Genomic DNA, 57,671 nt, shown 5'->3' with positions numbered 1-57,671 from the left:
GCCCCTGTTCCGGTCGACAACTCGCCAATCGCCTGAAGGGGCGGAATCGATACCGTAACCGCGGCCGCCTTGTCGTCGGCACCATTCGGCACGCCGGATTCGGATTCGCCGGTGTTGTAGCGATCCGCACCGATGGTCTCATCGAGATTGAGGACCGCCAGAGGCGTTGTTTCACCGCCCTCGCCGGCCGTGATCGTCGGACCATCGTCCTCAATGCTGATGGGCGACGTTTCGTTATCGATGATCGTGACAGTCGCCGCAGAGCTTGCAACGTCGCCGTCACCGTCCGTCACTGTGGTTGTCAACGTGACGCCGAGCGTTCCATCACCGACAAGTGTTAGCGGCAACGACGAATCGAAATCGTTGCCGTCTTGGCCGTGATCGACCGGCAGATACTGATCGACAACGAAATGAGCCGTGGCGGGATTGCCCGGGTTCTCGATCGAGATTCGGAGCGCAATTGCGCCATCCGCACCGCCTACACGGCCAACGATCGCGCCACCTTGGTTGAACAAATAGATCGTGCTGTCGTTGCCGTAGACGTGATTCGGGTCCGTGACCGACAGCGTGGTAGCAACTCCGCCGTTTTGGCCCACGCCAGCGAGCGTCAGACTGAATGCATAATCGACCGAGCCAAAACCATCTTCACCGGTTGTGCCGGTGACGGAGAAAAGGTTTGCAAGTGTGCCAGTATCGGACTTGACCTCGCCGATTGCCTTCACGCCCAGCGGGTCTGGTACGGTATTTCCCGCCACGTCATCGGTAGCTGCGTTGCTGTCGCCGAGATCCGATCCGATCGATTCATCAAGCGACGCAAAAGACAGCGGCATCGTGTCCGCAGCCGAAACCGACACTTCCGGCGTATCGTCAATGACGCCGATTGTGAAGGCGCCTGACCCCGTCAGGGTAAAGTTATCGCCGTCGAGGTCAGCGACATGAACCAGCGCCGTGAAGTCAAGAAACAGGGTTTCTTCCAGATGCCCATTCGACGTTGAGCCGGTATCGGTCGTGTGAACCGGATGATCGATCTTGTCGAGCAACTCGAAGTCGTAAGTGCCATCGGAATGGATCGTGAGCCGGAAAACCTCGCGGAAGCCGCTTTCTCCGTCGGAATATCCGCCGACAATGGTGTTGTCGCCGGCGACCGATGTGTCGATGGCGCTGTAGCGCAATTCGTTGCCGGCGGACTTCACAACCGCGCCGGTGCCGTCGACAACCGCCGAATTCGGAATCCCGGCATCAATCGTGAACGTCAGCGGCGGATTGCCACTGGCGACGAGATTGGTCAGTGCGTTGGCGCCTGCGCCATGAAAAAACTGGGTCGTTACGAAAGAATCTTCGGGCGTGTCCTGGTCGAGACCATCTGACGCTGTTCCGTTGCTGTTCGGCAACGTCACGTCATTGGGGTCTTCCTTCCCGCCTGACCAGATCGCGTTGAACTGGATGTTCTGAGACGAACCTTCGCGTTCGGCGATCATGCCACCGAGTTGCTCTTCTTCCGTCACGCCGCCGACGCGGGTGCCAGTAATCTGCGACGGAATAAGATCGGCGTCGGTAACAGCCGGCGTCAGAAGGTTTGCGATCACGAAGTTCGGCAGTTCTTCCTGACCGAGAAGATCCAGTGGTCCCGGCGAGGCAAGCGGGTCGACACCAACGCTGGAGAAGTTCGCGCCTGACGCCTGAGCGTTGCCGTTTCCATCTCCGGCCGCAGGCAGGACGGACTGATCTTCGGTAACGGGAAACAGCGCCGCGAATTCAGAGCCGGTCCCGGTTGTCTGAACAGAATCTCCGCCTCGATAAGTGGAGCGTCTGCCGGGTTTAGGCCGCCAAGCGGAATGGCGGCTGGTTGAAGTAGGCTTGATCGGGTGTGGCGTCGTCAAGGCTTTGGTGCGGTCGGCGACCATTGTAGAAGTCGAGGTATCGGCCGATCGAGTCGCGCGCCTCGCCGACGCTTTCGTAGGCCCGCAGGTACACCTCCTCGTATTTGACGCTGCGCCACAGCCGTTCGACGAAGACGTTGTCGCGCCATGCGCCCTTGCCGTCCATGCTGATGGCAATGCCGTTGCTGGCGAGCAGGCCGGTGAAGGCCGAGCCGGTGAACTGCGAGCCTTGGTCCGTGTTGAATATCTCCGGCTTGCCGTGACGAGCCAGAGCATCCTCCAGGGTCTCTACGCAGAAGGCCGCCTCCATCGTGATCGACAGCCGCCAGGACAGAACCCGGCGGGTCGCCCAGTCCAGCACGACGGCGAGATAGACGAAGCCACGCGCCATCGGGATGTAGGTGATGTCCATCGCCCAGACCTGGTTCGGCCGCGTGATCTGCATGCCGCGCAGCAGATACGGATAGATCTTGTGGCTCGGCTCGGGCTTCGTGGTGCGCGGACGGCGATAGAGCGCCTCTATCCCCATCCGCTTCATTAGCGTCTTCACATGCCGGCGGCCGATCTTGCACCCCTGCAAAGCCAGCAGGCCTCGCAACATACGCGAACCGGCGAAGGGATACTCCAGGTGCAGCCGATCGAGACGCTGCATGATCGCGAGATCGGCGTCCGGCACCGGACGCGGCAGGTAATAGACGCTGCCGCGGCTGATCCGCAGAACCTCAGCCTGCCTGGTGATCGACAGATCGTGCTCACGGTCGATCATCGCTTTGCGCTCAGCAATCCCGCCTTGGTGAGCGCTCCTTCTAAAAAATCGTTCTCCAGCGTCAGCTCCCCGATCTTGGCGTGCAGCGACTTCACGTCGATAGCAGGCGCGGCCGCCGCCATGTTCCCCGATCCGAAAACTCCGGAAGCACCGCCCTCCAACTGGGCCTTCCAGGCGGTAATCTGATTGGGGTGGACGTCAAAATGCTCGGCCAGTTGGGCTATCGTCCGGTCACCCTTGACGGCGGCAAGTGCCACCTTCGCCTTGAAGGCCGGGGTGTGGTTCCGGCGCGGTCGTCTGTTCATGGTCTCTCCTGATTCGCAGGCTCAGCGTGCCCGCTGTCAGGCAGAAATTCCACTTATCGACCTGTTCAAATTTGCGGAGCCGGCTCTTTCAGCACCGGTCAAATTGCGACCGGGGGACACTTCGACGGTGAGTGAGTCGAGAGGCTTGCCGGTCGAATCGAAAAACGGTTCGAGCGTGACTGTCGACTTGTTGTCGAAAAGAATGATGAGCTTCTCGCCGATATGAACCAGCGTGATCTTCTCGCCTGCGATGGCTGAAAGATCGGCTTTTACGCTGCCGTCGTAGCTCAAAGCCACGACGACAGACTGGTCGCTGAACGGCTTTCCTATTTTGACGATGCGCGCTGGAGGCTTGCCGGGGGTCTGACCTGCAATGTTTGCCTGGGCAACCTGGAATGGTCCATTCATGACAAGACTCTCAAAAAATGCTGAAAATAAAAATTCAAGCGTAACGGGTACTTTAACTGTCTATTAACACTCATCCTCTCGTTCAAACAGATACGGGTCAAGGAAGGGTTATGGTGAATCCGCCGTTGCCTCGCGGTGTGGTTAAATTGACACGGTCCGGAACGGTGTGATGCGCCCGCCAGCCGGAGGGATTGACCGGACGCCAGACTCTTGCTTGGTTAAGTGATTGATTTTTAGATACTTTTGGGGGCCGCCATGCGGGCCAAATTGCTCAATGTTTTCAAGGCGTCAGCTATTGCCTGCGCCGCGCTCGGGTTCAGCGCCTGGAGCGCCAAGTCGGCCGACCTCGGTCTCAAGGTCTCGCCCGGAGCGGGCGTGGGCAGCTGTTCTGAGATTGTGCTGGTTTGCGAGAACGGCCGCCAATACCCGATCTGTCCGATCGCTGTCAGCGTCGCGGGCGAACTCGTCACCGCCTCACTTTATACCGCGCCGCATCGCGCCACCTATGTGAGGCTGGTGCCGATGGGCGTCGGCTACCGTTACGCGGGCAAGGGAATCTGGTTCGACGGATTGCGCGAGAACGCGCTGCTGAATTTCGGCAACCGCAGCTCTGTGGCCTGCACGGTCTCGCAATCCTGAGCCGCATTTGATTCACTGGATCAGCATGGTCCCGCCGAATGGGCGGGCCTCTGTTGCCAGCCATCACTCTCCATCACACTTGAGTATCGGTGATCGATCCGTCTGCTGCTCAGGTCGCGCGCTGTTGCCGATTCAAATGCATTCTCACCGCAAGCCAAGCCAGCCCGCCAAGGGGCGGGCGGGCCAAAATTTGACCGGCTTTCAGCCTTTTGCCCGCAAAACGGTTCGGTACGATGACCGAGGGTACATGTAGGCCTTTGGACGAACATAGACCGGACAATGGTCATACCAGCTGTACTGCTGCCAATTCCATTTCCAGCATCCGGAGGCGATAGCCGGTTCGTAGCTGTAGCCAAATCCCGGCCACCGAGGCTCATCGCCAAAAGCATGAGCGCGATCAAGCGCAGCAACAGACATTACAAAAACACCAGCGGTCAAAATCTTGAATATCGATTTCATCATCACCACCATGATGTGCATTCAGAATAGTTCAGCGTGTCAAAATCGGCGCGTTTAGGCAAGCGGCTCCCCTGACACTTGAGATCAGCGAGGCGAGCATCCCGAACCGATATTTCATTGTATGAATGGCGAAGCCATCCGCGGCGCGACGTCCGTCCGGCGGCGGTCAGCAGCCTTTCATCAGGCAGACGATGAGATAATGCAGGCGATTAAATGTCGCCTACTTTCCGCCAGCGGGCACCATCTCTGCCTTCTTTCCAGTAGCGTTGAACTGCTTGAGATAGGCAACGACATCGTCAATTTGCTTTGGATCTTTCAAGCCCGGAAAGATCATTTTGGTGCCGGGGATCTTGGCTTTCGGATCCTTGATGTATTCGCGAAAAGTTGCCTCATCCCAAGTGATGCCGGAGTTCTTGTTCGCTGGCGAGTAGTTGAAGCCTTCAATCGTTCCGGACTTGCGCCCGAACAAACCGTTGAGCACCGGGCCGACCGCGTTCTTTGCGCTCTCGCCGATCTGATGACACGCCCGGCATTGAGCGAAAACCTTCTCTCCAGCGGAGACATCCTGAGCGGCGGCCGAAACAGTCGAGAGAAGCATCGCCCCTGTGACGAGAATAAAAAGGCGCATGCGATTACTCCGTGGCTGAGCAGTAGGACGGGAATCCAGAACGAGCGAGCTGTTGGCTGATCAGCCCAGCGACGTGATAATTTCCCGGTACGCCGCTTCGGGGAACGCTTTCAACGTGCGTGTGCGGATGTTTCCCATCATTCCAAGCTGCAAGTTGAAACGTGCGGCGACCGCATCGTCCGGAGCTTCGTAAACCGCGACGATGTCATACTGCCCCATCGTCAAGAAAAAGGATTTGAACTCGCCGTCCATGTCCTTGAGGGCTTTCTTCGCGGCATCCAGACGGCGCGGCGAATCCTTCACGCTCTGCACGCCCTTGTCGGTCCAGTTCGCCAGCATGATGTAGGTTGTCATGGCAGTCCTCCTTTGCACGCGAGGCCCCCACCAATTCTAAGCTCCTGACTTGAAGAACACGATCCGGCTCAGCAGCGTGTAATCCGACTCAAGCACCATGATGGCCACGAAGACCAGCAGCACCAGCGGCGGGAGCAGAATGGCATAACTCAGCGCAAGGCGTTCCCAGGCCATGTGCATGAAGACGGCAACGATCAAGCCTGCTTTTAAGATCATGAACAGCAGGATCAGCGACCAGCGCAGATATCCGTGAGCGCCAAAGTAATCGACGAGATACGAGCAGGCACTAAGGATAAACAGCCACCCCCACACGACGAGATACAGCTTGATCGGATGTTGCTGCCCTTCGGCATGCGATGCAGCAGGCTGTGCCTGGTGCGATGCGTGAGAAACTCCGTTCAGTGTGACTTCGGCCATGCTGTCACCTCACCAGAGATAGAAAAATGCGAAGATAAACACCCACACCAGATCGACGAAATGCCAGTAAAGCCCAGTAATCTCGACGATCTCGTAATGACCCTTCCTGCTCGTGAAAAAACCCCGTCTCTCGGTGTCGAAGTCCCCGCGCCAGACCTTTCGTGCGATGATGAGCAGGAAGATCACGCCGATGGTCACGTGGGTCCCGTGAAAGCCCGTGATCATGAAAAAGCTCGAGCCAAACTGCGCCGCGCCCCATGGATTTTCCCAAGGCCGGACACCCTCCATAATCAGCTTGGTCCACTCAAAGGCCTGCATACCGACGAACATTGCGCCAAACAGCGCGGTCACCAGCATCAGGATCGCGGTTTTGTGGCGATCGCGGCGATAGCCGTAGTTAACCGCCATCGCCATGGTGCCGCTGCTGCTGATCAGCACGAAGGTCATGATCGCAATCAGGATCAACGGCATGTGATGCCCGGCAATCTCCAGGGCAAATACTTCACTCGGGTTCGGCCAAGGCACCGTCGTGGACATGCGCGCGGTCATGTACGACAGAAGGAAGCAGCCGAAAATGAAGGTGTCGCTGAGGAGAAAGATCCACATCATGGCCTTTCCCCACGAGACATTCTTGAACGCGCGCTGATCCGAAGACCAGTCGGCGACAATGCCTTGCAGCCCTGCGGCTCGCACTGGGGTGTGTTGTCCGGCGTTTGTCAGCGCAGTTTCAGCCATTGCGCTCACCCTCTCTAGGTCAACAACTGGCGGCAGATGGCGGCGAAGTCGTCCGCCCAGCCCGTCAGCAAAGCAAGCAGGATCAGCCAAACCAGCAGCAGGAAATGCCAGTACATGGCGCACAATTCCACGCTCAGGCGCAGACGTGAAACTTCGACACCACGCCAGGTCTTGATGGTAGCTCTACTCAGTACCGCGAGGCCGCCGAGTACATGCAGCCCATGAACCGCAGTGATGAGATAGAAGAATGCATTGGCTGGATTGGCCGCCGGAAGATAACCGGCAGCGTTAAGCTGCTGCCACGCCAGCAACTGACCAATCACGAAAACAACCGCCGAGATGCCTCCCGCAAGCAGGCCGATCAGCATATTATCGCTGTCGTCCCGACGCGCTGCGCGCTGTGCCCACTGCAGCGCAGCGCTGCTCAGAATCAGAACAACGGTGTTGAACCACAACAGCTTCGGCACGGGCAGCGAGCGCCAGTCGATCAATTCCATGCGCATGGAATAAGCACTGATGAAAAGCGCGAACAACGACCCGACGACCGCGAGAAACACCCCCAGCCCGATTTTTGCCGGCGGCAGCAACGAGGCGCCCCCGCCAGGAAAATCGCCGAGCGATCCTTCCTCCAGCCAGGGTTTCGCTGCCAAACGTTGCTGAGAAAGCCACCATCCCGCAATGGCCGCCAGTCCAGCCATGAACAGGACGATCGCGGTCATGCGTGAGCTCCTTGCCCTGTCAATGCGGACGGCGGCTCATTCTGCGGTATGAAATCCCGGGCGGCTCCGGGTACGCTGTAGTCATAAGCCCAGCGATAGACAACGGGGAGTTCCTTGCCCCAGTTGCCATGCGCCGGCGGCGTTTCCGGTGTTTGCCATTCCAGCGTGGTGGCGTTCCACGGATTCCCGCCCGCCTCTTTTCCCTTGCGCAGGCTCCAGAACAGATTGAACACGAACACCAGTTGAGCGAAACCGACGATCAAGGCCGCAACACTCATGAAAGCATTCAGATCGTGTGCGGATGCAGGGACGAAAGCCGTCTCGCCTATGTCATGATAGCGGCGCGGCACACCCAGCAGGCCAAGATAATGCATGGGGAAGAAAATTGCATAGGCCCCGAGGAACGACACCCAGAAGTGAAACTTGCCGAGCCCGTCGTTGAGCATCCGTCCGGTGACTTTCGGATACCAGTGATAGATCGCACCAAACACGACCATGATCGGCGCCACACCCATCACCATGTGAAAATGGGCGACGACGAACATCGTATCGGATAGCGGAACGTCCACGACAACGTTGCCGAGGAACAGGCCGGTCAATCCGCCGTTGACGAAGGTGACGATGAACGCAAGGGCGAACAGCATCGGCACGGTCAGGTGGATGTCGCCGCGCCACAGAGTCAAAACCCAGTTGTAGACCTTGATGGCTGTCGGGATGGCGATGATCAGCGTTGTCGTTGCGAAGAAGAATCCGAACTTTGGATTCATGCCGCTGACATACATATGGTGCGCCCACACCACGAAGCTCAGCGCGCCGATCCCGACAATCGCCCAGACCATCATGCGGTAGCCGAAAATGTTCTTTCGGGCATGGGTGCTGATGAGATCGGAGACAATGCCGAAAGCCGGCAGTGCTACGATATAGACCTCCGGGTGCCCGAAGAACCAGAACAGATGCTGGAATAGCAGCGGGCTGCCGCCGCCGTACTTCATCTGCTGGCCCATCTCCACGAGCGTCGGCATGAAGAAACTGGTGCCGAGAAGCCGATCCAGAAGCATCATCACCGAAGCGACGAACAAGGCCGGGAACGCGAGCAATGCCATCACGGTCGCGGTGAAAATGCCCCACACCGTCAGCGGCATCCGCATCAGCGTCATGCCGCGCGTGCGGGCTTGCAGCACCGTCACCACATAGTTCAAGCCGCCCATGGTAAAACCGATAATGAACAGGATCAGCGACAGCAGCATCATGATGATACCCGCTTCCTGCCCCGGCGTACCGGAGAGAACGGCCTGCGGCGGATACAGCGTCCAGCCGGCGCCGGTCGGGCCACCCGGCGCGAAAAAGGTCGCAACCAGAACCAGCACGGCAAGCAGATAGATCCAATAGCTCAGCATGTTCGCGTAAGGGAACACCATGTCGCGCGCGCCGACCATCAACGGAATGAGGTAATTTCCGAAGCCGCCCAGAAACAGCGCGGTGAGCAGATAAATCACCATGATCATGCCGTGCATGGTGATGAACTGGAGATACTGGCTCGGATCGATAAATGAAAACGTGCCGGGGAATCCGAGCTGAAGCCGCATAAGCCAGGAAAGCACCAGCGCGACCATTCCAATGGCCATTGCGGTGAGCGAATACTGAATGGCGATGACTTTGGCGTCCTGCGAGAAGACGTACTTCGTCCACCAGCTATGCGGATGATAGAGATCAACCTCTCCCACCTCGGCCGGGGGGATACGTGCAATGACGTCAGACGGGACATCAACCATCGAAAATGTCCTCCTTGGTCTTTCTTTCCCTTCAACGAAGAGTTCGCCTCACAAATGTGTGGCGTCGCTTCGTCGATATATTCATTCATCGCCTGTCTTGTAAGTCGCCTTCGTGATCTTGCGCTGACCAGACAGTTCCGCGAATGTCTGCTGTTGCTCCAGCCACGCGTGATAATCTTTCTCTTCCTGAACGATGACCTTGCCGCGCATCTGCGAGTGCGCAAGGCCGCAAAGCTCCGCACAGAGAACTTCGAACGACCCCGTTCGGGTGGGAGTGAACCAGAAGTATGTGACGGAGCCCGGAACCATATCCATCTTGGCGCGAAACTCGGGCACATAGAAATTGTGCAGGACATCGATCGATCGCAGCAGCACCTTGACCGGCTTTCCGACCGGCAGATGCAGATCGCCGTTTTCGATCACGATGTCGTCCTGCCCGGCAGTGTCTTTAGGATTCAAACCCATAGGATTGTCGGCGCTGACATTGCGCGCATCGGTCGTCCCCATGCGACCGTCCTTGCCTGGGAGCCGGTAACTCCAGCGCCACTGCTGACCCATAACTTCGATCTCGGTCGCATCAGCCGGCACCGTAACGAACTGATGCCAGACAACCAGGCCGGGCGCCAACATCGCACCGACACCAACTGCGGTTCCGATCGTGAGCCACCATTCGAGCTTCTTGTTTTCCGGCTCATACGCCGCCCGCCTCCCTTCCTTGTGATGAAAGCGGTAAACGCAGTAGGCCATGAATGCTACGACGGCGAAGAAAACGGCGCCCGTGATCCAGAATGTCATGGTGATCGTGTCGTCGATGTAGCGCCAGTTGGAAGCAATCGGCGTCCACCACCACGGACTCCACAGGTGAAACGCCACCGAGGCGACCGCGACCAAAAGCAATATGAGTGCTACAGCCATCCCTTGTTCATCCTTGCCTTGTGAGGCTACGGACAAGATTTAGGGCGCAGGAATCATGTCGGCATGGATGGCATACATCAAGCTAGCCATCGCGATGCTGGCCGCCTTGCCCTTAACCGGTCGCAACGTCGAACCCGACTTGAGCAAATCCAATCCTGTCGAGTTCAGTTCTGCGAAGACGTCGCGACCGCTGGTATCAACGAACGACGGGCATTTACCACTACAGGATGTTCCTCGGCAGGCTTGGTTGTCAATAGACCGGCTCACCCGATAGCGACGCCACAACGCACTCGTTGAGAGATTGAACGTGCAGTAGGGCTGATACCGCATTGCAATCGAGAACACCCATGAGCGCTGCGCCCTCACAAATTGGAACACAGTGTGCAGACGCACAATTGCCTAACAGCACGTGCTATTCCTTTCGAATTGCGTTATGCTTGCGTCACAGGTCGCGACCGGTTTTGGCAAAGCTCATTTCATGAACTTGCCGTCTTACCTGACGTGGTCGCGATTTCTGCGCACGAAGGCGATTGAACGTCGCGAGAAGAGTGACGCCCAATCTCGCCGGTGCAAACGCATGGGAGATTGCGGCCATGGCCACACCGTATACCGACAACGTCACACGAATTGCGCCGGGCGCCGCGGACAATGCGGCCGCACCTGTCGTTCGCAACATCGGCCTGTCCGATCTACGTGATGCGCTGCGACTGGGCTGGGAAGACTTCAAGGCGATTCCAAGCCACGCGATCATCCTGTGCATCATCTATCCCGTGCTTGGACTCGTGATAGCCAGGACGGTGCTGGGCTATTCAGTATTACCGCTCCTGTTCCCGCTGGCCGCAGGATTCGCATTGATTGGCCCCTTCGCTGCGCTTGGTCTCTATGAACTGAGCCGCCGCCGCGAACGCGGCGAGGAGCCTTCTGCCTCGCACGCGTTAGGCGTGCTGAGTTCTCCATCCTTCGGAGCCATGCTTGGACTTGGTGCGATCCTGCTCATCCTGTTTGTTGTCTGGGTCGCTACCGCTAATTCCATTTATGTCGCCATCTTCGGCAACACCCCTGCTGCAAGCATTCCCGATTTCGCCTCTCGCATTTTTTCGACGGCGGAAGGACTGACGCTGATCGTCGTGGGATGCGGCGTTGGTTTCCTGTTCGCTGTCGTTGCCTTGTGTATCAGTGTCGTGGCGTTTCCGCTGATGCTCGACCGGCATGCGAACGTGACGGATGCCATCCAGACCTCGCTGAGGGTCGTGATGAAAAATCCCGTCACCATGGCCGCATGGGGATTGATTGTCGCCGCGTTGCTGGTGATCGGCTCAATACCGTTGTTCCTCGGTCTCGCCGTCGTTCTGCCAGTGCTCGGTCATGCAACCTGGCATCTTTATCGCAAAGTGTTGGAGCCAGATCCAAATCCATACCAGGAACCACCCCGCGCGCCGAAGGGACGGCGATACGCGGCAGATTTCCCGGCCTCTCTCTTCCCGTGGGGCCGCGACAAGCCGTAGGGCAAAACGAACGATCAGAGATGCCAAGGTCCCCCTTACGGAATTAACGGCACGACTGGAAAATCAATATCGATCAGAGTTCGCGATTATATTCTGAATGGTGGCAAGTTGGCGCGCCAGTCAGAATGAAACCACGAACTCTTATGCGATTGAGATTGTCATTTGACCTCGAAGCAACGATGCCCGCCTTGCGCTAACAACCTCACTGGCCAACTCGCTCCGACGAATGAGCACGATGACAACCAGGTCAAATGATCTGAAGATCGTCCGCAGAACGTCCAGGCTGTTCGATGCGCGGCGTCTGACCGCCACGCAGCACCGAATTACCTTCGTATAGCGTGCGCTGATCAATCGCCGCCGGTGCCAGCCAATGCTCTTTCCGCATCTCGCCGTTCAAACCATATACAGCCAGTGCATTGCTATAAATAACCTGATGAATGGCCTCGGCGCTAACGCCCCGCTGCGCCATCAGGCGAGCCGTCTTCGCAACCGCGAGCGGATCCGAAACACCCCAATCGCAGGCCGAGTCGACGATGATTCGTTCCGGACCGAAGCTCTTGACGATGGCCGCCATGCGCTCGCTGCCCATCTTGGTGCTTGGATAGATCGAAAATGCGCACCAGAAGCCACGGTCGCGGACCTCGCGGATGGTCTCTTCGTTGTTGTGGTCGATTACGCAACGAGCGGGATCGAAATTATGCTCCCTGAGCACATCCATAGTCCTCAGGGTGCCCGCCCGCTTGTCGCGATGCGGCGTGTGAATCATGATCGGCAGGTCGAAATCCTTCGCAAGTTCGATCTGCGCGCGCAACGCCTTGTCTTCAAGCAAAGTCTGCTCGTCATAACCGAGTTCCCCCATAGCAACGACGCCTTCCTTCACCAAAAAACGCGGCAACACATCAAGCACCGCCTCCGCCAAGGTCTCGTTGTTGGCTTCCTTCGGATTGAGGCCAATCGTGCAATAATGACGGATACCGAACTGTCCTGAGCGGAAGCGTTCGAAACCGGAAATCAGCGAGAAATAATCGACGTAGCTGCCTACATTTGTCCGCGGCTGGCCAAGCCAAAACGCAGGCTCGATGACCGCAACCACACCAGCGTTGGCCATTGCCTCGTAATCGTCGGTAGTGCGGGAAATCATATGTGCGTGCGGATCGATGATCATGCCCGCCTGGTCGCCACCAGTTTTTGCTGGACCGGCAACCGTCCGAGTTTCCCCATTGGAACCTGCAGCGGCAAGCTGCTGGACGTCGCTCAACAAACGGCCGAGTTTTTCCGCGGTGAGCCTCCCATTACAGCATGGACAGGAAATCGTCTTATCGCGGAGAAGCGCTTCCAATGCTCCGGAATCGCAGACGAAGGGTGCAACAGGGGAAGTTCCGGATACTGTCATTTTTCGAGCGTCCTCACATAGGCGACGATCCTGAGCATCTGGTCCTGCTTCATACCCCGGCGCGAAAACGACTGCATTGCGCCGCTGGCTCCGCCATAGATCAGCGAAAACATGCCGGGGTCGGTCAGCACCTGCTTGTAAATCACGTCCTTGCCGATGAGTGTGGGACCCATTTTTCCGGTCCCGTCGGCACCATGACAAATAATGCAGTTTGCCGTGTAAAGTTTCTTTCCTTCCGCGAGGGCTTCCGCATCGCTGCGATAATCGTTAGTGCCGGTTTGTTTGAATTTTTTTAAGGCCGGCGTTTCGGTCTCACCCGGCTTCAGTTCGAACGTCATCGGCGAATTATCCAGCGGATTCTTGAAATCCGCCAAATCATCACCGCGCACCGGCGACAAACTCCACGCACCCGCAATCACTACCATGAAGAAGGCCGAGGAAGGGAAACAACGTCCAATCTTCATTACCGTATCCTGGGATTGCACGGTTTCAGAAAAATTATCGCCCGCGAACGCCGCGGACGATAATCGATGCTGGATGGATCAACTTTAGCCGCCCTTTGCCTTGGCGACTTCCGCACCGGCCGGCACCTTGTCCGCCGGTACAATCCGCCAGAGTGCACCCACCGGGTTCGCGTTCGGCCCCTTATCGTCGGTGTAGAAGCAATAGCAGTTGGTTGCGAGCACGAAGCCGTCAGCGTCGACATTCCCGGCAGTGAACTGCAACTGCGTCTGCATAAACTCCTGCATCTGCCACTTGCTGGCACCGCCATCCCAGGCCACTCCAAACAGGCGGCCCGAGCACCAGTCACCCACGAGATAAGTCTTGGTCATGCCGCCGTAGTTCGCAACACCAAGGCCTTGAGCGGAGCAGCCGGTCCCTTGCGTAACCTTTGGTCCATTCTCGAACGGCTGGTCATGTGGATACTCCGCCGCCGGAAGCATGCCGACGATGGGACATTTCTGATCGGCAGACAGCGCCGGATGGCAATAAGAGCCCTGATTGAACTTCCAGCCATAGTTCTCGCCGCCTTTTGACGAGGCTGGCTGGTAGTTGATTTCCTCCCAATGATTCTGACCGACATCCGCGATAAATAGGTCGCCCGACTTCTGATCGAAGTGGAACATGTAGGGATTACGCAGACCATAGGCCCAGATCTCGGGCCGCGATCCAATCTTGTTCTGGGCAAAGCCCTGCTCGTTGATGCCAAACAGCGACATCAGCTGAGCCTTGTCCGCCTTTGCAAAGGGATTGTCCTTCGGAATCACGTAAGGCGTATCATCGTCCGGCGTATCGACGTCAATGCGCAACAGCTTGCCCCAGAGCACATTGAGGCTTTGGCCGGCGTTGAGCGGATCACCTTCCCAGCCGGCGTCACCCTTGCCGATATACAGCTTGCCGTCGGGACCGAAGGTGATCATGCCACCGTAGTGATTGTAGTAGGGCTGCGGAATGTTCATCAGAACCTTGACGCTCTTGGTGAGCTGTTCCGATGTGATCTGGTTGGGGCTCTTCGGATCAACGGTCAGCCGCGCTATGATCGAAGCGCCATTGAACGGCAACGATGCGTAGTGAACGAAGACGTAGCCGTTGTCCTTGAACTTCGGATGAAATGCGACTGACCACAGACCCTGCTCGACGAAACCTGTCTGCACGTCCGATCCAAGAGGATTGAAACTCGTGAGATCGATAAACGCGTCCGGCAACACCTTGCCGCTCTTGTCGACTATCTTAACGCGGCCCGCGCGCTCAACGACGAAGATTCGCCCTGAACCATCATTCGCGGCCGTCACGCCGACAGGATCACGAAAACCATCGGCCACCTTGACGAGCGCCAGCTTCGGGGCACCCGGTACTTTTCCGCCTGGCTTTGCAACATCAGCCGGTGTCGCCGGCACCTGCTGCGCATACGCCGTCGGCAGGCCTATGCATGTCGTCATCAAAAGGGCAGCGAGCGTCAACGTCTTCATAATGGTTGCCTCCCTACGCTTGTTTGTTTCCAGGCCTGCAACTTTTTGATTGATATCGTGTGCGGCCAAGCTGAATGCTATCCCGTTCCATCGAACGCGCAACAACGAAGGTGGCGACAACCTGCATCAGCTTAGCGTTGCTCCGAGGAGCGCGCGACGCACAAGAACGTATTGCAATGCGATTTGAATGTGGAAGCGTCGCAACGTCGTGGACAACGCGACAACCGGAAGCGGCGCTCCCAACGATTGGAGGAATGCCCAATGCGCCCCGACAGGTCCGCCATTCGGGATCAACCTGCGTATTGGAAAACTAACCGTGAAGGAAAATGGTCAGCAGAACTGACAGAAGTTTCAGAAGAACGTCAGGTTGTCGACGCGACATCGCCCTTCCCGCTCATGCCAGATCGCTCCAGGCAATATTCTCTGTAGCCAGCCGATCTTGCAGATATCTAATCGCGTTCCGAAACGGCAGCTGCTCCGTTGTTGCGGCGTTTGCCGCTTCGGCCGATTGCAGCGCAAGCGCGACGGCAAGACGCTCCTTGTCGTGACCAATGTCAAATGCGTGCACCAGTGCCGCAATGCCTTCGGAATCCGCATGAGGTGCGACGCAGCGCCAGACTTCACCGCTCACCGGCCGGCCGGCTGCCCAGCGCTCCTGCGCCAGACCGACCAGCATACGTGCAAGGTGCGGATTGCTGCGCCGGTCCAGGCCCTGGATCGGCCATAGCGATGAACCGATGAAGAGGGCTTTCACGACCATTTGATTCCACGCATCTTCGGTGAAGATTTCGCTGGGATAGGGATTGCGGTGCGCTACCGCCTCGAATACGGGCTTCATTCCCGAGCGCACAGCCTCTCGCGCCCGCGGCTCCAGTAGTGCAGCGCCGGGATAGACCGGCAGCCCACGACACAATGAGATCAGTTCGTTGATCTCGGCTGTCGTGCAGAAACTGTCAAACCGGACCGCAAAGGCAGCGTCGTCTCCGGTGTAACTCGCCGCCATGAATGCAATGCGCGCAAGTTGACTGATACTCCACTCGCTTGGATCGAGACCCGGTCGTAACGCGATCGCCCTCGCCTTGTCATGGGGAGTGAGAGCCAGATCAGCCTTGCCCAGCCGGCGAGAAGCAAGTCCAATGGCGACAGCCAGCGGACGATCCGTCGAAGCGTGCATGACATCAGCGATCGCGCCGCGAAACCATGCGGCGCCGCCCTCGTTCGGAGTACGAGTGATCCATTCATCAGCTAGCGCAAGAAAGCCGTCGAGCACGGCGTTCCCTGCATGGCCGCTGCGAAACCGAGTGGGATCAGCCATCGCTGTCACTCACGTTCCAGGAATCGACTTCTGGAATAGACGCGTCAGCAGATAGCCGAGCGCGCAGGCAAAGACCAATAGCACGCTACTACCGGCAAGCGCGAGGGCCAGTGCATCCACCAGGCATATCGCAGCGATGAGACTTGAGACGGCACGCGGCACGGCGTCCAGCGTCGAACGTCGTACCAGTAACCGAAGGGCAAACACATCGGCCAAGGCAAGCACGCTGAACGACAGGGCGATCAGCCAGCTGTCCGTGATCACGGGTAACGCGATTAACATCGGCACCGCCAATATGGCGAGCGGCCACAGCCGGCCAATCTGATTCAGGTTCTCCTGCTTCGCCGCATAGGTCAGCCCCACCACATGACATGCGAGCGCGAAGGCGCCAACGATCAACGCGCCAGAGATGCCGCCGCTCATGGCAGCGCCGGCCCCCAAATAGACCAGGGCACGGCATAGTCCCATGATCACGGGGCTGAACGTGTTTCCCTTGTGCCAGATATCATAGAGTACAATCGCGCCAGCAAGCAGGACACCCCACGCCACGGCTGGGAGACCGAACGGCGCAACCAACAAAACTCCCATACCAAGCAGACCGAAGCCGATCGTGGAGACCGCGCCCGCGGTGATGTCACCCGCACTTATAGGACGGCTTGGACGTTCCCGCGCGTCGATCTCGCGATCGAAATAATCGTTGAGGTACATCCCACCGACATAGAATGCGCTCATAGCGACGCCGATCAGAACGACATCTGCCACGCGAAACGTGCCGCCCGAGATCACCGCTCCCGCGATGACATTGGTCCACACCGTCGGGATATTGGAGATACGCCCGAGCCGCAGAAGAGTGTGGAAACTCGGCGACCCGGTTGTAACCGCACTCATTCCATAAGTTCTTTCTGACAGAATATAATTTCGCGGGCGATGTCCGCCGACTTTGAGCCGGTACGGAGCCCATCGGGCAGAACATCCCAGGTATATGTTTCGACCTCCAGATGCGCTGACAGCGGGCGAGTTCGCAGCGCAGCCAGCGTTGCAACGAGATCGGAGCGGGTCGAGCCGATAGCCCCAAGATCGGACAGAAAAACCGGCACATGACAATGTATCCGCCACTCGCCATCGGCACGGCCCTCCCTGAACGCCGCCACCGCATCGGGCAGGTCAGTGAACCGTGTCAGTCCGTTCGCGTTGCGCACAATGGTCTGGTGCAGATAGACGCCATCATCATAGCGCATTACTGCGTCGATCATATCCGCCGTCATGGCCGGCACGCGCATCGCTGCTGATAGCTGAATCTTCGGCACCGTGATTCCGGCAGCGATCAGCCGATCCAGTGCTGCAACCGTGTCTTCATACTCAACCGAACCATGACAGACATCGTAGCAGATGCCGAGATGGCGTCGCAGCAGCTTTTCCGCCTCTGGACGGCCCGTGCCAATTATGCCCGCAAGCGCATCGAGAATCTCAGGCTTCAACAGCGTCGTCTCGAAGAACGCGACGCTCTCATCGGTGGTTTCCAGAAAGCAACACGGCTCCGGCTCCAGCGCGAGCGCGATGCGCTTGCCTGCGCGACGCTCGATGTACACGAGGTCGGCGATCGCCTGCACGAGGTTGGAAGCCATGATCGCGATTGCATCCTTCGACTTTCCATTCGTCTTGAATGCACCCGGTACCGTGGAAATGCTTCCATCGATGCCATCGGGAAGGATCGCGGCAAGTACGGCGGCAGCGTCGGCCGTGAACGAAACGCGCTCCTTGTCGCGCCAGTCAGGCAGATAAACCTGTTCCTTAACGCGGACACCGTGAAACGGACCGAACGGAAAGGCATTGATGGTGAACACATAGGCGCCCAGCGCACCAAGCTGATCGCGAAAGGCTTCAAGAGCACTGGGCGCGCAAGCAGCCCGAGCGGCCTGCCCGGAAAGACGTAAACCGATGCCAAGTGGCCGATCCGGGGCAACGGCCGCCTTGATCGCCGGAACATGTTCATCAAGGCTTGCGCGGATATCAGGCCAGCTTTCGCCGGCGTGAATGTTGGTGCAGTACGTCAGATGGGCGTCGCCGGGTATCCTGTCGAGTTTCATGTCAGGCCAAGCCCGCTTGCTCGAGCCAGTCTATGCACTGGCTCACGACCGCGGGGTCCATCTCATGAACTTCCACGCCGCGCCCGACGTCGGCAAGAAGCGTAACAGTCAGTTCGCCGCCAAGGTGCTCCCGAAATTCCGCAAGTCCTTGCAACAAGGCAAGCTCTCCGCTCGCACTTCGATGTCGCAACCGATCGTCCCACAGGACAAACCCGAGCCGTTTAAGAAGACGAAGCACGCGATCGTCCTCTCCTTTGGCGAGCAGTCCCGTCAACACGGAATAGCGCGTATCAAGCGCGATGCCGATTGCCACCGCTTCGCCATGGCTGACCTCATGGTCAGTCAATTGCTCCAGCTTATGCGCCGACCAATGGCCGAAATCGAGTGGCCGCGCCGAACCCGCCTCGAACGGATCACCGCCGAGTCTGATCTGACCCATGTGGAGTTCAGCGGAATCCTTGATCAGCCTGTCGAGATGTGGCGCGGAGAACGTTGCAAGTGCATCGGCATTGTTTTCCAGCCAACCAAAGAAATTGCTGTCGCGGATCAGGGCGACCTTGACCGCTTCCGCCATTCCCGCGCGCTTCTCGCGTGGCGGCAAGATGCCGATGAAAGCGCTGTCGTTGATGATTGCCCATGGCGGTGCGAAAGTGCCGATGAGGTTCTTCACGCCAAACAGATTGACGGCGTTCTTGACGCCAACGCCGCTATCACCCTGCGCCAGCACGGTCGTCGGGAAACGGATGTGACGCACACCGCGATGAAAGATCGCAGAAGCGTACCCAACGGCATCCAGCAGAGCACCGCCTCCAACGGCGATTGTGTAGGAGTGGCGGTCGATGGCAAGCTTGGAAAGCGTGACAAGCAAATTCGGCACCGTCTCTGAATTGTTCTTGCAGATTTCACCGCCCGCGACCGGCAAAACAGAGCCGACCATTTCGATCTTGTCGGCATGCGCGGCGAAATAGCCCCCGATATGGGCCGCGAGATCGGGCATCGCAGAGAGGACCCCCTTATCGACGAAGATCGCGCATTTGTGTCGCTTGTCGGGCTCCCGGCGCGTCAAAGCGTCGATCAGGCATCTATTGCCGATCCCAAACGCGTCACGAGTGAATGCCACGGGGAATTCATAGGTCAGGCTGAAGGATTGCAGACGGATATCTTCGACCCTGTTCGAAGGTGTATCGAGCATGGCATCCTCCCCACGCGGCACCCTTGTTTATTCTTGCTGTAGCGGGGCCGGAGAATACTTAACAGAACGCCAGAAGAGCTTGGGCGTTCTTAGCTTTTCATCCTATGCAGCTGTTTCTCTGGACAACGTGCCATTTCGCTTGGCAGTTTGGCAAGCTGATTTACGTCGCTGCAGTGCAGCCAAACGAAACGAGATCGCGGCAAAAGCGAGTTGAAACGCGATCTGTTCACCGGGGAGAAAGACGCCTTGAAACCGGTCCTCGCGATGATCGTGGTTGGTTTGACACCGCATCACTTGGGTGTCCATACGCCGCGGCTTTCCGCTTTCGCGCGTCATGGCATGGCGACGCTAGATACCGTGACACCGGCAGTCACATGTAGCGTTCAGGCAAGCTTCATGACCGGCTTGACGCCACGCGATCACGGCATCGTCGGCAATGGCTGGCTGTTTCGCGATCAGATGGAGATATTACTTTGGCGCCAATCCAATCGTCTGGTGTGTGGAGAGAAAGTCTGGGAGGCCGGCAAGAAGCGCGACCCTGCCTTCACGTGCGCCAACATGTTCTGGTGGTATAACATGGCTTCGAGCCATGACGTCGGCGCGACGCCACGGCCGATCTACAAGGCGGACGGTCGCAAACTACCCGATTGCTATACGGTACCGGATCGTTTGCGAGAGAGGCTAACCGAACGGCTCGGCCCCTTTCCGTTGTTTCAGTTCTGGGGGCCGGCAACGACAATCGCATCGACGCGCTGGATTGCAGAAGCGACAAAGATTGTTATGCAGGAGAGCAATCCGACCCTAACACTCGCCTACCTCCCGCATCTCGATTACGACCTGCAGCGCTTCGGCCCGAACGTGACTCATCCAGCGGTTCAGAGGTCCCTCTCGGAGATCGATGGGGTTGCCGGCGACCTTGCCGACGCTGCTCGGGCAAGCGGGCGGGCGGTCGTCATACTGTCGGAATACGGCATCACCAATGTCGATAGGCCAATCCACATCAATCGAACCTTGCGCGATGCGGGCCTGCTCGCAGTGCGCGAGGAAGACGGCGGCGAGCTGCTCGATCCGATAGCATCGAAAGCCTTCGCTGTGGCTGACCATCAGATCGCGCATGTCTATGTGGCGGACCCGCAACTACAACCCAAGGTGCGGGCACTCCTTGAGGAACTGCCCGGCGTCGAACACGTCTATGATAGCTCCGACAAATCTGCAATCGGTCTTGACCATTCTCGCGCAGGCGAACTCGTCGCAATTTCCGATGCGCGATCGTGGTACACTTACTATTACTGGAACGATGACAGCCGCGCGCCGGATTTCGCGCGAACCGTAGAGATTCATCGTAAGCCGGGATACGATCCCGTCGAGCTGTTTCTCGATCCAAGAATAGCTTCGCCCAAACTTGCGATCGGCAAGCGCCTGATTCTTCGCAAGTTGGGATTTCGGGCCTTGATGGATGTCATTCCCTTGGACGCATCCTTGGTACGCGGATCGCATGGTCGCATCACCGACGATCCAAATGACGGCCCGCTTGTTATTGCGAACCCGGAATATCTGGCCGGTCGAAGAGCGATCTCAGCACACGAAATAAAGGCTCTCTTGCTCGATTCAGTATTCACTCCGTAGTGGTTTAGTTTGATTTTTGCAGTGGCCTAATTTGAGTACGGTCGCTATTGCACTCCCCGCCGTCATGGGACGGGGCGGATCGCAAGGTCCATGTCTGTGAAAATCCCAACCTAGTTGCGATCGCCGCGGATCGCTGGGCCCCCGATTGCGCGCCGCTAGTGTGTACCGACGGCATGCCGGCCGACGGCGAACTGGGTCTTCGCCTCGGACCATTCGCGCGGCGGGCGTTTCCACTCGGCCGCGGCGCGGTTCAAAGCTGGATACAGTAATTTTGTCGCGGCATCATCGGTTGGGAAATGGCCTCCGGTTCGGAAGGCCAGACGCAACCAGTTGCCACTCCAAGCCGATCAGGTCATGTCAATGCCTTCGAAACTGATCGGATTGCCTTCAATCCTTCTCCGAAACGAATGATCGCTTCCCGGTGGCGTTCGAGCTCGCTGTAGGCAAGAAAGCGGACGTCCAGATTGGCGACCGCAGCAAATGCCGGGCGAGCGACCTGAGCCCGCACTTCCGCTTCGCGGCTATCAGGCGCCACCAGATAGAGGCTCTTAAGCAAGCTGCCGCATGGCCCGAGAGCGAGATCCAACATTCGGACGATTCCAGAGTAGATCGATGTCGTATGTTCGACCTCAAAGGCGGCGTGAATGGCACCCTCGCCCTTGTCGAGCCACAGCACATCGATCAGCCGAACGGCGTCCATGCCAGCGGTGCCGCCGTCGAACGGCCTGAGATCACCGACGCATCCGTCCGACAATCGCCCGCCATTGTACGCGCGACTGCGGTCATTCGCGGCGATCCAAACATCGTATCCAAGACCCAGGCCCACATCACGCAGCCAGCCCTGGATTTCCGTGTGCGTTCGGTCAGTTTCGCCATTCGGACCGGTTGTTTGGACGGCAGCCTTGGACCGGATCTCGTCGAGATCCCGTGCCCAGGTATCCAGCCCGTCCGCCCCCTCTTTGGGCGGCGCCGGATATCGTCCCGATCCGACGTCGAACAGGAGACCGGCAACCGCGCCAAGGTCATTCGACAGGAGGTCGCGATACCGTGCATTCAACCGGAGCATGCCTACCCGCATTGCAAGATAATCAGGCCAACTGCCGAGCCTGACCTTCGCACCCGTTACCGAATTGTATCCTTTGACGATCGCAGTGTTGAACGGCGGCGCGATGGTGGGATGCAGGAAATAGAGGAGATTGGCTGCTGCAGGTCCCAGTCCCTTGATTTGGCATCTCTCCAGAGCCGCGATGGCCTCTAAGACCTGGACCTCGGTTGAACAGCAAGCACTGGTATCCAGGAATCGGCCGAATGCGCGCTGGTTTTCTGCGTTTTCGTAGATGTCCGGAATCCGCAGCTTCGGCTTCCACAGAAAGGCATGGTCCGCACCCTTGAATATCTGGCGCTGTTCCGCCACGGACTTAACAGCAATTTCAAGCGACGAGCCCTTGTAGAGATTACCGAAAGATCCCTTCTCTATCTCGCGGACCACCTGCTCGATGCCACGTCGAATGGACCGAAAATTCTTGAGTCGCTCCTCCCACAAAAACCAGCCGCGATAAGTCGCGCCAGGATCTGCCCGCCAAGATTCAATCAACCGTCTCAGCGGTTCGACATTGATTTCGCTGTCCAACATTCCCGACCCCATCCGGCACGCAGCAAAAACATTGCACATATGCTCTATCTTCAGCAATGCGACACAGACACCGGCTGCCAGCACGCCTCAGCTATCGGACTGCATCGCCGGCCTCGGGCGCCTGTCAAGATCGTTCGCTGCGCGCGGTACCTCGAAGACCGGTTCCGTCCATCGTTACTATGCGTGCTCGACCTGCGCCCGAAAGAGAAAGACGGCCTGCAAACGCCGGTCGATGCTGATGGACAAGCTCGACAATCTCGTCACTACCCACATGACCGAACGACTGTTTTAGCCGGAGCGTCTGGCCACGATCTTGTCCTCGCTGGCATCGCGGCGTTCGGAAATGGCGGACGCGGTAAATGCCCGCGTGACCGCTTTGCAGTGCGACGTCACCGATGCCGATGAGAAGCTCAAGCAGCTCTATCGGCTGATCGCAGACGGCATCGGGATCGTGCCAAAGCCGCGCTCGAACGTACCAATCGCATTCAGCACAAGCCATCCAGATCGACCCGGCATTGCTTGAGCGTTCCGGCCGCAGCATGCGTGAGAACTTTACCTCTGGATCGATCCCGCTCCGCAAAACCTACCTGCAATCCCTCATCGACGTGATCGAGATCGACGATCCGGATCAAAGGCAGCAAAGACGCACTCGAAAGAGCGGTCCTGGCCCGCCGAAACGGGGCCATTCCGGGTTCGCAGATGAGTGCTGAGTGGCGCGCCATGCAGAAGGTGCACGCATAGGCCGAAAAATCGATCGGTCGAATCTTGCCGCCAAGATACGGAGGCATTCCGGCTCGAGCCAGGCGGGTAGTAGCCAGCGATGCGGACGAGACGTTTGCGCCGATTCTCTACGTTTTGAGGTATTCGGAGTTCGATAAGGCGCTGGCATCCTCGATCTTCTCACCGATATGCACGAAGTGCAAAAAATTTCTCTCGATCAGGGGTTCCGACTGCGGCATCGCCAATGTCAACATCGGCCTTTCCGGCGCAGAGATCGGCGGCGCATTCGGCGGCGAAGAGGAAACCGGCGGTGGACGCGAGCCAGGTTCAGATGCATGGAAGGCCCATATGCGCCGGATTACCAGCACCATCAACTTCGGCCATGACCTTCCGCTCGCCCAGACGTCAGATAAGACATCGATTGACCTCGTGTGATCGTATCATTACCCGAGAAGAGTATCCGTTTTGGCGACGTCCTCCAGAACTTCGGTGAGCCGGTCCACCGCCCAGTCGACTTGTGATTCATCAATGATCAAGGGCGGCGCAAACCGTATCGTGTTGCGGTGGGTATCCTTGGTCAACACGCCCGCCCGCAATAGCTGTATGACCACGGCGCCCGCACTCGCAACGTCGCGATCCAGTTCAACCCCCGCGAACAGACCTCGGCCTCGCACATCGCGGATGATCGGGTTCTTGATCGATGCGAGCCGATTGAGAAGATGGGCGCCGACAGCCGCAGCCCGCTCGATCAATGCCTCGTCAATCAGCGTTTCAAGAGCGGCCAATCCAACCGCAGCAGCGATCGGATTTCCACCGAAGGTACTGCCGTGATCTCCCGGCCTGAAAACCTCCATGACCTCACGACGCGCGAGAAACAGCGACACCGGCAGGAGCCCGCCGCCGAGCGCCTTGCCGAGCATCAACCCGTCTGGCAAGACCCCTTCATGTTGACACGCGAGCAGTCGGCCGGTGCGTCCCAGACCACTTTGGATCTCGTCGCACAGCAGCAGCACGTTGTTTGCCCGGCAGATGCGCTCGGCTTCCGCCAGGTAACCCGGCGGCGGCACGTTGATGCCGCCTTCACCCTGTATCGGCTCGACCAGAAAGGCCGCAGTATTCGGTGTGATCGCGGCCTCTAGTGCTGCAGCGTCACCGAACGGAACGAGCCTGAAGCCGGGCGGGAATGGCCCAAAACCATCGCGATACTGGGCAACGGATGAAAAGCCGACGATGGAAATCGTCCGGCCGTGAAAATTGCCCTCTGCTGTAATGATCTCCGCCTGATCGCCTAGCACGCCCTTGACCTTGTAGGCCCATTTGCGCGCAGCCTTGAGCGCAGTCTCCACCGCTTCCGCGCCGCTGTTCATCGGCAGCGCCAAATCCATGCCGGTCAGGGTGCAGGCCCGCGCCAGGAAAGGTCCCAATCGATCGCTGAAATAGGCGCGCGATATCGTGTCGAGCTGCCGGGCCTGTTCGGTCAGGGCCTGAACGAGACGCGGATGGCAATGGCCGAAGCTGGCCGCCGAGTACGCCCCCATCATATCCATGTAACGTCGCCCGCTCTCGTCCCACACGTAAACCCCTTCACTGCGGACGATGGTAACGGGCAACGGCGCATAATTTCCTGCGCCGAAACGGGCTTCGAGGTTGGAGAGATCAATCATGGCGCCACTCCCTTCAAACCCAGGCTGAATCACATCGCGCAGCCACTGTCGGTGCACCTCGAATGATTGCGCGGTGGACTATATTGGCGGCGTCGATCCCGATGGCCTTGGACTCCCGGATCAATTCTCGCCACGTCACGCGAGGGCCACATGCCACTCCGACCATCGTGATCTCGTAGAGACGAGACACCGTTGCGAGATCGCTGTTCATGCGCGCCCTTCTGGTTGGGTGCATCAGTTCCAATGTGGGCAGAATCTCGTAAAAAGACAGGTACACAGATCCACAACGGACGTCATCGCATTTCGCTTTTCTGCTATAGTGAAGTTATGACGATCGGGATCACCGGGCCAGAGCGGCAAGCACCGCGGCGGAACGTGGTGGTGGCGCTCCTTACTGCGGCTATCGCCGGAGCTGTCAGCCTAATCCTGCTGGGGCTCACCAGTGCCACTCTGGTCGACTGGATGTGGTTTTCCGCGATCGGCTATTTGAATGTCTTTTGGACGACGATCGGTGCAAAAGCTGGCGTCTTCTTTGTAGTCTTCACGGCAACTGCCATCATCATCTGGGCAAACGCACGGCTGGCACTTAAGTTTGCCCGGCAGCCAGCCCAGCCTCACTTCGCATGGAAGCTTACGGCCATTACAACATCATCCGATCTGCTGGAATTGCTGCGCAATCGGCTGCCATGGTCTCTCACCATCGCTGTCGGCGCGGGACTTGTCGCTTTGCTTGTAGCCTCGGGAGAGGTCAGCAACTGGAGCGTTTTTCTACGGTTCCTCTATCACGTGCCCTACGGCGCGAACGATCCACTTTTCGACAAGGACATTGGATTCTATCTGTTTTCTCTGCCCGCTTATATCGCCGTCAAAAATTGGATGTTGCTCACGCTTTTCATAAGCGCGCTCTTTGCTGGATTAATCTATTGGGCGCACGGCGACATCGAATACCACGCCCGGCAACGATCGATGTCGCCAACAGCGATTGCCCACGGCTCAGTGCTGCTCGGCTTCTTCTTTGCCGTGAAGGCATGGTCCTACGGTCTCGATCGATACCTGCTGCTCTACGGCGACAATGGAGTCGTGGTCGGCGCAAGCTACACCGACGTCCATGTCGAGCTACCTGTCCTCTGGTTGCTGATCGGACTTTCGATCGTCGCAGCATTCGCAGCATGGGCGAACCTGCGAGTGCGCACCTACCGGCTCCCAACTGCGGCGATGATTCTCGTCTTTAGCGCCGCTCTTCTGTTATCCGGCGTGGTCCCCGGACTGTTTCAGCGATTGCTCGTCAAACCGAATGAACTGGAGTTGGAGCGCCCCTACATCGAACGCAACATCAAGCTGACCCGGGAGGCCTACAATCTTGACAAGATCACTGCAAAGCCATTCCCGGCCGAACAGAACCTCACCTTAAAGGCGCTTGAATCCAACAAAGCGACTATCGACAATATACGACTGTGGGATTGGCAACCGTTGTCGGATACGTACGCGCAACTGCAGGAAATTCGCACCTACTACAAGCTTCACAATCTGGATGTAGATCGCTATTGGCTTAACGGCACCTATCAAAGCGTGATGCTTTCGGCGCGTGAGCTCAAGTCCTCGCTGCTGCCGCCTAACGCACAGACGTGGGTCAACCTCCACCTCCTGTTCACCCACGGCAACGGTGCCGTGATGAGCCCGGTGACCCAAAAGAGCAGTGAAGGGCTCCCGCCCCTCTATTTGCGCGATATCCCTCCAGTTGCGGACGGAGGCCCCGAAATCCGCGAGCCACGAATCTATTATGGGGAGCAGAAGAGCGACTACGTTATCGTCAAAGGAACTACGCTGGAATTCGACTATCCAAAGGGAAAAGACAACGTCTACGTCGCCTATGACGGCGCCGGTGGCGTCCCGCTGTCGGGGATGCTGCGGAAAATCGTCTTCGCTCACCACTTCAACGATATGAATCTGCTTCTCTCAAGCTACATCACCGACGACAGCCGAATCATGATCCGGCGCAATATTCGGGAGCGGGTACGCACGATCACCCCATTCCTGAGCCTTGATCGGGACCCCTATCTGGTCATCAGTGAAGGGCGGATATTCTGGATGCAGGATGCCTATACGACGAGCGACTATTTTCCCTCTGCGCAGCCTGCGCCTGACCTCAATCTCAATTACATCCGCAATTCTGTGAAAATCGTCATTGATGCCTATAACGGCACTGTCGATTTCTATCTGATTGACTCGACGGATCCGATCGCCGCTACCTACCAGCGCATCTTCCCGGAATTGTTCAAGCCGCTTGCGGCCATGCCGCCGGATTTGCAAAAGCATATCCGCTATCCGGAAGACCTCTTCCTGATTCAGGCGCGGCTTTATCAGGCCTACCACATGGAAGCGGCCGACGTTTTTTATAACCGCGAGGATCTTTGGCAATTCCCGCGCCAACCGGACAGCGATGGCAGCGCGGCCTTGATGGTCCCTTACTACATCATCATGCGGCTGCCCGGAGAAACACAAGCTGAGTTCTTTATCATGATTCCCATGGTGCCGAGCCGCCGCGACAACATGATCGCATGGCTTGCAGCGCGCTGCGACGCACCCGACTACGGCAAACTGATCGTCTACGAGTTTCCCAAGGAGAAGCTCGTGTACGGACCGTTCCAGATCGAAGCCCGGATTCATCAGAACACCGAGATCTCTCAACAGATATCGCTATGGAACCAGATGGGTTCACGGGTGATCCGCGGAAATTTGCTTGTAATCCCGATCGAGAACTCGATCCTCTATGTATCCCCACTGTATTTGCGGGCAGAGCAAGGACACTTGCCGGAGCTCAAGCGCGTGATCGCGGCCTATGGCGAAAACGTCGTCATGAAGGAAACGCTTGCCGAGGCCTTGTCGGCGCTATTCATAGAGGCAGGCACCGCGCCGACAACGGCGAGCGATGCAGCGAAATTGTCAAGCGCGGGCTCTGCGGTGAACCGAGCGCAGCAGGCGCTCGATCGCTACAATCAGGCAATGGAGCGATTGAAATCCGGAGATTGGAAAGGGTTTGGCACACAATTCGATGCAATGCGCGAGCTATTGGAAGAGATGAACCGACAATCTACCGGCCATTAGGATTCGAGCGGAGCAAGGCCTTTATCACGTTAGTTTGAGTCAGGAACGAATTCTGACCGGTGAAGCAGTGTCGGCTACAAATGGCGCGGGGAATTGAAACAGGAGAGCTCCATCCATGATCGAGGGGATCAGCGCAATCACACTGGCCACGCACGAAATGTCGCGAGCTGTCCGATTCTACCGCGCCCTGGGGTTTGAGGTCCAGCATGGCGGCGAAGAGTCGTCATTCACCAGCTTTCGAGCGGGGGCGAGCTATCTAAACCTCATCGCCCAGCCTGCTGAGCGGCGCTGGTTCTGGTGGGGGCGCGCAATCTTTTACGTCACCGATGTTGATGCACTGTACGACCGCGCGCTCACAACAGGATGCCTGCCAACGACCGCGCCCCGCGATGCCGAATGGGGTGAGCGCTTTTTCCACCTCACAGATCCTGACGGTCATGAACTCAGTTTCGCTCGGCCCTTGCTCTCGGTCCAATAGCAACTCCAAGCAGCCTGCCATTTCAACAGGTGCTCGGAGCGCGTATGATGCTCCGATGAACAGTGGTCGCCGCAATCCGGCGAGTTTGAGTCATGATGGCAACGAACGCTCGCATCGTGACCGTGTTTGGCGGAACCGGATTTCTCGGCCAGCGCATCGTTCGGCGGCTGCGCTATCGCAGATTTCCCGTTCGGGTCGCGTCAAGGCATCCGGATCGGGGGCGCAGACTTTTTGGTTCTGATGATCCGACGTCCCGGGCGCCGATTTGCGGCGCTCGCGCACTCTACCGCCGACAGCGCAAGTATCCTGGCTATCTCGCGATAGAGTTGGTCACCGACGACGGATTGCAACTGGCGGATGGAAGTCCCATGTTGATATTATAGTCACGCAGCCGCCCATCGTACGGCGAGAGTCTGCAGGTAGACTTCACGGTGGATGGTTTGCGTATTGCACCGGAGGTCACGCCATGTCCATTGCTCCCACCCTCCAGAAATACCTAGCCGCTGAAAACATCCAATACGAGGAGATCCCGCATGAAATCAGCATGACGTCCACTCGCACGGCTGAGGCATGCCATATCTCGGGCGATCGCCTTGCCAAGGGCATCGTGTTGCGGCGCGACGGCGAATATATGCTGGCCGTCCTGCCCGCATCGCATCACCTCCGCCTGTCGGAACTGAGGACAAAACTCGGTGACAATGTCGACATGGCAGATGAAACCGAGATCAATCAGCTGTTCCGCGACTGTGCACACGGCGCAGTTCCTGCCGTCGGAAAATGCTACGGGCTGGATCTCATCGTCGACGATAGCATCGAGGCACAGCCGGAGATCTACATGGAGGCTGGCGATCACGAGACGCTGCTTCATCTGAGTCACGCGCAGTTTGCGCGCCTGACCGCCGGCGCGATGCATGGGCGCTTTAGCGCGCACGACTGAGGATTTGTCGGTCATTTCTGCCGCTGGGCAGACTGGTCGAACAATCCGCGACGGCCGTCGCTGTCCGAAATGGGATGATCATGCTGCTGCTTAACTGTTCACGCGGCGGCGCGACGCCTTTTTACGTCTCATGCATCGAAATCGTCTTCGAAACGCAAATGCTTAACGCTGCGGCCACGGCGCCGCACAAGCCTCAGGGCCTCTATCCCTATCTTGATATGCCTTTCGACATAGTTCGCGGTCACCACCTGATCCGACGCTTCGGTCTTCACACCCTCGGGGATCATTGGCTGATCGGACACGAGAAGCAGTGCCCCGGTCGGAATGTGATTGGCAAACCCTGCAGCAAAGATTGTTGCAGTCTCCATGTCGATCGCCATACTCCGTGTACGACGCAACAGATCCCTGAAGCGATCATCGTGTTCCCAGACACGACGATTGGTCGTGTACACAGTACCTGTCCAATAGTCGTGACCGAGATCGCGGATCATCGTTGACACCGCGCGTTGCAACTGGAACGCGGGCAGCGCGGGGACCTCCGGTGGCAGGTAATCATTCGAGGTACCTTCGCCCCGAATGGCCGCAATCGGTAGAATCAAGTCGCCAATATGATTCTTGCGTTTCAACCCGCCACATTTACCAAGAAACAATACGGCTTTCGGCGCAATGGCGCTTAATAGATCCATCACCGTCGCGGCATTCGGGCTTCCCATGCCGAAGTTAATCAGAGTGATCCCATCAGCAGTCACGTTAGGCATCGGTCGATCTACGCCCTTTACTAAACCTCCATGCAGTGTGGCGAACCATTCGACGTAATTGTCGAAGTTGGTCAGAAGAACATACTCTCCGAATTCGGCGAGCGGCGTGCCGGTGTAACGCGGCAGCCAGTTTTCCACGATGTCCCTTTTCTCTTTCATTCCCTTTGACCTCATCTGGAGGCGCGCAGCAACGCAGACTATCAGGCTAGAACCGTTCCCTGTCCAATGTGACACGCCTGGATTTGCAGGATTCCACTAATCCGTTCCGGACGCGGAAGTCATCGCGCTGACGCCTTACACAGGCTTTGGGGAAACCTGACATAAGCGGCTTCGCGTCGGATGCGCGCGGCCCATTACCTTTGCGATGTTGGGCGGGAATCCCGGCCGCGAAGTCGCTGTCACTTGTTCAGGAGGGCGGCAGCGACAGCGCTTGTCTGGTCCGGTCGCGTAGGAATGATGCTTTCTTCTGCGACCTCGCACGCAATCGGTTGTATAGTTGAGAAAAACGGGGCCGTGCTGCATTGCATCAAGTGCACTTGAACCCATTAATGGAGGCTCGCGATGAAAGTCAAAGACGTGATGCACAAGGGTGTCGACTGGGTCAGCCCCAACACCCCTGTCACCGAGCTCGCGAAATTGATGCGGGGGCATGACATCGGCTGCATTCCGATTGGGGAGGACGACCGACTGATCGGGATCGTGACCGATCGCAACATCGTCTGCAAAGGGCTCGCGAGCAACACCTTCGATGCTGGCCGCGCAACGGCGCGCGATGTGATGACCGAAGGCATCCATTGTTGCCGGGAGGACGATGATCTCCCAAAGGCGGTGCATCACATGGAGAAGCTGCAGGTCCGCAGGCTGCCGGTGATCAACAAGAGCAAGCGGATGGTTGGCATCATCAGTCTGGGTGACGTCAGCCATTTTGCGTCCGGTGATTTGCTGTCTGAGTGCGTCAAGAGCGTTTCGGCCCATCACTGAAACGCGACCACCGCTCTTCTCGCGATAGCCGCTCGATCAGACGTTGAGACGAAGCCGGGCAATACTCTTATCATGGGCGGCAGGATCGGCTGCATCATCTGCTGCTGTCCCACTCTACGGCATGCACTCAATCACACATGAAGTTCATCGATCGGTCACCTGCTACAAAGACAAGCCCTCTCGATGCGACGAGAATAGTTGCAACCTCCCAATGGAAGCATATTTCTGGAATGGAATGACATTATCATCAAGAGCCACAGAGGCTCCGACGTTGAGGGTTTTCGTAGACGCTATCAGTCTCGTAGGTGGCAAAATGGCGGGCCAGTCTAAATAGAACTGCGAACTCATATGCCGTTGAAATTGGTATATATTAGTCGCCTTGACAATGAAGCGGTTCGCCATCAAGGCTGCGATCAGCGACGAAGTCATAGAACCAGACATGGTGGGGCGCTCCGGCCGCAGCCGGATACACGAACCGTCGTTGAGTAACAGACGCCCTCGCTTAGGCTGTTTGGCTGGGACTTTCAGCCCTCACATCGCCAGATCCGCTCGACACGCTTCTTATTGACCGTCCGCGTTCTCCGTCTCCAGCTCCTTCAAGCGCTTCACCCGATCGCCCCTCAGGCCGCCGTACTCGTTCCGCCATCGATAATACGTAACTTCTGTCACGCCTATCGTTCGCACCGCGTCTCCAACCTGCCGCCCCCGTGCCATGAGCACGTCAACCTGCCGCAGCGTCGCAACTTCAGCCGTATGCCTCTCCCTTGCCATCGATCTTATCCTCCATCCGAAATCATACTTCAGGGAGGACCGCTTCAAAGGGGGGCAGATCAATGCAACTCCCGCCCAGAGCGAGGCGTCATTGTCAGCGACGCGGTGGATCTGGGCAGACATCTTTCGAGAAATTGCGAAAATGTTTCTTCGGGAACTACAAGGCCGTATTGGGCTACGGTGTTATGTTCTGATCGCAACAGGTGCCAGCGGGCGCCTGAATAATTAAGATAGCCTGGCGCGACTGAGCAGGCCGCAGGAAGGAGAGCATAACTGGCTTAGCATCGCGACATCTCACCGCGTATGTTGGCCCGCTGACCTCTGTTGTGGAATTACGACAACCTTGGCACCTGTCGAGACAACTAACCCAAGTTTCTCTGCAAGATGGACCTCGCAAATGAGAAGGTGTATCCGGTTCCTCTTAGGTGACGAGCTACGTGAAATCAACAGCTTTGCCCCGACCATGACGGTCCTTGACTGGTTGCGTCTCGAGGAACGGCGCGTTGGTACCAAGGAAGGCTGCAACGAAGGCGATTGCGGCGCCTGCACTGTCGTACTCGCTCGCCCCGACCGCGGACGCTTGCGCTATCAGGCTGTCAACGCGTGCATCCAGTTCGTCGGCTCCCTTGATGGCAGTCAGCTCCTCACAGTAGAACATCTGGCGGGTTCCGACGGGCAATTGCATCCGGTGCAGCAAGCTATGGTCGACTGCCACGGCTCGCAATGCGGCTTTTGCACGCCCGGCTTCGTAATGTCTCTTTTCGCGCTGTCGAAGAGTGTGGATGCCGTCCCGAACCAAGACGCGATCAACGATGCCCTCGCCGGGAATCTGTGCCGATGCACGGGCTATGCGCCGATCGTCCGGGCTGCCGAGCGTGTTTGCGCCGGCACAAACGCTGATTGTTTCGATCAGCGGGAGGCGCAGACGATTTCCCGCCTTGAGATTTTGCGCGACGAGGAAACGATCTCGATCGAAAGCGTCGCCGGCACCTTCTACGCGCCGGCCACGATGGATGCGCTCGCCGAGTTCCTGCTGGCCGCGCCGCACGCCACCATTGTCGCTGGCTCAACCGATGTCGGCTTGTGGGTCACCAAGCATATGCGCAAGCTCGATCCTGTGGTCTGGATCGGCCGGGTTCGCGACCTGCAACACATCGACGACACCGGCGACACCATTGAAATCGGTGCGGCAGTAACGTACGCCGACGCCACCACTCTTCTCGCCCGGTACTATCCCGATCTCGGCGAGATCTTCCGCCGGCTTGGCTCAACCCAGATCCGCAACGTCGGCACCATCGGCGGCAATATTGCCAATGGCTCGCCGATCGGGGACGCTTCCCCCGCGCTGGTTGCACTCGGCGCGACGCTGCATCTCAGGTGCGGCGCGAAACAGCGCTCGTTGCCGCTGGAAGATTTCTTCGTCGCCTATGGCAAGCAGGATCGTGGTCCTGGCGAATTTGTCGAACGAATCAGCGTGCCGAAGCCGTTGGCCGACGCCCGCTTCCGAGCGTACAAGATCAGCAAGCGCTTTGATCAGGACATTTCGGCGTTGATGGGGGCCTTCCTGCTTCGCCTTGACGGCGACCGCGTAGTCGAGGCGCGTGTCGCATTCGGCGGCATGGCGGCCACGCCGATGCGCGCCGCGGCGGTCGAACGGGTCTTGACAGGGCGCTCCTTCGACGAAACGGCAGTAGCTGCAGTCAAGAGCGCGCTGGCGCAGGACTTCTCGCCAATCAGCGACATGAGGGCGAGCGCCAACTATCGCACGCGCGTCGCCCAGAACCTGATCGAGCGCCTGCACGTCGAACTGATGCTCCCGGCAGAGGAAACCCGCCTGGTCGGCGCCAAGGAGCTTGCCCATGTCTAAGAACGAGCGGAACGTTCTGCTCGGCGTCGTGCACACTGCGCAACCCCACGACAGCGCCCGACGCCATGTCACCGGCGAGGCGATTTACGTCGATGATATGCCAACTCCCAATGGGCTGGTGCATGTCTATTTCGGCCTCAGCGAACGGCCGCATGCTCGTCTCACCGCCGTCAACCTCGGCAGGGTGCGCGAAGCTCCCGGCGTAGTCGCGGTTCTGACCGCCACTGATATTCCTGGCCAGAACGACGTCAGTCCGACGCACAAGCATGACGAGCCGCTGCTGGCGGAAGGAGTGGTCGAATTTCTTGGCCAGCCGATCTTCGCCGTCGCCGCCGAAACGCGGGAGCAGGCGCGCCGCGCCGCGCGCCTGGCCGCAATCATATATGAGGATCTGCCTGCGGTACTCGATATCGACACCGCAAAACCTATCGGCCAATTTGTGACCGAGCCGCTCAAACTGGCACGCGGCGATGCGATAGCAGGCCTCGCGGCGGCGCCCCGCCGCCTCTCTGGACGAATGCGGATCGGTGGACAAGATCACTTTTACTTGGAAGGCCAAATCGCCCTCGCCATTCCCGGCGAGGGGGATGAGGTCACCGTCTTTTCCTCTACCCAGCACCCGAGCGAAGTTCAGCACATGGTGGCGCTGACGCTGGGCGTGCCGTCTAACGCGGTAACCGTCGAGGTGCGCCGCATGGGTGGGGGCTTTGGCGGCAAGGAGACGCAGGGCAACCAATTTGCCTGCATCGCCGCTATCGTCGCGAAGCAGCTGAAGCGCGCAGCCAAGATCCGGCCCGACCGCGACGACGACATGATTGTTACCGGCAAACGCCACGACTTCGTCGTCGACTATGGAGTGGGGTTCGACGATGACGGGCGCATCAAGGCTGTCGATATGACCTTTGCTGCTCGCTGCGGCTGGTCTTCTGATCTCTCCGGCCCAGTCACCGACCGCGCCCTGTTCCATGCCGACAATTGCTATTTCTATCCGTCTGTGCGTTTGGTCTCGGAACCTCTGAAGACCAACACCGTCTCCAACACCGCTTTCCGCGGCTTCGGTGGACCGCAGGGCATGATAGGTGGCGAGCGTCTGATCGAGGAGATCGCCTATGCCACTGGCCTCGACCCATTAACCGTGCGCAAGCGCAATTTCTATGGCGGCGCCAACCGTGACTTGACGCCCTATCACCAGAAGGTTGAGGACAACATTATCCTCGATCTGGTGGAGACACTGGAGCGCGACTGCGCCTATCAAGCGCGGCGCCAAGCCATCCGCGACGCTAACGCTACCGGAGGTGTGATCAAACGCGGCATTGCGCTGACGCCGGTGAAGTTCGGCATCTCTTTCACTGCAACCCATTACAACCAGGCTGGTGCTCTGCTGCACGTCTATACGGACGGCAGCGTGCAGATCAATCACGGCGGCACCGAGATGGGCCAGGGCCTCCACACCAAGGTCGCTCAGATCGTCGCCCAGGAACTGCAAATCGACATCGCGCAGGTGAAGATTACCGCCACCACAACGGGCAAGGTTCCGAACACGTCAGCTACCGCTGCTTCGTCAGGTGCTGACCTCAACGGCAAAGCCGCGCAGGCGGCGGCGCGAACGATCAAGGAACGCCTCATCAACTTCGCGGCCAAGACATTTGGCGTGCCGAGGGCCGAGATCGTCTTCCTCCCCAACCACGTAATGATCGGCGACCGAACGGTACCATTTACCGAACTGATCAAGCAGGCCTACATGGCACGCATCCCGCTTTCCGCAACTGGTTTCTACAAAACGCCGAAAATTCATTGGGATCGGAAGCAAGGCCGAGGCCGCCCATTCTATTACTTCGCGTACGGCGCGTCCTGCAGCGAAGTCGCGGTCGATACTCTCACCGGTGAATACCGGGTGGAGCGCGTCAACATCCTCCATGATGCCGGCCGCTCTCTGAACCCGGCGGTAGATATCGGCCAAGTCGAGGGCGGCTTTGTCCAAGGCATGGGCTGGTTGACTACCGAGGAATTGTGGTGGGACGGCAATGGGCGGTTGTGCACGCATGCGCCCTCGACCTACAAGATTCCAGCCTGCAGTGACCGACCCCGCGTCTTCAACGTCGCCCTCCACCGGGGGGGCATCAATCGCGAGGATTCGATTTTCCGGTCAAAAGCTGTGGGCGAGCCGCCCATCATGCTCGCCATTTCCGTGCTTCATGCCCTCTCCGATGCCGTGGCGAGCGTCGCCAATTATCGGATCTGTCCGCGGCTCGACGCACCAGCAACTCCCGAGCGGGTCCTCGATGCGATCGAGCGGTTGCGCATTGCCCTGAAGTCGACCTCAACAGGAGACACAGCTTGAGTGCAGCCCTTTCGAGCGAGCTTGCTGCCCACTTGGCAGCGGGTACTGCAGCAGCATTGGTCGTAGTTGCCGAAGTGCGCGGATCGACCCCACGCGAAGCGGGTGCCGCGATGCTCGTCACAGAAAACCGCGTCGCCGGCACTATCGGCGGCGGCCGCTTCGAGTGGGAAGCGATCGCCGAGGCACGCAAACTGCTCGACCTTGACCTGGAGCGGCACGAACTCGCTATTCCGCTCGGCCCCGGCATCGGTCAATGTTGCGGCGGACATGTCACTCTCCTCATCGAACGGGCGACAGCCGACACGCTGGAGCGTCTTGCAGCTGCCGAAGCGATGGAGCGCGCCGCATACCCCGTCGTTCAGATCTTTGGCGCCGGACACGTCGGCAAGGCGTTGGCCACCGCTCTATCGCTGCTCCCATTCTCGGTGCGGCTGATCGACAGCCGGCCCGAAGAGTTCTCGGGCTTCGAAGCCGATGGCGTGACCATTATCTTGACCGACCGCATGCTAGTCGAAGTCGAGGCGGCGCCGGCCAATGCCGCCTATGTAGTGATGACCCACAGCCATTCGTTCGATGCACTGATCGCAAGCGCAGTGTTGGAGCGCGGGGACTTCGGTTATCTTGGTATTATTGGCTCGCACAGCAAGCGGAAGCGATTCATGACTGCCTTTCTTCAGCAGGGCGTCTCCCGCCGCGACATCGCACGCATCGTCTGCCCGATCGGCGGTAGCTTGGTGCGCGACAAGCGCCCGGCAGTCATTGCGGCTCTCACGGCCGCTGAACTCGTCAGAGTATTTGCCGCCGACGCTGCTTCGGCCCGGAAAGTAGCATAATGCGCAACAGCTTCCCGGCCACCTCGAACCTCCGTTTGCTCGGCAGCGAGTGTCCCCGCCAGCACCATTGAGACTGTCCGTCGTCAGATAATTGGAGCCTGATCAGGCTGTTCGAAAAGGGAGGCTTTAGTCATCAGGGTTAGAGTTTAAGCAGCCTGCGGTCAATGCTGCGAGCGGCGGGTTTGCGATGGTGACAAGCTTGATCCGGTTGCGTTCTGCGAGGATCGTCGCCTCTCCGCCGAAGTAGACGTCAGCCGGCGTGACGTTCGATGCCAGCAAGGCCTTTATCGGCCAGAAATACTCGCACTCCGTCGACCTCTGGGTCGCCTATCGCTATTAGCAGAACAAGTTCGGCCTCGACTACAATCCAACGCGCGACGTCTTCACCGTCGCAGCCACCGGTCACAGCACCAACACATAGACAAGCCTCAGTAGCCCGTGGTCTGCCCTGACATACCTCGCCGCAGATTGGATCGAGCGTAGCGTTCAACGGATGCGCCCGCGGCATCGCGAGAATTGCCATTTGTCGCTTATTTCGAAAGATCTTCCCGGAATCGGAGAAGGTACAACGGCGTCGCGCCGTCTATAGTCACAAAGATCCGAGATCGCAGTAGATGCAAAGGTCTCTCATGGGATCGAGTGGTAAAGCGCATTGCGGAGATCGTGACGCGTCGTTCCAGAAGCGGGAGCTAAATTGGGGGCATCACCCGCGGTGACAAACCGGCTGCGGCAGCTTCTGCGAACCCGCTGATTTCTAGTTGTGCCCGTTTGAGCCGACTTACAATCCGACGGAGAAACTACAGCCATGGACCAAAGCAACGCGATCTGGATCAAAGATCCACTGACCATTCTCGCCGATGGCGCGGAACGTGGCGTCGTCGTCCAGAACGGCAAGATCGTCGAACTGGTGCCAGCGGGCCATCTACCCACGACGGTGAATACTAAAATTTATGAAGCACGCGATCACGCCGTGCTACCTGGACTGATCAACACCCATCATCATTTCTTCCAGACCCTGACGCGGGCGCTGCCAGCGGCGCTCGATCGCGAGCTGTTTTCGTGGCTGCAGGCGCTGTACCCGATCTGGGCGAGGGTGACGCCAGAGGCGCTGAACCTCGCCGTTACCGTGGCAATGTCGGAGCTGCTGCTGTCCGGATGCACCACCACTACAGACCATCACTACCTGTTTCCCACGGGCATCGAGGATGCCGTCGACATCGAGGTTGCAGTCGCCAAGCGGCTCGGCCTTCGAGTGCTGTTGACGCGCGGTTCGATGAACCGGTCGCAGCGAGACGGCGGCTTGCCTCCCGACAGTGTCGTTCAGGATGAGGACACGATTCTCGCTGACAGCGAGCGCGTCGTAACGAAATTTCATGAAAGAGGCGAAGATGCTATGGTGCAGATCGCGCTGGCGCCGTGCTCACCGTTTTCGGTGACGACCTCTTTGATGCGGGCGACCGCTGTTCTGGCTGACAGGCTGGATGTTCGGATGCACACGCATCTAGGCGAAACCGAGGATGAGAACCGATACTGCGTACAGATTTATGGCTGCCGTCCGCTCGATTATCTCGAGCAATGCGGCTGGCTGAATGCGCGGACCTGGCTCGCCCACGGCGTTCATTTCAACGCACAGGAAATACGGCGGCTGGGCCGTGCCAAGACCAGCATCAGCCATTGCTCTTGCAGCAACCAGTTGCTCGCATCCGGCTGCTGTCCGATTTGCGATATGGAAGACGCTGGCGTTGCGATCGGGCTCGGCGTCGACGGCTCCGCGTCGAATGACTGTTCCAACCTGATGCAGGAGGTGCGTTCCGCATTTTTGCTGCAGCGCGCACGCTACGGTGTCGGCCGCGTCAGCCACAAGGACGCGCTGCGCTGGGCTACTAAAGGTTCAGCGGCATGCGTCGGTCGCCCCGAACTCGGCGAGATCTCGGTCGGGAAGGCCGCTGACCTCGCATTTTTCAAGCTCGACGAACTACGTTTCTCCGGCCACGGCGATCCGCTCGCCGCACTGGTTCTATGCGGCGCGCATCGCGCCGATAGGGTGATGGTCGGTGGAAACTGGGTGGTGATCGATGGTGCGATCCCTGGGCTCGACGTATCGGACCTGGTCCGCCGCCACAGCGCCGCCGCGCGTACGATGCAGGGGCAATGAGATCATGGCGAAAAACCGGGTCCGGACGTCACCGTCCGGACTCGATCTTCTCGGGACAGCTAGCTTAGCGCTACTTGCCAGGAATCTTGTCGTCGATGCCCTTGACGTAGAAGTTCATGCCGAGCACTTGGCCGTCGTCGAGATGGTGACCGCCCTTGCACTCCACCTCTTTGCCGTCTTGGCCGACGACCGGACATTTGAAGGGGAGCAATTTGCCGTCCCTGATCGCCACTTCGGTATCTTCAGCCAACTTCTTCACGTCGTCTGGCATGTTGGTGTAGGGCGCCATCACCACCATCTTGTCCTTCAGGCCAGCCCAAGTGTCCTCCGACTTCCAGGTGCCATCAAGCTCGGCCTTGACGCGCTGGATATAGTAGGGCGTCCAGTTATGCAGGGTCGAAGTGAGCTGCGCCTTCGGTCCGAACTTGATCATTTCGGAAGCTTGGCCGAATGCCCATTTGCCACGTTCTGACGCGATCTGCATCGCCGCCGGACTATCGGTGTGCTGCATGATGACGTCGGCGCCCTGATCGAGGAGTGCCTTTGCGGCGTCGGCTTCCTTGCCAGGGTCAAACCACGAGTTCGCCCAGATAATCTTGACCTTGATGTTGGGGTTTATCGTCTGCGCGCCGAGGATCGTGGAGTTGATGCCCGAGATGACTTCCGGGATGGGGAACGAGCCGATATAGCCGAGTACGCCGGTCTTCGACATCTTGGCGGCGATGATGCCCTGAATGTAACGCCCCTCATAGAACCTGCCGGAATAGGTCGACATGTTTTTGTCGCGCTTGTAGCCGGTGGCGTGCTCGAAACGCACGTTGGGATACTTCTTGGCCACCTTCAGCGTCGGCTCCATGTAGCCGAAGGACGTCGTGAAGATCAGCTTGTTGCCCGCGCGCACAAGCTGTTCGATCGAACGTTCGGAATCCGGACCTTCGCTGACGTTTTCGAGAAAGGTCGTCTCAACCTTATCGCCGAATTCCTTGACCATGGCTCGGCGTGCAAGCTCATGCTGGTAGGTCCAGCCGAAATCGCCGACCGGGCCGATATAAATGAAACCGACCTTGAGCTTCTCGGCTGCGGAAGCGCTAAACATGCTAGCCGCGGCAGTGAGGATCATAGCTGTCGCAGTAATGACAATCCTTCTCATAGGCTTCTCCGGTTACCGAGGGGGGCGGTCGATCCCGAGCGCACGCGCCCCATCGCGCGCTTCGGGTATTTATCGATCGGGCACGAAGACTGTTCCCAAGGCCGCGGGTGCGGTCGAACCACCGGCTCTTGCGCGCGAAATCAGAACGAGAACGATCACGGTGGCGAGATATGGTAAGGCCGACATGAATTGCGAGGGAATGCCGACGCCCCACCCCTGCGCGTGAAGCTGCAGGATCGTGACCGCGCCGAACAGATAGGCACCGATCACGAGACGGCCCGGCCGCCATGATGAAAACACTACCAGCGCCAACGCGATCCAGCCGCGTCCGGCAGTCATGCCAGGAACAAAGAAGGGCGTATAAGCCAGCGGCAAATAGGCTCCGGCGAGGCCGGCGCAAGCGCCGCCGAACATTACGGCACCCAGGCGGATTTTGAGCACCGGGTATCCCAGCGCGTGTGCGGAAACGTGATTGTCACCGACCGCGCGGATGATCAATCCGGAGCGGGTACGATATAGAAACAGCCAGACGCCGACGACCATCAACAACGAAGCATATACAAAGCCGTCTTCACCGAATAAAATACGGCCCAAAACCGGAATATCAGTCAGTCCAGGAATATACAGCTGCGGCGCAGGCGTAATTCGCTCGCCGACAAAGCCTGCGCCGATCAGGCCTGAGAGGCCTATACCCAGAATCGTCAATGCTAGACCGGTAGCGACCTGATTGACGGCGAGGCCCAACGTCATCAGCGCGAACACCAGCGATAGGGCCGTTCCAGCGGCAATGCCGCAGATAGCGCCGACGGTGGTCGAGCCGGTGAGCAGAGCGCCGCCAAAACCACAGGCGGCGCCCACGATCATCATCCCCTCGACGCCCAGATTGAGAACACCGGCCCGCTCGGTTACTAATTCGCCAGTGGCCGCGATCAACAGCGGGGTCGATGCCGCGAGCACCGACAGAATGATCGCTTCAAACAACTCCATGATGGGCCTTTGGCGACGGTGAGATCAGCCGGAAGCGGTAAAGGATGAGCGAGTCGCAGGCGAGCACGTAGAACAGCAGCAAGCCTTGAAGGACCTTGGTGACGTCCAACGGGATTTTCATTGCGATCTGCGCCTGCTCGCCGCCGATGAAGGTTAGAGCGAGGAAGAGCCCCGCGATTAGTATTCCCATCGGGTTGAGACGTCCGAGAAACGCGACGATGATGGCGGTGAAGCCGTAGCCGGGCGAAATGCCGGGCTGCAAGTGGCCAACGGGTCCGGCGACCTCGATGATTCCGGCTAGGCCCGCCAGCGCGCCCGAGATCGCAAAGGTAAGAAGGATCACACGGTTGGATTTAAAACCGCCAAACCGCGCAGCGCGAGATGCCGCGCCAACCACACGAATCTCAAATCCTTTGATCGTGCGTCCGAGCAGCACTGCCGCACCTGCGACCACAATCAGTGCAATGACGACGCCAAGGTGCAGACGGCCGCCCTCGATCAGCGCCGGAACGGTAGCAACCGGGTCGAACTTCGCCGTGGTCGGAAAGTTGAAGCCGGCAGGATCGCGCCACGGCCCGCGCACAAGATAGTCGAGAAATAGATCGGCGACGTAGACCAGCATCAGGCTGGTCAGGATCTCGCTGGCGCCGAACCTGACCTTGCACAATGCGGGGATCAGTGCATACAGCGCGCCCGCCACAGCTCCCATTAACAGCATTGTCGGCAGCACCCAGGCGCCAGCGTCTGTGCCTTGCGTTTTCACCGCCAGCCAACTGCCCGCGACGGCGCCAGCCAGTAACTGGCCCTCGGCGCCTATGTTCCAGACGTTCGCGAGATAGCATAGTGATAGGCCTATCCCGATCATCACCAACGGTGCTGCCTTCACTGCGATTTCCTGCAGCGAATAGCCGTCGGTCAGGGGATCGATGAAGTAGACGCCGAGCGCCGAGATCGGATTCTTGTCGAGGATCGCAAACAGAATGCTCATGGTGACGATGGTGAGGCAAATCGCAATCAACGGGGAGGCCAGCGCGACCGTATTGGATTGCTCCGCGCGCTTCTCAAGCACCAACAGCATCGTTCGCCTCCATTTGAGGTAAAGTGCTGCCCCCCATTAGCAGGCCGAGCTTCTCGCGGCTGGCGTCTGAAGTCGCCAACGGCTCTGACAAATGCCCATGAAACATCACGGCGATTCGGTCAGTGATCTCGGTGAGCTCATCGAGGTCCTGGCTTGTCACCAGGACTGCGGCGCCGCTGGCTGCGAGATCGAGCAGGGCTTGCCGGATCACGGCGGCGGCGCCAGCATCGACGCCCCAGGTCGGCTGACTGACGACGAGCACCGTCGGGTTGCGAAGGATTTCGCGGCCGACGATGAATTTCTGCAGGTTGCCGCCGGACAGGCTTGCCGCTTCAGGATCGCGTTTCGCCTTGCGTACGTCGAAGATCTCAGTGGCGCGGTCGACCGTCGCCAGCATTGCTGCCATGTTGACAAATCCATGCTGGACCATTCCGCTCGCCGCATGGCCCGTGAGCAGAGCGTTTTCAGAGAGCTTCATGCGCGGTACGGTGCCGTGACCCAAACGCTCTTCAGGAACGAAAGCCGCTCCGAGCTTGCGTCGAGAGGTAATGGAAAGATGTCCGGCTTCGTGTCCATCGATCACGATCATGCCGGGATCCTTCGCAAGACGTTCTCCCGAAAGTGCGGAAAATAGTTCGTTCTGGCCATTGCCGGCGACGCCAGCGATGCCCAAGATTTCACCACCCTTCAGCTCCAGCGAGATGTGTTCAAGCCGGACTCCGTGAGGATCGTCGAGCTCCATGTTGAGATCGTTGACAACGAGGCGCGGCACTGTCGTTCGCCGACCGGCTGCTGCTTTCACTTCCTTGACGTCGGCACCGACCATCATGCGGGCAAGGGAGGCCGCGGTCTCGTTCCGCGGAACGCAGATCGAGATTCTTTTGCCGCCGCGCAGAATCGTTGCCGTGTCGCAGAGCCGTTTCACCTCTTCCAATTTGTGGCTGATGTAGAGGATCGCACGGCCCTCCGCCTTAAGGCGTTCCAGCACGATGAAGAGTTGATCGGCTTCCTGCGGCGTCAGCACCGCCGTCGGCTCGTCGAGGATCAGGAACTTGGGGTCTTGCATCAATGCCCGGACGATCTCGATGCGCTGACGTTCCCCGACGGAGAGCCGCCAAACTTCCCGCTTCGGATCAAGCGGAAGCCCATAAACATTGGCCACTTCCTCCAGACGGGCAGACATGTCCTTGAACGGTTCCTTGCCGTCGAGACCCAGCGCCACGTTTTCGGCGACGGTGAGATTGTCGAACAGGGAAAAGTGCTGAGACACCATGCCGATGCCTAGTGCCCGCGCCTCAGACGGGCCGGCGAGGGTCATGGGCTTCCCCTGCCAGCGCATTTCGCCTTCGCTAGGTTGAATCAGACCGTAGATTTTTTTGACCAGCGTCGATTTTCCGGCTCCATTCTCTCCGAGCAGGGCATGGATTTCCCGCGGCCAGATATCGATGTCGATGGAATCAGTGGCGAGAAAGGTACCGTAGCGCTTGGTCAGGCCTATCGTCTGAAGCAAAGGGGTTTGCCTCTGCGGGTCGATTGACATCGGATTCGACATTTGCGACCAAGCATCCGACGGACGGCGTGGCAATACGACATCAAGGTTCTGGGTGAGATAAGACATTAGGGCAAGCGCTCTTGATCTAGTGATCTAGGAAAGCGATCGACAATTGCCGCGGTCAATTCGAAATCCCCAGTGGCGGATCCACGACGTCGAGGTCATTTAACCTTGAAAGTCGACTCGTCACGCCCATGTCGGGGATGTCCCGCTCGATGTTGAAGCGCGCCATCGCTTGCCTCGCTCATGCCGCTATTTTTTGAGAGTTATGCAAAGGTCGCTTGACCGATACTCGAAAAAATCGCGAACTGTTTCAAATGATCCAGAACAATCGCTTCTGCGGTAGTCGCCATGAGTGGCTTTATGGAAAGAACCCAGAGTGGTGGCGACCTTGCGAAGCGCTTCGCTATTGCCGCCGGTGGCGATAAGCCATGATCGCTCCGCTAGGCTGTACCAACTGGCGCAATTGCCATTTCACGGCTCAAGCAACGGCAACAAATGCTACTTTTTAAGACCGCCTTCCAGTTCAAAATCGCAAGTTCGAACCTGTCTCAGTCTCAGCGATCCAAAACGTCGAAATTCGGATATTGAAATCGGCCCGCTGAGACCTAAAACAGCGGTGCTGCTGCGACTTCTCGGTCCTATAAAAACTAACAGGGAAAACATTTCGAAAAACAGGGAGTTCTTAGTCTGTAACAGGGAGTTTCTGCTGCAAGTATCGTCGGATGACAGTTCTCAGCACTTAATACCAGCCAGCCATTCGAAATCAGCATTGCCCTGTTCACCGACAACTACCTTTTCGCTACCAATTCACAGCCTGCGTCCCGCCAGACTAATTCAACATCGCTTGTCCGCTGCGATAGAGGACGTAAGCTGCCACCGCAAAGATCACGCCGGCGAAAATGCGCTTGAGAGTGTCTTTGCCGCGCGACAAACGGCTCGCGAGCGCAATGCCGAAAAGTCCTCCGACGAGGCCGCCTGCGATAAACTGGCCAGCAACCAGCCAGTCGACCAGGCCGGAGAACGCATAGTTGAGCGCGGTCGCAAGACCGAAGCATCCGACCGCCAAAAGTGAAGAACCGACCGCGTTGATCATCGGCATGCGGGTCGCAAGCAACAGGCCTGGGACAATCAGGAAACCACCACCGATACCGAAGAACCCGGAAGCGGTGCCGGTGACAAATGCAATGCCGGCCGTCAGCAAGCAGGTCTTGAGATGTGCATCCCTCTCGGGAGCCGCAGTCTCGTTGCGCGGGCGCAGCATCATGGCCCCGACGGCAAGCATCACCAGCCCGAGCAGGAATAGGAGTCTGTTGCCGTCAATCAGCTTGCCCGCACTCGATCCTACGAACGCACCGAGGGTACCGACCACCGCGAACACGGCTGCAAGGCGCCAGCGCACAACGCCGGCGCGGGCATAACTGGCCAGATTGATGAAAGCAGTCGCCGAGACCGCCAGCGCCCCGGTGCCGATTGCGATATGCGGCTGCGAAACGCCAACGACGTAGAGCAAAAGCGGCGTTGCCAGGATGGAACCGCCGCCACCGATCAAGCCGAGCGAGAAGCCCACAAGAGCTCCTGACCCAAGCGCGGCGTTAATGACTACGCTCACGATCGCGAGGCCTTCGCCCGCATGACGAGAACGGGGTCCGGAAGCGGCGTCGTAAGGCAGCCAAGGGGAATTCCCCTTCGACAGCCAACATCAAATTTACTCATAGTGGCGCGCTGTCAAATCGAAGACGCGATGAGATCAGCAGCCTTTTCACCGATCATGATGGCCGGCGCGTTCGTGTTACCCGAGATCAACGTGGGCATGATTGATGCATCCGCGACACGCAAACCCTTGATACCATGAACTCGCAATTGCGAGTCCACAACAGCCATGGGATCGCTGCCCATCTTGCATGTCCCGACCGGATGGAAAATTGAGCTGCCGGTCTGTTGTGCGAAAGCCAGAAGTTCGTCATCGGATTCCAGATGCGGACCCGGACGAACCTCCTCCGCGATCAACTCCGCAAGGGCCGGTGCAGAGAGGATTTTGCGATTTAACCGGATCGCATCGACGATCGTACGCCGATCAGTTTCGGCGCTGAGATAACGTGCTTCAATGCGCGGTGGGCGTAACGGGTCGTTCCCAGCGATCTGCACCACACCTCGGCTTTCGGGACGCAGTTGGCAGACAGACGATGTGAAACCCGAGAAGTCATGCAATGACTTGCCGGGCTGGTCAGTGCTCAGCGTCATAAAATGGATTTGCATGTCAGGGCTTGCAAGATCCGGCCGGGTTCGCGCGAACACCCCCGCTTGCCCTGCGCTCACAGTCAGTGCACCGCGGCGATGCAGCACATACTCAAGCCCAATGCCTATCCGTCCAGCAAGGCTCGCCATCTTGTCGTTCAATGTGATCGGACGGGTACAGCGCATCACGTGACGAACCTGATAGTGATCCTGCAGATTCCCACCGACACCGGGACGATGATCGACAACATCGACTCCATGCTCCCGGAGCAGTCCTTCTGGCCCAATTCCCGAGAGCTGGAGAAGCTGAGGTGAGTTGATGGCACCAGCGGTAAGAATAACCTCACGGCCGGCGAAGAACTGCTTTCTTACTCCATCCACAATACAGTCGACTCCGGTGGCGTGCCGACCCTTGAACAAGATGCGACTGACCTGAGCATTTGTTTCCAATCTCAAATTTGACCGGCGAAGCGCCGGCTTGAGAAAGGCCTTTGCCGCCGAACACCGCAAACCGTTTCGCGTGGTCAGCTGGTAGTAACCCGCTCCTTCCTGCTGCTCTCCATTGAAATCAGCGTTTCGGGGAATCCCAACTTGCTCTGCTGCATCGATAAATGCATCGCATAGTTCGTACCGGTCAGCGAGGTCCGACACAGCAAGCGGTCCACTGGCGCCATGATAGGTGCTGCTTCCGCGAACCTGATTTTCAGATCTTACAAAATAGGGCAAGACATCGTCGTAGCCCCATCCAACATTGCCCATCTGGCGCCATTGATCGTAATCCTCGCGCTGACCGCGAATATAGACCAGCCCGTTTATCGAGCTCGAACCGCCCAGAACCCTGCCACGCGGCCATGCAATGCGGCGATTGCCTGCACCGGGTTCAGGCTCTGTCTGATAATTCCAACTCAAATTCTGGTTGAAGATCAGTTTGGCATAACCGACAGGGACATGAATCCAAGGATTCCGATCTCGTGGTCCAGCCTCCAGCACCAGCACGGTATGCTGGCCACCAGCGCTCAGTCTGTTGGCAAGGACACAGCCAGCCGACCCCGCCCCCACAATGATGAAATCATATCGGGTATCGTTCATTCTTTTGACTTTCTTTTCGCGAGGCGTCTCAGCGCCAATGCATGACTCTGCGTTCAAGCAGCTGAAGCGCGTAATCCAGCGCGCCACCCAACACACCGATCACCAACATCACGCCAATCGTAATGCCTGCCTGAAGCGTCTGTTGTCCGATGAGAATCAGATAGCCGAGCCCCGCGCGCGCGCCTGTTCCCGCAACGATCTCCGCAGCAATCAACGCCATCCAGCCCGTTGCCACTCCGATCCGCAGGCCACTGACCAGAACCGGGACTGACGACGGCAGACCGGCCTCGAGAATAATGGTGCGGTTGGAAGCCCCCAGCGTTCGCGCGGCAGCGATAAGGCTGGGATCAACGGACTGCATAGCCCTGTAGGCACTGATCAGAATCGGCGGCAACGTCGATATGAAGATAACGAACGTTTGCGCACCGAAGTTCGCACCGAACCACAAGATTGCGAACGGCGCCCACGCGATCGGCGGGATGTACCGCACCGATTCAAAGATCGGATTCAACGCCCAATCAAGGAGACGATACTGCCCCATGATAAAGCCAAGCGGTATTCCCACCACAACAGCGAGAACGAACCCACCCATAAACCGCAGGAAGCTGGCCACGACATGCACATGCAGCGGCCCTTCTCCGATCGAGTGAGTGACGAGTCTGGTTAGACTGGAAAACACATCCGCAGGGGAAGGCAGGAAATCAGCGGATATTCCGAATATCCTGACCACCCCCCACCAAAGTACTACCCAGACCGCAAGGCCGGCAAGGACCGTGACTCCTCGCCCCAGCATAAGAACACCAGCGTAGGCTCGCTCACCAAGATTGCTCATGTTATCGAACCTCGGCATTCCAGCGCAGCAGTACGCGCTCAAGCCAGACAAATCCGAGATTCATCAAAATCCCGATCACACCGATGAGCAACATGCCACCTGCCATGATGTTCGCTTCAAAGTTCCGATATCCATTCATGATGAGGAATCCAAAGCCCTGATCTGCGACTACAAGCTCAGCCGCAACGATCGTCGCCCAGGCAACACCCAGCGAGATGCGTGCACCGGTCAGGATCACCGGCATCGCGGACGGCAACACCACCTCCATCAGGATCGTGCGCTGACTCGCCCCGAGCGTACGTGCCGCATTGAGAAGGTTGATCGGCGTTTCCTTGCAGCCAACATATGCGTTCACCAGTACCGGCACGAAAGCAGCTACGAAGACGATAAAGGTCTTGCCCGCAATTCCGATTCCGAACCACAGAATCGCAAGTGGAATCCAGGCAGGCGGCGGAATTGGGCGCAGAACAGTCAGCAGAGGCCCGAACAGCCGGTCCATGATCGGAATCCAGGCCATCAAAATCCCGAGTGGAATGCCTATCACGAGCGCCAGAAGAAAGCCGGAGAGCATGACCGACATGCTGGCCGTAAAATGCTCCATCAGCGAGCCGCCCATGTAGCCTTCACTGACTCGCGCCAGACCGGAGATCACATCACCCGGCGATGGTAGTACGAATGGGCTTACAAGCTGTGCCACCTCGGTCGCGTACCACCAAAGCAGCAGCAGCAGACCCAGCGACGCAACCGAAACGAGCGCACGAGCCACTGTTCAAGCCCCCACAAGAGGACTGATTTCGCTGCGCACACTCTCCCAGACATGATGCCGCAGATTCTGAAATTTCGCATCGGAGGCCACATCGTTCAAAGGTCGCGTCCTCCAATGAGAAGCGCCCGTGACTGCTCCGACGTCGATTACTTCCTTGATCTGACCAGGCCGCCGGCTCATTACCATCACGCGATCGGCCAGATAGACAGCCTCCTCGACCGAGTGGGTAATGAACAAGACTGTCGAGCGCTGCTCGGACCAGATACGTACCAGCTCTTCCTGCATGATTGCGCGATTTTGCGCGTCCAGCGCGGCGAACGGCTCGTCCATCAGCAATACGCGCGGCCGCAGAACAAAGCTGCGCGCAATAGCAACGCGCTGCTGCATTCCACCCGAAAGCTGGCGAGGATAACGGTGCTCAAACCCGCTAAGGCCGGTTAGCTTGATGTAGTGACGAACCCGCGCTTCCCGTTCGTCTCGTGGCAGGTTGTTAATGCGCAAACCAAAATCGATATTTTCCCATACTGTTTTCCATGGGAACAACGAGAAATTCTGGAACACCAGGGCCTTGTCTGGACCGGGCGCAGTAATGGGCTGACCGTCAAGTAACACCTCGCCGGTTGTCGGCTTGAGCAATCCCGAGGTGACGTGCAGAAGTGTACTCTTTCCGCATCCTGATGGACCCACGATCATCAGGAATTCCTGATTGCCAATCTTGAAATTGGTTGGATCGAGAGCACGGACAGCTTGCGCTCCCGTCCCGAAAGACATCGAGACATTGCGGTATTCGATCGTTGTCGTCATTGCGAAAACCTTGTCGGTCCGGGGTAACGGGCGGCAACCTGTCCGCCCGGAAACCCGCGTAAATCAGGGATTGCTCTTAACGGCCTCAAGATATCGGCTGTCGATATATGGGCGATAATCGGGCACGGTCTTTAGACGTCCCTGACGGATGAAGAACTCAGCAATCGCGCTGAATGATGCCGCGATCGCGGGTTCAGGCTTGCCTGCAGCGGGTTTCAGCATCGCAAGCTGCTGATCGACGTTCATGTAGGTATTCATAACCAGATCGACTTCGCCTTCGAGCATGTCATCCTTGAAGTTGAAACCACGAAAAGCGTCGTACTTTTTATAAAGTTCGAAGGTGCGCTTGCGATCCTGACGAATCCATTCCACAGCCTCAGCGGTGGCTCGCAACCAGCGGGTGATCTTGTCTGAACCGTTGTTGGCGATGAAATTGGGATGCGCGACACTGATACCCGGCATGCTCAGAGCCAGTTCCTTGGCGCCGCAGATAACCTTGTTTCCCCTAGCCTGCAGCATGGTGGTTTGCGGAGACCACACCTGCGCCAGATCCCCTTCGCCGGCGACAAATGCCGACAGCGTCGCCTGCTGTTCACTGGGAACAATGCGGACGTCATTCGTGGACAATCCAAGATGCCGTAGACAGGCCTCGACCATGTAGTGACCGGTGGACAGGGTGGTCACGAAAATGCGGGCTCCACGAAGCTTGCTTGAATCAGCCTTCGCCGCGTCAACATAGGCCGGCCGCCCGATCAGTTCGTGCATACCGCCTTCCTCGGCGATCATTCCGACAGTGACCAGCCCCAGCGCGGGACCACCAACAACCATCGGCGGAGCCCCCAGAAAGGCCATGTCCCATTGTCCGCCTGCGGCTCCCTGCATGATAGGCGCCCCGCTCGGAAACCAGCGTGGCGATGCATCTATGCCGTGTTTCTTGAAGAAGCCCATCGTATCGGCAACGTAGATATAGAAGCCCGTATAGGCCGTGATACTATTGGTGCGCACCTGATCAAGCGCCGCGACCGGAGCCGCCGCGGCTACGGCGAATGCTGCTGCCAACAGTATCGTTCTCAGTTTTCTCTTCATTTTGTTCCTCCCCTTAGATTCGGATTTTTGCAGCCTAGTAACCTGCGCTCACAGCAAGGACTTCGTGCTCGGGATGATGATCTGCCCCTCACTCCAAGCTTCCGACATGGTTTTCTCGCCTTCCAGAACCTTGCGCAAAGCAAGCTCAACCTTGTCAGCCATCTCGTTGAGGCTTGCTCCGTCCGTCACCGCGGCACTCACGTCGACATCAAGGCTGTCTTTCCATTCCGCAAGCGTGCGAGGGTTGCCACATACTTTCAGTGTTGGCGCCAGCGGGCTGCCCGAAGGGTTGAACACGCCGACTGCAAACAAAACAACCTGTGCGGAAGCGGCAACCATGCCTGTGATCGAGACCGGGCTAAAGAACGGGGTGTCCATGAAGTAGAGTCCCGGCGCCGGCGGTTTTGACCCGAACGTCAAACAACCCACAAAAGGACGGCTCCCCGTTTTGGCCACCGCTCCCATCGATTTCTCAATCAGTGTGGTCAATCCCGCTTCAATGTTCTCTTGAGTGGGATTCACACCGCGATAGCTTTCACCATCCTCCGACAGAAACGCCTCGGACCGGGCCAGGGCTGCGAGGATGTCTGCTGATACCTTCTGATTGGCGGCTCGCGCGCTCACAACCGACTCGGCACCAACGAACTCCGCCGTCTCCGACACGATTGCGGTGCCCCCGGCATCGATCAGTCGATCCACAAATCTGCCAATCGACGGATTCGCGGCCAGAGCGCTTGTGGCGTCGGAACCACCGCACTCCAACGCAACCGTCAAGCATGACAGTGGGACAAGGCTGCGCGTCGCTCCGGTTAAAGAGTGCGCAAGGTCGGATGCAGCCGCGCGCGCACGGGCGACAGCATCGGTCATGCCTTTCGCGGCCATCAATGCTTGAACTGAAACCGGCTTGCCCTCACCGGCAAAAGCCGCTTCGAGTGCACGCGAGGTCGGGACGTCATGACATAGCACAAGCGCGCCTCCGACATTCGGGTGGCTCACCAGTGCTCGCAAGACTCGCGCCTGAAGCGGAAGATCAGCTCCGCGCAAGCCACGCACAAAATCTCCGGCTACAACGATCGCGTCTGGAATACCTTCTGCAGCAAGCTCCGCCAACCGATTCGTCAACGCGACGGTCGAAAGAACCAAGAGATGATTCCGCACTCCGACAGACCCATCGGGGCGCACGAACCCATGAAATCCGTTAGCAGCAATTGTGGACATGGACATGCTCACCCTTCGCGATGGGCTGCGTTGCATGCCCAATGACAACTCCGTACTTCACAACGGAATCTCCTGCCGCAATATCAGTGAGCGCCACTTTGTGACCAAACCGGACACCGGGCACGACTGCGCCACCACCCGCAAGACAAGACGCATCAACCAAATCATCCAGAACGGTCGTTACATTGTCGCCACTCGACAACGTTAGATGGCGCCGCTCCGCGCTGCGCGCTGCTTTGTTCTGTTCTGTCATGTTCAAACCTGAGGCCGCCCCAGATAGACTGCGTGTTCAGTGGTATAGAAAGCCGCCGCACCCGGCCCGACAGAGCAGGCGCCTACACCGGAATTCCGGATGCCAACGAAAGGCATATTGCTGTCAGGCGTCGTTCCGTGATTGACGTGAATCATTCCGCTCTCGCTTCCCGCGATGAAGCGGTCGATCACCGTAATGTCGGACGAGAACAACGCTGCAGTGAGTCCGAATTCGACGCCATTAAGAAGCTGCATGGCTTCATCCAGGGTTTCGTACGTCAGCACACTGATGACTGGACCAAAGATTTCCTCCTGGGCAACCGGATTGTCGGAGGTAACATCACGCAACACCGTCGGCGCATAGAAATGCCCTTTGGCACAAGCCCCACCTGTCAGCACCGCTCCACCGGTAACAATTCGCGCACCACGCCTCACACCCAAAGCGACCATCCCGGTAACGCGCGACAAATGCTGATCCGATATGAGAGGCCCAAGGGTTGTGCCCTGCTGTAGTCCATCCCCCGGAACAAGTGAGCGAGCGCGAGCAGCCAACCCCTCGATCACACTCTCCGCAAGTTCAGACCTCACGATCACGCGGCTAATTGCGGTGCAACGCTGCCCCGAGCACAGGAAGGCCGCGCCCGCAACCTGATCGAGGCACCGGTCCATCTGGGGAACATCGTGGATGATCGCGGCATTCTTGCCGCCCAATTCCAAACTGAGCTCTGCAAGATTGTCCGCCGCCGCGCGGTAGATTGCCTTACCGGTCGCCACCGATCCAGTGAAGGTGATCCCATCCACACCTGGCACGGAAACCAGCTCCCGGCCGATCTCGGCGCCGCCAATGACAAGCTGCAACAAGCCTTCGGGCAGCACATCCCGCGCGACTTCGGCGATAATGCAAGCAGCACCGGGAGAAAATTCGGAAGGCTTGAGAATGATAGCATTTCCAAAGGCGAGCGCCGGCACAATCTTGCGCAACGGCGAAAGCGCTGGAAAATTCCAGGGCGTCAACGCTGCGATCACACCTCTCGGACGACGCACCGTAACGGGAGTAACACCCGCTCTCGTCGTCGCATGCACAGCGCCACCCGGTCGCCCCGCACTCGCAAGCATTTGAGCAGACTCGTCGAGAGCCTTTGTGACCTCGCCCCGCGCTTCCGCCAGAGGCTTGCCCTGCTCGATAGTAATCGAGCGCGCGATGTCTTGGGCGCGCGCGCTTAGAGACGTCAAGAATCTGGCCAGCAAAGACAGCCGCGCCGCGTCCGACAGCGCCGCCCAATCCCGTTGCGCAGCGCGAGCAACACCAACCACATCGCCCATCCGCGAAGGATCGGAAGACAAATAGCGCCCCGCCACGCTGTGGCGGTCAGCTGGATTGCGGGTTTCTAGCCGCGCGCCGCCGTCAGAGGCGGCGGCAATAGTCTCAAATTCATACATTTCGACGCTCGAAGGATGCGCATCTTCGATATGGAAGCGCTTTCATTTGCTATGTAAGCGCTTCCATCGTTTAGTGTCAAGGCTTCAAGAATCGAGTGGGATACTGCTTTGAAAACGCCAAAAGGAACCACCACGCCGGACGAGTCGAAGCGACCTGCCCGCTCCAGCAAGCGGATGATGGATATCGCCAAGGCCGCCGGAGTTTCGCTGGTGACAGTCTCGCGTGTACTTAACCATCCGGGACAGGTTTCACCGAGAACGCGGGAGCGCGTTCAAAGCGCCATAGCCAGCGCCAATTACGTACCCGATCTGGTTGCCGGAAGCCTCGCCTCGCGACGAAGCAAGATCATCGGCGTGATCATCCCCACTATCACCAACTCATTATTCGCAGACACGATCCAGGGCCTGACCGATGTCGTCGAAAAGGCGGACTACAAGCTGGTGATTGGCAGCAGCCGCTACGATCTTGACGCCGAGGCCAATCTTGCGCGCGCCTTTCTGTCCCGACGCGCTGACGCCCTCATTCTCACGGGTGTCACTCATAACGAGACAACTCTAAAGCTGCTCATGAATGCGGATATCCCGATATTTGAGATGTGGGCACTCACCGACAACCCAATCGATACGGTGGTGGGCTTTTCTAATTTCGAGGCGGCAAGCAGCATGACCCGTTTTCTCTATGAAGAGGGGTATCGCAATATTGGCTTCATGGGCGGCCTGACCGAAAACAACGATCGAACAATGATGCGCGAAAAAGGTCACATTGCAGCGCTGCATGACCTTGGACTTCCCGTTCTTCCCGAGCGAATAGAACGCACGGTCTTTGATTTCCACAGTGGCGCACAGGCATTGAAACATTTGCTCCAACGCTGTCCCGAACTGGACGCTGTCTTTGCAGCAAGCGACGTTCTGGCGGTTGGGGCTGTTTTTGAATGCCACCGTCAGGGCTGGTCAGTGCCGGGCCGTATCGCTATCGCCGGGCTGGATGATTCCATCATCGCGGCAGAACTGGTCCCGCCACTGACAACCATACGGATTCCCCGGTATGACATTGGTGTTCGCATTGGCGAAGAAATGCTTAGCCGCCTCAATGGCATTCCCCGCGGCCAGAGGCAGATTGACCTGGGTTTCACAATTATTGAACGCGCGAGCACTTGAGAAAGCACAATCGACGATCCCAGCGCATCAGCTCCTTCGGCCCCAAGAGCCACGGCAACCATCGGCGCGATACTCGTGTTGCGCGATCCGCCAGCGAAAGCAGCCGAGCGACTTCGTCATCATCGTAAGGAAGCCTGCGTTTTCCGGCCCGAGACTTGCGGGCGGTGGTCACGCTCTGCGCAGGGTTGCGTTTCAAAAGCCGGTTGGCCACGCCGTAGTTGAACAGGGTCTTGATCGCAGCGAGAGGTCCGTCGCGAACGCTTGTAAGGCCACGCGCGACCAAGGCATCCTTCCACGCCACCACATCATCGGGCGTGACGCGGCGCGGATCATCATGGCCTAGGTGTTTCTGAAACTGCTGAACATAGCCCCACCATGTCGAGACCGTGCTTGGTGCTGGCTTTGCTTCCCGCTCCCATCGCTTCCACAACGCATCAAAAGTGAGAAGTGCCTGTTCATCCGCCACCGGAAGCAGCGGCGCGAGGATATCGTCAGCTTGCCGTGGTTCATCTATCTGCCCGACGCGGACGGCGTTGCACCACTGTTCAAATTGCAGAACGATGGCCGCGTGCCGCCCTTTTGCGAGAATCGCAATTGCCGCAATGAGAGGGATATTTCCTGCCCAACCGTGACGGCTACCGGGCCCTCTTTCCCCTGCCCGGTTGGCAGATAAAATGTGACGTACCGACCATTCGCCAACGCAAGCACGTCGGCGGGCACACGCTTCCTGAATTGGTGGTGCGACGATCTTTGCCGTTTCGTCGGACGTGCTGTCCTGAGCGCCAATGTGTGTCATCCGTGTGCTACACTCGGATGATTGATCGACTTGTTGCGCTCGATTATCCCGCTAAAACAATCGCTTAGAAAGGCGATGGTGCCCAGGGGCGGGTTGTCAGATTTCCCCCAAAACATTAGCAAAATCAATATATTACGGCCACCAAATTTTACTCGTTTGTACCAACAAAATGTACCGAACCTAAGCGCTTTTGGCCACCGAAACCTGCGTGACAGAACTACTTGCTTGCGCTTTGTTGTTGCTGTTGCGATTTTACCAAATCCGAAACGGCAGCGACACCTTCATGTTCGGGAACAGCTTTCCACTGGTTCGGACGGGCTTGCGCCGCCGCAGAGACTCTAACGAAATAGCTAACCTGCTTGGGTTCAACCAGAGCTTTTGATCGCCGCCATGCTCCCTGCTCGAAGCTGGTCCAGTGTTTTAGTGGGCGTTATTGCTTGCGGATCGAGCAAGCAATGCAGGATTGACGGACGGCCGGATTGAATAGCGCGCTCAAAGGCTGGTTCGAATTCGTCGGTTGTTTCCACCCACTCACCGTGCCCGCCAAAAGCGCGCGCATAGGCGACGAAATCAGGATTCTTCAAGTCCGTCGCCGAAACCCGTGCCGGGTAATGCGTCTCCTGATGCATCCGGATCGTGCCATACATGCCATTATCGATGACGATCACGATGATCGGGATGTCAAATTGCACGGCGGTCGCGAATTCCTGTCCGTTCATGAGAAAGCAGCCATCGCCGGCCATCGCGACGACGATACGATCCGGCGTCTGACGCTTCGCCATAATGGCAGCCGGCACGCCGTAACCCATCGAGCCGGATGTCGGCGCCAGTTGGGTGCCAAAACCGCGAAAACGATAGTAGCGGTGGATCCAGCCGGCGTAGTTTCCAGCGCCGTTGCATATGATGGCCGTCGAAGGAAGCCGATCGCGAAGCCAGCGGACCACTTCGCCATATTGGAAGCGGCCAGGAAGCGGAAGCGGGGCTTCCGACCATTCAATATAGTCCTGCCGCGCAGCGGCCACATTGGGCGCATTTGTGGCCGCTCCTAGTTCACAGACGTCAAGCGCATCGGCGAATGATTGCGGCGACGCCTGAATGGCCAGCGCTGGCTGATACACGCGGCCGAGCTCTTCTGCGTCCGGATGAACATGCACCAGCTTCTGCTTCGGCGTCGGAACGTCGATCAGCGTATAGGACGATGACGGCATTTCGGACATTCGGCCGCCAATGATCAGAAGCAGGTCCGCATCCCGAACCCGCGCGACAAGCTTTGGATTTGGGCCGATGCCAAGGTCACCGGCAAAATTCGGATGATCAGCCGGAAACAGATGCGCGCGGCGGAATGATGCCGCAACAGGCAACCCCGCACGTTCGGCAAAACCGACGAATTGCGCGCGCGCACGTTCGGTCCAGCGCGAACCGCCCACGATACCGAGCGGCCGCTTCGCCTCACGCAGCATCGCGACCAGCTTGTCCATGTCGGACACGCGCGGAGCCACTTCGACGGCCTCCACATGCGCGACATCGCCGATAGTGGCTATCTCCGTCAGCACGTCCTCCGGCAACGCGATAACGACCGGCCCGGGGCGTCCCTGCATGGCGACCCGGAATGCCCGCGTGATGAGTTCAGGAATTCGAACGGCACTATCGATTTCAACGACCCACTTTGCGATCGAACCGAAAACAGCCTTGTAATCGAGTTCCTGGAACGCCTCGCGCTCGCGCATGCCGCGCTCGACCTGTCCCACGAACAGAATCATCGGCGTCGAATCCTGTGCCGCGATGTGGACTCCATGACTGGCATTGGTGGCGCCTGGTCCCCGCGTCACAAAGCAAATGCCCGGCCGGCCGGTTAACTTTCCATAGGCCTCCGCCATGATGGCGGCCCCGCCTGTCC

General features: G+C 58.3%; 50 protein-coding genes and 3 pseudogenes (1 of these 53 cut by a window edge). 15 read left to right on the top strand and 38 right to left on the bottom strand.

The features are described from left to right. The 3 genes from BN32_RS01190 to BN32_RS01175 all read right to left on the bottom strand — a co-directional run. Nucleotides 1-1,586, bottom strand: partial view of a DUF5801 repeats-in-toxin domain-containing protein gene (locus BN32_RS01190; protein ID WP_162161297.1) — the start only. Its footprint begins 6,901 nt before the window's first position; the window shows 1,586 of its 8,487 coding nt (coding positions 1-1,586); the start codon lies at nucleotides 1,584-1,586; the stop codon falls past the left edge of the window. Between the two features lie 232 nt (nucleotides 1,587-1,818). After that, nucleotides 1,819-2,951, bottom strand: a protein-coding gene (locus BN32_RS01185) for an IS3 family transposase (protein ID WP_156946936.1) whose coding sequence is annotated in 2 segments (ribosomal slippage) — nucleotides 1,819-2,696 and nucleotides 2,696-2,951 — 1,134 coding nt in all. Because the reading frame shifts where the segments join, the coding sequence is not laid out codon by codon here. Between the two features lie 36 nt (nucleotides 2,952-2,987). Continuing rightward, nucleotides 2,988-3,359, bottom strand: a complete 372-nt coding sequence (locus BN32_RS01175) for a hypothetical protein (protein WP_040425325.1) — start codon at nucleotides 3,357-3,359, stop codon at nucleotides 2,988-2,990. Nucleotides 3,360-3,614: 255 nt separating this feature from the next. On the opposite strand from BN32_RS01175, the gene BN32_RS01170 reads away from it, so the two are divergent. Continuing rightward, nucleotides 3,615-3,998 (top strand): hypothetical protein, encoded by a 384-nt coding sequence (locus tag BN32_RS01170; RefSeq protein WP_019195411.1) that lies wholly within the window; start codon nucleotides 3,615-3,617, stop codon nucleotides 3,996-3,998. A gap of 201 nt (nucleotides 3,999-4,199) precedes the next feature. On the opposite strand, the gene BN32_RS25875 is transcribed toward BN32_RS01170, so the two are convergent. The 8 genes from BN32_RS25875 to BN32_RS01135 form a co-directional block, all read right to left on the bottom strand. Further along, nucleotides 4,200-4,469 (bottom strand): hypothetical protein, encoded by a 270-nt coding sequence (locus tag BN32_RS25875; protein WP_162161291.1) that lies wholly within the window; start codon nucleotides 4,467-4,469, stop codon nucleotides 4,200-4,202. A 208-nt stretch (nucleotides 4,470-4,677) separates the two neighbouring features. Further along, a complete protein-coding gene (locus BN32_RS01165) occupies nucleotides 4,678-5,085 on the bottom strand; it encodes a c-type cytochrome (protein ID WP_019195410.1) in 408 nt (135 codons plus the stop codon). A gap of 60 nt (nucleotides 5,086-5,145) precedes the next feature. After that, nucleotides 5,146-5,439 (bottom strand): GYD domain-containing protein, encoded by a 294-nt coding sequence (locus BN32_RS01160; protein ID WP_019195409.1) that lies wholly within the window; start codon nucleotides 5,437-5,439, stop codon nucleotides 5,146-5,148. 36 nt (nucleotides 5,440-5,475) lie between these two features. Further along, nucleotides 5,476-5,856, bottom strand: coding sequence for a cytochrome C oxidase subunit IV family protein (locus BN32_RS01155; protein ID WP_019195408.1), 381 nt, complete (start codon nucleotides 5,854-5,856; stop codon nucleotides 5,476-5,478). A gap of 9 nt (nucleotides 5,857-5,865) precedes the next feature. Then, nucleotides 5,866-6,591 carry a heme-copper oxidase subunit III family protein gene (locus BN32_RS01150; protein ID WP_019195407.1) on the bottom strand — a complete coding sequence of 242 codons (726 nt, stop codon included), beginning with the start codon at nucleotides 6,589-6,591 and terminating at the stop codon, nucleotides 5,866-5,868. A gap of 14 nt (nucleotides 6,592-6,605) precedes the next feature. Next, nucleotides 6,606-7,310: a cytochrome c oxidase subunit 3 gene (locus BN32_RS01145; protein WP_019195406.1), complete on the bottom strand. Its 705-nt coding sequence runs from the start codon at nucleotides 7,308-7,310 to the stop codon at nucleotides 6,606-6,608. Then, nucleotides 7,307-9,082: a cytochrome c oxidase subunit I gene (gene ctaD, locus BN32_RS01140; RefSeq protein WP_019195405.1), complete on the bottom strand. Its 1,776-nt coding sequence runs from the start codon at nucleotides 9,080-9,082 to the stop codon at nucleotides 7,307-7,309. The genes BN32_RS01145 and ctaD overlap by 4 nt, the downstream gene beginning before the upstream one ends. Nucleotides 9,083-9,163: 81 nt before the next feature. After that, the gene (locus BN32_RS01135) at nucleotides 9,164-9,997 is read right to left on the bottom strand and encodes a cytochrome c oxidase subunit II (protein WP_040425323.1); all 834 of its coding nucleotides are present in this window, start codon (nucleotides 9,995-9,997) and stop codon (nucleotides 9,164-9,166) included. A 593-nt stretch (nucleotides 9,998-10,590) separates the two neighbouring features. Between BN32_RS01135 and BN32_RS01130 the strand changes: the two genes are divergently transcribed. Beyond that, nucleotides 10,591-11,502 (top strand): DUF2189 domain-containing protein, encoded by a 912-nt coding sequence (locus BN32_RS01130; protein ID WP_040425815.1) that lies wholly within the window; start codon nucleotides 10,591-10,593, stop codon nucleotides 11,500-11,502. A gap of 247 nt (nucleotides 11,503-11,749) precedes the next feature. Here BN32_RS01130 and BN32_RS01125 read toward each other — a convergent pair whose 3' ends face one another. The 7 genes from BN32_RS01125 to BN32_RS01095 all read right to left on the bottom strand — a co-directional run bounded on the left by BN32_RS01125 (nucleotide 11,750) and on the right by BN32_RS01095 (nucleotide 19,459). Then, nucleotides 11,750-12,895 carry a TatD family hydrolase gene (locus BN32_RS01125; protein WP_244438076.1) on the bottom strand — a complete coding sequence of 382 codons (1,146 nt, stop codon included), beginning with the start codon at nucleotides 12,893-12,895 and terminating at the stop codon, nucleotides 11,750-11,752. Next, nucleotides 12,892-13,359 carry a c-type cytochrome gene (locus BN32_RS01120; RefSeq protein WP_051488426.1) on the bottom strand — a complete coding sequence of 156 codons (468 nt, stop codon included), beginning with the start codon at nucleotides 13,357-13,359 and terminating at the stop codon, nucleotides 12,892-12,894. Before BN32_RS01120 ends, BN32_RS01125 begins: the two co-directional genes overlap by 4 nt. Before the next feature lie 84 nt (nucleotides 13,360-13,443). Beyond that, nucleotides 13,444-14,865, bottom strand: a complete 1,422-nt coding sequence (locus BN32_RS01115; protein WP_040425811.1) for a PQQ-dependent sugar dehydrogenase — start codon at nucleotides 14,863-14,865, stop codon at nucleotides 13,444-13,446. A gap of 394 nt (nucleotides 14,866-15,259) precedes the next feature. Further along, nucleotides 15,260-16,135 (bottom strand): EboA domain-containing protein, encoded by an 876-nt coding sequence (locus BN32_RS01110; RefSeq protein ID WP_040425809.1) that lies wholly within the window; start codon nucleotides 16,133-16,135, stop codon nucleotides 15,260-15,262. Nucleotides 16,136-16,189: 54 nt separating this feature from the next. Further along, entirely contained in the window at nucleotides 16,190-16,993 is an 804-nt protein-coding gene (locus tag BN32_RS01105) for a UbiA family prenyltransferase (RefSeq protein ID WP_244438075.1), read from the bottom strand. Nucleotides 16,994-17,064: 71 nt separating this feature from the next. Beyond that, a complete protein-coding gene (eboE, locus tag BN32_RS01100; protein WP_040425321.1) occupies nucleotides 17,065-18,267 on the bottom strand; it encodes a metabolite traffic protein EboE in 1,203 nt (400 codons plus the stop codon). 1 nt (nucleotide 18,268) lies between these two features. Continuing rightward, entirely contained in the window at nucleotides 18,269-19,459 is a 1,191-nt protein-coding gene (locus tag BN32_RS01095; protein ID WP_019195395.1) for a 3-dehydroquinate synthase, read from the bottom strand. Between the two features lie 246 nt (nucleotides 19,460-19,705). Between BN32_RS01095 and BN32_RS01090 the strand changes: the two genes are divergently transcribed. Both BN32_RS01090 and BN32_RS27515 read left to right on the top strand, forming a co-directional pair. Next, on the top strand, nucleotides 19,706-21,085 hold the full coding sequence (locus tag BN32_RS01090; protein ID WP_040425808.1) for an alkaline phosphatase family protein: 1,380 nt from the start codon (nucleotides 19,706-19,708) through the stop codon (nucleotides 21,083-21,085). A 47-nt stretch (nucleotides 21,086-21,132) separates the two neighbouring features. After that, nucleotides 21,133-21,219 (top strand): annotated as a pseudogene (locus BN32_RS27515) (hypothetical protein); the annotation flags it as partial. A gap of 218 nt (nucleotides 21,220-21,437) precedes the next feature. Here the strand turns inward: BN32_RS27515 and BN32_RS01085 are convergent. Beyond that, nucleotides 21,438-22,718, bottom strand: coding sequence for a hypothetical protein (locus BN32_RS01085; protein WP_019195392.1), 1,281 nt, complete (start codon nucleotides 22,716-22,718; stop codon nucleotides 21,438-21,440). A 343-nt stretch (nucleotides 22,719-23,061) separates the two neighbouring features. On the opposite strand from BN32_RS01085, the gene BN32_RS01075 reads away from it, so the two are divergent. Continuing rightward, nucleotides 23,062-23,241, top strand: a complete 180-nt coding sequence (locus tag BN32_RS01075) for a hypothetical protein (protein ID WP_019195390.1) — start codon at nucleotides 23,062-23,064, stop codon at nucleotides 23,239-23,241. Between the two features lie 302 nt (nucleotides 23,242-23,543). After that, nucleotides 23,544-23,873 (top strand): annotated as a pseudogene (locus tag BN32_RS01070) (aldehyde dehydrogenase family protein); the annotation flags it as partial. Between the two features lie 8 nt (nucleotides 23,874-23,881). On the opposite strand, the gene rocD reads toward BN32_RS01070, so the two are convergent. Then, nucleotides 23,882-25,102, bottom strand: coding sequence for an ornithine--oxo-acid transaminase (gene rocD, locus BN32_RS01065; RefSeq protein WP_019195388.1), 1,221 nt, complete (start codon nucleotides 25,100-25,102; stop codon nucleotides 23,882-23,884). Between the two features lie 327 nt (nucleotides 25,103-25,429). Here rocD and BN32_RS01060 point away from each other — a divergent pair, with 327 nt between their 5' ends. From BN32_RS01060 to BN32_RS01045, 3 genes are all read left to right on the top strand, one after another. Next, nucleotides 25,430-28,207, top strand: coding sequence for a UPF0182 family membrane protein (locus BN32_RS01060; RefSeq protein WP_019195387.1), 2,778 nt, complete (start codon nucleotides 25,430-25,432; stop codon nucleotides 28,205-28,207). 115 nt (nucleotides 28,208-28,322) lie between these two features. Continuing rightward, entirely contained in the window at nucleotides 28,323-28,685 is a 363-nt protein-coding gene (locus BN32_RS01055; protein ID WP_019195386.1) for a VOC family protein, read from the top strand. A gap of 466 nt (nucleotides 28,686-29,151) precedes the next feature. Beyond that, nucleotides 29,152-29,622 (top strand): aminoacyl-tRNA deacylase, encoded by a 471-nt coding sequence (locus BN32_RS01045; RefSeq protein ID WP_040425319.1) that lies wholly within the window; start codon nucleotides 29,152-29,154, stop codon nucleotides 29,620-29,622. A 128-nt stretch (nucleotides 29,623-29,750) separates the two neighbouring features. On the opposite strand, the gene BN32_RS01040 is transcribed toward BN32_RS01045, so the two are convergent. Then, nucleotides 29,751-30,539: an AMP nucleosidase gene (locus BN32_RS01040; RefSeq protein ID WP_019195383.1), complete on the bottom strand. Its 789-nt coding sequence runs from the start codon at nucleotides 30,537-30,539 to the stop codon at nucleotides 29,751-29,753. A gap of 402 nt (nucleotides 30,540-30,941) precedes the next feature. Between BN32_RS01040 and BN32_RS01035 the strand changes: the two genes are divergently transcribed. Beyond that, on the top strand, nucleotides 30,942-31,361 hold the full coding sequence (locus BN32_RS01035) for a CBS domain-containing protein (RefSeq protein ID WP_019195382.1): 420 nt from the start codon (nucleotides 30,942-30,944) through the stop codon (nucleotides 31,359-31,361). Nucleotides 31,362-31,758: 397 nt separating this feature from the next. Here the strand turns inward: BN32_RS01035 and BN32_RS26650 are convergent. Continuing rightward, nucleotides 31,759-32,132, bottom strand: a pseudogene (locus tag BN32_RS26650) (transposase); the annotation flags it as partial. A 397-nt stretch (nucleotides 32,133-32,529) separates the two neighbouring features. Between BN32_RS26650 and xdhA the strand changes: the two are divergent. From xdhA to xdhC, 3 genes are read left to right on the top strand one after another with little or no spacing between them, the layout of a single operon-like run. Further along, nucleotides 32,530-33,999: a xanthine dehydrogenase small subunit gene (xdhA, locus tag BN32_RS01025; protein ID WP_040425317.1), complete on the top strand. Its 1,470-nt coding sequence runs from the start codon at nucleotides 32,530-32,532 to the stop codon at nucleotides 33,997-33,999. Then, entirely contained in the window at nucleotides 33,992-36,340 is a 2,349-nt protein-coding gene (xdhB, locus tag BN32_RS01020) for a xanthine dehydrogenase molybdopterin binding subunit (protein WP_019195378.1), read from the top strand. The genes xdhA and xdhB overlap by 8 nt, the downstream gene beginning before the upstream one ends. Further along, nucleotides 36,337-37,173 carry a xanthine dehydrogenase accessory protein XdhC gene (gene xdhC, locus BN32_RS01015; RefSeq protein ID WP_051488425.1) on the top strand — a complete coding sequence of 279 codons (837 nt, stop codon included), beginning with the start codon at nucleotides 36,337-36,339 and terminating at the stop codon, nucleotides 37,171-37,173. Before xdhB ends, xdhC begins: the two co-directional genes overlap by 4 nt. A 126-nt stretch (nucleotides 37,174-37,299) precedes the next feature. Here xdhC and BN32_RS26640 read toward each other — a convergent pair whose 3' ends face one another. After that, a complete protein-coding gene (locus tag BN32_RS26640; RefSeq protein WP_156946939.1) occupies nucleotides 37,300-37,452 on the bottom strand; it encodes a hypothetical protein in 153 nt (50 codons plus the stop codon). A 526-nt stretch (nucleotides 37,453-37,978) separates the two neighbouring features. Between BN32_RS26640 and BN32_RS01010 the strand changes: the two genes are divergently transcribed. After that, nucleotides 37,979-39,328: an 8-oxoguanine deaminase gene (locus BN32_RS01010; RefSeq protein ID WP_019195376.1), complete on the top strand. Its 1,350-nt coding sequence runs from the start codon at nucleotides 37,979-37,981 to the stop codon at nucleotides 39,326-39,328. A gap of 70 nt (nucleotides 39,329-39,398) precedes the next feature. On the opposite strand, the gene BN32_RS01005 is transcribed toward BN32_RS01010, so the two are convergent. From BN32_RS01005 to BN32_RS00945, 13 genes are all read right to left on the bottom strand, one after another. After that, nucleotides 39,399-40,448 (bottom strand): BMP family ABC transporter substrate-binding protein, encoded by a 1,050-nt coding sequence (locus BN32_RS01005; RefSeq protein WP_019195375.1) that lies wholly within the window; start codon nucleotides 40,446-40,448, stop codon nucleotides 39,399-39,401. 99 nt (nucleotides 40,449-40,547) lie between these two features. Beyond that, nucleotides 40,548-41,465 carry an ABC transporter permease gene (locus tag BN32_RS01000; RefSeq protein WP_019195374.1) on the bottom strand — a complete coding sequence of 306 codons (918 nt, stop codon included), beginning with the start codon at nucleotides 41,463-41,465 and terminating at the stop codon, nucleotides 40,548-40,550. After that, nucleotides 41,452-42,543, bottom strand: coding sequence for an ABC transporter permease (locus BN32_RS00995; RefSeq protein WP_019195373.1), 1,092 nt, complete (start codon nucleotides 42,541-42,543; stop codon nucleotides 41,452-41,454). Before BN32_RS00995 ends, BN32_RS01000 begins: the two co-directional genes overlap by 14 nt. Then, the gene (locus tag BN32_RS00990) at nucleotides 42,527-44,095 is read right to left on the bottom strand and encodes an ABC transporter ATP-binding protein (protein ID WP_040425802.1); all 1,569 of its coding nucleotides are present in this window, start codon (nucleotides 44,093-44,095) and stop codon (nucleotides 42,527-42,529) included. Before BN32_RS00990 ends, BN32_RS00995 begins: the two co-directional genes overlap by 17 nt. An 832-nt stretch (nucleotides 44,096-44,927) precedes the next feature. Beyond that, a complete protein-coding gene (locus BN32_RS00985) occupies nucleotides 44,928-45,707 on the bottom strand; it encodes a sulfite exporter TauE/SafE family protein (RefSeq protein ID WP_040425311.1) in 780 nt (259 codons plus the stop codon). 116 nt (nucleotides 45,708-45,823) lie between these two features. Further along, nucleotides 45,824-47,422, bottom strand: coding sequence for a GMC family oxidoreductase (locus BN32_RS00980; RefSeq protein ID WP_019195370.1), 1,599 nt, complete (start codon nucleotides 47,420-47,422; stop codon nucleotides 45,824-45,826). Nucleotides 47,423-47,450: 28 nt separating this feature from the next. After that, nucleotides 47,451-48,296, bottom strand: a complete 846-nt coding sequence (locus tag BN32_RS25860; RefSeq protein ID WP_156946938.1) for an ABC transporter permease — start codon at nucleotides 48,294-48,296, stop codon at nucleotides 47,451-47,453. Further along, nucleotides 48,256-49,020, bottom strand: coding sequence for an ABC transporter permease (locus BN32_RS00970; RefSeq protein WP_019195368.1), 765 nt, complete (start codon nucleotides 49,018-49,020; stop codon nucleotides 48,256-48,258). The genes BN32_RS25860 and BN32_RS00970 overlap by 41 nt, the downstream gene beginning before the upstream one ends. 3 nt (nucleotides 49,021-49,023) lie before the next feature. Next, nucleotides 49,024-49,824, bottom strand: coding sequence for an ABC transporter ATP-binding protein (locus tag BN32_RS00965; RefSeq protein WP_019195367.1), 801 nt, complete (start codon nucleotides 49,822-49,824; stop codon nucleotides 49,024-49,026). A gap of 63 nt (nucleotides 49,825-49,887) precedes the next feature. Further along, nucleotides 49,888-50,910, bottom strand: coding sequence for an ABC transporter substrate-binding protein (locus BN32_RS00960; protein ID WP_019195366.1), 1,023 nt, complete (start codon nucleotides 50,908-50,910; stop codon nucleotides 49,888-49,890). Between the two features lie 48 nt (nucleotides 50,911-50,958). After that, nucleotides 50,959-52,128, bottom strand: a complete 1,170-nt coding sequence (locus BN32_RS00955) for a UxaA family hydrolase (protein ID WP_202962513.1) — start codon at nucleotides 52,126-52,128, stop codon at nucleotides 50,959-50,961. Then, a complete protein-coding gene (locus BN32_RS25855) occupies nucleotides 52,109-52,381 on the bottom strand; it encodes a UxaA family hydrolase (RefSeq protein WP_082758004.1) in 273 nt (90 codons plus the stop codon). The genes BN32_RS00955 and BN32_RS25855 overlap by 20 nt, the downstream gene beginning before the upstream one ends. A 2-nt stretch (nucleotides 52,382-52,383) precedes the next feature. After that, on the bottom strand, nucleotides 52,384-53,820 hold the full coding sequence (locus BN32_RS00945; RefSeq protein WP_019195363.1) for an aldehyde dehydrogenase family protein: 1,437 nt from the start codon (nucleotides 53,818-53,820) through the stop codon (nucleotides 52,384-52,386). Between the two features lie 108 nt (nucleotides 53,821-53,928). Between BN32_RS00945 and BN32_RS00940 the strand changes: the two genes are divergently transcribed. Further along, nucleotides 53,929-54,978, top strand: coding sequence for a LacI family DNA-binding transcriptional regulator (locus tag BN32_RS00940; RefSeq protein ID WP_019195362.1), 1,050 nt, complete (start codon nucleotides 53,929-53,931; stop codon nucleotides 54,976-54,978). Here the strand turns inward: BN32_RS00940 and BN32_RS00935 are convergent. Continuing rightward, on the bottom strand, nucleotides 54,956-55,444 hold the full coding sequence (locus BN32_RS00935; protein WP_019195361.1) for a site-specific integrase: 489 nt from the start codon (nucleotides 55,442-55,444) through the stop codon (nucleotides 54,956-54,958). The two genes, BN32_RS00940 and BN32_RS00935, sit on opposite strands and share 23 nt — an antisense overlap. A gap of 695 nt (nucleotides 55,445-56,139) precedes the next feature. Beyond that, on the bottom strand, nucleotides 56,140-57,671 hold a 1,532-nt coding region (locus BN32_RS00930; protein WP_084494543.1), incomplete at its 5' end, for a thiamine pyrophosphate-binding protein.

Source organism: Afipia birgiae 34632 (assembly GCF_000308295.2).
Lineage (GTDB): Bacteria > Pseudomonadota > Alphaproteobacteria > Rhizobiales > Xanthobacteraceae > Afipia > Afipia birgiae.
The sequence above is the reverse complement of the archived record's forward strand: the minus strand, read 5'-3'. Positions and strand labels throughout refer to the sequence as shown.

Excerpts from the sequence above, each read along its gene's own strand:
- BN32_RS01175 (WP_040425325.1), bottom strand. The coding sequence starts at position 3,359 with ATGAATGGACCATTCCAGGTTGCCCAGGCAAACATTGCAGGTCAGACC.
- BN32_RS01165 (WP_019195410.1), bottom strand. The coding sequence starts at position 5,085 with ATGCGCCTTTTTATTCTCGTCACAGGGGCGATGCTTCTCTCGACTGTT.
- BN32_RS01150 (WP_019195407.1), bottom strand. The coding sequence starts at position 6,591 with ATGGCTGAAACTGCGCTGACAAACGCCGGACAACACACCCCAGTGCGA.
- BN32_RS01000 (WP_019195374.1), bottom strand. The coding sequence starts at position 41,465 with ATGGAGTTGTTTGAAGCGATCATTCTGTCGGTGCTCGCGGCATCGACC.
- BN32_RS00945 (WP_019195363.1), bottom strand. The coding sequence starts at position 53,820 with ATGTATGAATTTGAGACTATTGCCGCCGCCTCTGACGGCGGCGCGCGG.
- ctaD (WP_019195405.1), bottom strand. The coding sequence starts at position 9,082 with ATGGTTGATGTCCCGTCTGACGTCATTGCACGTATCCCCCCGGCCGAG.
- BN32_RS01145 (WP_019195406.1), bottom strand. The coding sequence starts at position 7,310 with ATGACCGCGATCGTCCTGTTCATGGCTGGACTGGCGGCCATTGCGGGA.
- xdhA (WP_040425317.1), top strand. The coding sequence starts at position 32,530 with ATGAGAAGGTGTATCCGGTTCCTCTTAGGTGACGAGCTACGTGAAATC.
- BN32_RS01130 (WP_040425815.1), top strand. The coding sequence starts at position 10,591 with ATGGCCACACCGTATACCGACAACGTCACACGAATTGCGCCGGGCGCC.
- BN32_RS01040 (WP_019195383.1), bottom strand. The coding sequence starts at position 30,539 with ATGAAAGAGAAAAGGGACATCGTGGAAAACTGGCTGCCGCGTTACACC.
- BN32_RS01095 (WP_019195395.1), bottom strand. The coding sequence starts at position 19,459 with ATGCTCGATACACCTTCGAACAGGGTCGAAGATATCCGTCTGCAATCC.
- BN32_RS25855 (WP_082758004.1), bottom strand. The coding sequence starts at position 52,381 with ATGACAGAACAGAACAAAGCAGCGCGCAGCGCGGAGCGGCGCCATCTA.
- BN32_RS01115 (WP_040425811.1), bottom strand. The coding sequence starts at position 14,865 with ATGAAGACGTTGACGCTCGCTGCCCTTTTGATGACGACATGCATAGGC.
- BN32_RS01125 (WP_244438076.1), bottom strand. The coding sequence starts at position 12,895 with ATGACAGTATCCGGAACTTCCCCTGTTGCACCCTTCGTCTGCGATTCC.
- BN32_RS00995 (WP_019195373.1), bottom strand. The coding sequence starts at position 42,543 with ATGCTGTTGGTGCTTGAGAAGCGCGCGGAGCAATCCAATACGGTCGCG.
- BN32_RS01120 (WP_051488426.1), bottom strand. The coding sequence starts at position 13,359 with ATGAAGATTGGACGTTGTTTCCCTTCCTCGGCCTTCTTCATGGTAGTG.
- BN32_RS01010 (WP_019195376.1), top strand. The coding sequence starts at position 37,979 with ATGGACCAAAGCAACGCGATCTGGATCAAAGATCCACTGACCATTCTC.
- BN32_RS01055 (WP_019195386.1), top strand. The coding sequence starts at position 28,323 with ATGATCGAGGGGATCAGCGCAATCACACTGGCCACGCACGAAATGTCG.
- BN32_RS00990 (WP_040425802.1), bottom strand. The coding sequence starts at position 44,095 with ATGTCGAATCCGATGTCAATCGACCCGCAGAGGCAAACCCCTTTGCTT.
- BN32_RS01005 (WP_019195375.1), bottom strand. The coding sequence starts at position 40,448 with ATGATCCTCACTGCCGCGGCTAGCATGTTTAGCGCTTCCGCAGCCGAG.
- BN32_RS01155 (WP_019195408.1), bottom strand. The coding sequence starts at position 5,856 with ATGGCCGAAGTCACACTGAACGGAGTTTCTCACGCATCGCACCAGGCA.
- BN32_RS01135 (WP_040425323.1), bottom strand. The coding sequence starts at position 9,997 with ATGGCTGTAGCACTCATATTGCTTTTGGTCGCGGTCGCCTCGGTGGCG.
- rocD (WP_019195388.1), bottom strand. The coding sequence starts at position 25,102 with ATGATTGATCTCTCCAACCTCGAAGCCCGTTTCGGCGCAGGAAATTAT.
- eboE (WP_040425321.1), bottom strand. The coding sequence starts at position 18,267 with ATGAAACTCGACAGGATACCCGGCGACGCCCATCTGACGTACTGCACC.
- BN32_RS01085 (WP_019195392.1), bottom strand. The coding sequence starts at position 22,718 with ATGTTGGACAGCGAAATCAATGTCGAACCGCTGAGACGGTTGATTGAA.
- BN32_RS01160 (WP_019195409.1), bottom strand. The coding sequence starts at position 5,439 with ATGACAACCTACATCATGCTGGCGAACTGGACCGACAAGGGCGTGCAG.
- BN32_RS00980 (WP_019195370.1), bottom strand. The coding sequence starts at position 47,422 with ATGAACGATACCCGATATGATTTCATCATTGTGGGGGCGGGGTCGGCT.
- BN32_RS01170 (WP_019195411.1), top strand. The coding sequence starts at position 3,615 with ATGCGGGCCAAATTGCTCAATGTTTTCAAGGCGTCAGCTATTGCCTGC.
- BN32_RS00955 (WP_202962513.1), bottom strand. The coding sequence starts at position 52,128 with ATGTCCACAATTGCTGCTAACGGATTTCATGGGTTCGTGCGCCCCGAT.
- BN32_RS01035 (WP_019195382.1), top strand. The coding sequence starts at position 30,942 with ATGAAAGTCAAAGACGTGATGCACAAGGGTGTCGACTGGGTCAGCCCC.
- xdhB (WP_019195378.1), top strand. The coding sequence starts at position 33,992 with ATGTCTAAGAACGAGCGGAACGTTCTGCTCGGCGTCGTGCACACTGCG.
- BN32_RS01060 (WP_019195387.1), top strand. The coding sequence starts at position 25,430 with ATGACGATCGGGATCACCGGGCCAGAGCGGCAAGCACCGCGGCGGAAC.
- BN32_RS25875 (WP_162161291.1), bottom strand. The coding sequence starts at position 4,469 with ATGGTGGTGATGATGAAATCGATATTCAAGATTTTGACCGCTGGTGTT.
- BN32_RS00965 (WP_019195367.1), bottom strand. The coding sequence starts at position 49,824 with ATGACGACAACGATCGAATACCGCAATGTCTCGATGTCTTTCGGGACG.
- BN32_RS00960 (WP_019195366.1), bottom strand. The coding sequence starts at position 50,910 with ATGAAGAGAAAACTGAGAACGATACTGTTGGCAGCAGCATTCGCCGTA.
- BN32_RS01075 (WP_019195390.1), top strand. The coding sequence starts at position 23,062 with ATGGCGGACGCGGTAAATGCCCGCGTGACCGCTTTGCAGTGCGACGTC.
- BN32_RS01045 (WP_040425319.1), top strand. The coding sequence starts at position 29,152 with ATGTCCATTGCTCCCACCCTCCAGAAATACCTAGCCGCTGAAAACATC.